The sequence below is a fragment of the Pseudomonas sp. CFBP 13710 genome (assembly GCF_014842235.1).
Classification (GTDB): domain Bacteria; phylum Pseudomonadota; class Gammaproteobacteria; order Pseudomonadales; family Pseudomonadaceae; genus Aquipseudomonas; species Aquipseudomonas baltica.
Map to the genome: position 1 here is coordinate 342,870 of NZ_JACYVJ010000001.1, position 57,671 is coordinate 400,540.

Genomic DNA, 57,671 nt, shown 5'->3' on the forward strand with positions numbered 1-57,671 from the left:
CGTGCGGCGCTCAACCCGTCACCGGCAGCGCTGCGGCTGTCGCTGCAAGGGCCTGCCGGGCAGGTGCAGGTACTCAAATGTCGCGGCGGGATACCCCCTGCGATGCCCGTTACTTTCGTCAGTCACGTTTGAGATTGCCATGCTGTGGGCCTGCATTCTGCTGCCGCAACTGGCGCTCGACGCCGTGCTGCGCCAGCGCGAAGATCCGCAGCAACCGCTTGCCCTGGTAACCGGCCCGCTGCAGCGACGCGTGCTGCAAGCGGTCAACCCGGCAGCACGTGAACTTGGCCTGAAGCCGGGGCAGTCACTCACCGCCGCCTACATGCTGAGCCGTGATTTCGCCACCGCACCCTACGACCCGGCACAGATCGAACACTGGCAGCGGTTCCTCGCGGCGTGGGCCTATCGGTTCAGCTCCCAGGTCAGCGTGCATTACCCCCGGGTCCTGCTGCTCGAAGTGCAGTCGACCCTCGGACTGTTCGGGCCATGGCCTCAGTTCGAGGCGAGGCTGCGCAGCGAACTTGATGCACTGGGCTTCCGCCATCGCATCACCCTGGCCCCCAATCCGGCCGCAGCACGCATGCTGGCCAACGCCTATGACGGTCTCAGCGTCGAGGATCAATCGACGCTGGCCGATGTTCTCCAGCGCTTGCCGGTGGAGCGGGTCGGCCTTGCCGCCGCCGATGCCATCGCACTCAAACGCATGGGCATGCGCCATCTGGGCCAGGTGTTGGCGCTGCCCAGGGCGCAATTGGCCAGGCGTTTTCCTGCCCAGGTGCTCAGTCACTTGGATACCCTGCTCGGGTACCGGCCTCTGGCCCTCGAATTCTTCATGCCTGCCGATGTATTCGACCAACACATCGAACTCAACTTCGATGTGGAATCCCATCAGGCGCTGTTGTTTCCCTTGCGGCGTCTGATCAATGACCTGGCGGTGTATCTGGCCGGGCGGGATGTGGGGGTGCAGCGTTTCACCCTTCATCTCAAGCATGCCGAGGGCGAAGACACCCTGGTCGAAGTCGGCTTGCTCGCTGCCGAGCGGGACCCCGCCTTGTTGTTAGAACTGGCCCGCGGGCGCTTCGAGCATCTGCAGGTACCCCGGCCTGTGCAGGTGGTACGGTTGAGCGCGCTCGATCTGCCGCGTTTCGTACCCGCCTGCAAAGAGCTGTTCGACCAGCGCCCGCAACAGACCCAACCCTGGGAGCAATTGCGTGAACGCCTGCGGGCACGCCTGGGCGACGATGCCCTGCAGGATCTGCGCGCCCACGCGGACCATCGCCCCGAGCGAGCCTGGCGCAACGATGGCGCTTGGGTCCCGGTCTCTCCGGACCTGAGCGCAGCGCGTCCAGGTTGGTTGCTGGAGCAGGCCGAGCCTTTGCCCGCGCAGGGCCTGCGTGTGCTGGCGGGGCCTGAGCGTATTGAATCGGGTTGGTGGGACGGTGGCGATGTGCGCCGCGACTACTATCTGGTCGAAACTTCGGCAGGGCGACGGGGCTGGGCCTACCGCGCAGTGGGCGATGACCCTCAGTTGCTGTTGCAGGGTTGGTTCGCATGAGCCAGGGCTACGCCGAGCTGCATTGCCTTTCCAACTTCAGCTTTCAGCGCGGGGCGTCCAGTGCTCAGGAGCTGTTCGCCAAGGCTGCGGCGCTGGGCTATCAAGCGTTGGCGATCACCGATGAATGCACCATGGCCGGTATCGTGCGCGCCTGGCAGGCCGCTCAGGCCCATTCGATGACGTTGATCGTCGGCAGTGAAATGCGCATCGAACAGGGGCCAAAGCTGGTGTTGCTGGCCCAGAACCTCGACGGCTACCAGTCCCTGTGCCGTCTGATCACCCTGGCTCGGCGGCGCGCCAGCAAGGGCCAGTACCGTTTGCTGCGTGATGACCTCGACCAGGTCGATCGCCAAGGCTTGCTGGCACTGTGGATAGCCGATGAACCCCACGATCTGGCCCACGGCCATTGGCTCAAGGGGCGTTTTGCCGAGCGCTTGTGGGTGGCCGTGCAGTTGCACCGCGGCGCCGATGACGCGCGGCGCTTGCAAGGTCTGCTTGGCCTGGCCAAGACCCTCGGCCTGCCGGCAGTGGCGTGTGGCGATGTGCACATGCATGCCCGTGGCCGGCGGGCTCTGCAGGACACCATCACTGCCATACGCCATCACGTGCCGGTGGCCGAAGCGGGGCACGTGCTGTTTGCCAACGGCGAGCGCCATCTGCGCGGGCTGTCTCAACTGGCCGACATCTATCCCGTCGCGCTGCTGCAGGAAACCTTGAATATAGCCCGGCGTTGCAGCTTCGATCTGGGCCAGCTGCGCTATCAATATCCGCGCGAGCTTGTGCCCCAAGGTTACGAGGCCGGTTCCTGGCTGCGCCACTTGAGTGCCCAGGGTGCGCGCCGGCGCTGGCCGTCGGGGGTGGACCCCGAGGTGCAGGCGTTGCTCGACAAGGAACTGCAACTGATCATCGAGCTGGGCTATGAAAGCTATTTCCTCACCGTCCACGACATCGTCCGTTTTGCCCGCGAACGGCACATCCTCTGCCAGGGACGTGGCTCGGCCGCCAACTCGGTGGTCTGTTTCGCCCTGGGCATCACCGAGCTCGACCCGCGTGAAACGCACATGCTGTTCGAACGCTTCATCTCCAGGGAACGCAACGAGCCGCCGGACATCGACGTGGATTTCGAGCACGAGCGGCGCGAAGAAGTCCTGCAATACGTGTTCCGTCGCTACGGCCGCGACCGCGCCGCCCTGACTGCTGTCGCCAGCAGCTATCGAGGGACGGGCGCGGTGCGTGATGTGGCACGTGCACTGGGCCTGCCAGCGGACCAGATCACTGCCCTGGCCGATTGTTTCGGGCGCTGGAGCGACCACCTGCCACCGCTCGAGCGGTTGCTGGAAGCCGGCTTCGAAACCCAAAGCCCGGTGCTCAAGCGGGTGCTGGCCCTGACCGAGCAGCTGATCGGTTTTCCCCGTCACCTGTCCCAGCATCCGGGAGGCTTCGTCATTTCCGAGCACCCGTTGCACACGCTGGTCCCGGTCGAGAACGCCGCCATGGCCGAGCGCACGGTGATCCAATGGGACAAGGATGACCTGGATGCCGTGGGCCTGTTGAAAGTCGACATTCTGGCGCTGGGCATGCTCAGCGCGATCCGCCGCTGTTTCGATCTGGTGCGCGGCTACCGTGGCCGCGAACTGACCCTGTCGACGTTGCCCAAGGAGTGCCCGCAGACTTACGCCATGATCAGCCGCGCCGATACCATCGGCGTGTTCCAGATCGAATCGCGGGCGCAGATGGCAATGCTCCCGCGGCTCAAACCCAAGACGTTCTACGATCTGGTGATCGAAGTCGCCATCGTACGGCCAGGGCCCATCGTCGGTGACATGGTTCACCCGTATCTGCGCCGGCGCAACGGCGAGGAAGCCGTGAGCTATCCTTCCGAGGCCCTGAAGAAAGTCTTCGAACGCACGCTGGGCGTGCCGCTGTTTCAGGAGCAGGTGATGGAATTGGCGATCGTCGCCGCTGGCTACACGCCAGGGGAGGCGGACCAGTTACGTCGTTCGATGGCCGCCTGGAAGCGCCACGGCGGTCTGGAACCGCATCAGCTCCGCCTCACCGAAGGCATGCTCAAGAACGGTTACACCCGTGAGTTCGCCGAACGCATCTTCGAGCAGATCAAGGGCTTCGGCAGCTACGGTTTTCCCGAGTCCCATGCGGCCAGCTTCGCCTTGTTGACCTATGCCAGTTGCTGGCTCAAGTGCCATGAGCCGGCAGCCTTCGCCTGCGCGCTGATCAACAGCTGGCCCATGGGCTTCTACAGTCCCGACCAGATCCTCCAGGATGCACGTCGCCATCATCTGCAGATCCTCGCCGTCGATGTGTGCCACAGCGACTGGGACTGCAGCCTTGAGCCCAGCGACGGCAGGCAACCGGCCCTGCGTCTGGGGCTGCGAATGGTCAAGGGCCTGCGTGAGGAAGCCGGGCGCGCCGTACAGCAGGGCCGCCTGGACGGGCCGTTCCGCGACGTCACCGACCTGGCCCGGCGCTGTGGGCTGGACAACCGCAGCCTGGAACAGCTGGCCGATGCCAATGCCTTGGTCGGCCTGGTAGGGCATCGCCATCAGGCGCGCTGGGATGTGGCCAGCGTCGAGCAGCAGTTGCCGTTGTTCGCCGAAGCGCCCGGCCTGCGCGAGGAGCCCGTAGCCTTGCCGGTCCCCAGTGTCGGCGAAGACCTCTACGCCGACTATGCCAGCCTCGGTACCACGTTGGGTCCGCACCCGCTGGCCATGCTGCGCGAGCGGCTTCAGGCGCTGCGCTGCCGCAGCTCCCATGACCTGCAGAGCCTGGCCCACGGTCGTCCGGTCACCGTGGCCGGGTTGGTGACGGGTCGGCAACGGCCGTCGACCGCCAGCGGGGTGACCTTCGTTACCCTGGAAGACGAGTTCGGCATGATCAACGTGGTGGTCTGGCGGGATCTGGCCGAGCGCCAGCGGCGGGTGCTGGTGGGTTCGCAGATGATGCAGGTCAAGGGCCGGTTCGAGCACAAGGACGGCGTGCGCCACGTCATCGCCGGGCATATGGCCGATGTCAGCGCCATGCTCCATGGGCTGGATGTGCGAAGCCGCGATTTCCACTAGCCAGGCTGCGCGGTCCAGGCAAATGCAGTATTGTTGTGTCCATTCGTAAAAGCCTGTGCTGTTCAGGCGATCGCCAAAGGGTAGAGGGTGTCATGGGTCACGAAAGCATCAACTGGGACAAATTGGGTTTCGACTACATCAAGACCGACCTGCGCTACCTGTCGCACTGGCGCGACGGTGAATGGGACCAGGGCAACCTGACCGAAGACAACGTGCTGCACATCAGTGAAGGCTCCACCGCGCTTCACTATGGACAGCAGTGCTTCGAGGGCCTCAAGGCTTACCGTTGCAAGGATGGTTCGATCAATCTGTTTCGCCCCGACCAGAACGCCCTGCGCATGCAGCGCAGCTGTGGTCGCCTGTTGATGCCGCAAGTCCCCACCGAGGTGTTCATCGACGCCTGCCGCCAGGTGGTCGCCGCCAACGAGCGCTTCATTCCGCCCTATGGTTCAGGCGGCGCACTGTACCTGCGTCCGTTCGTGATCGGCGTAGGTGACAACATCGGCGTGCGCACTGCGCCCGAGTTCATCTTCTCGATTTTCTGCATTCCGGTCGGCCCTTACTTCAAAGGTGGCATGAAACCGCACAACTTCGTCATTTCCGGCTACGACCGCGCCGCGCCCAACGGCACCGGTGCTGCCAAGGTGGGTGGCAACTACGCCGCCAGCCTGATGCCGGGCTCCAACGCCAAGAAGGCAAACTTTGCCGATTGTATCTACCTGGACCCCCAGACCCACACCAAGATCGAAGAAGTGGGTTCGGCGAACTTTTTCGCGATCACCCGCAACGATGAATTCGTGACCCCGAAATCACCGTCCGTGCTGCCTGGCATCACCCGTCTGTCGTTGATCGAACTGGCGCAATCACGCTTGGGCTTGAAAGTGATCGAAGGTGATGTGCTGATCGATCAGCTCGACCAGTTCAAGGAAGCGGGGGCATGCGGCACCGCGGCAGTGATTACCCCGATCGGGGGAATCGAATATCAGGACAAACTGCACGTGTTCTTCAGCCAGGAAGAAGTGGGCCCATTCACGCAACGTCTCTACAAGGAGTTGACCGGTATCCAGTCCGGTGACGTGGAAGCTCCACAGGGGTGGATCGTCAAGGTCTGATCTTCAGGGCAGGCTGGCACCTGGCGGCCTGCTTGCCCTGCATTCCGTAGCCGCTCGTTCGAGCGGCATCGTCATCAGTGTCGAGCATCGCGCGTCGACTCTGCATGCCTCAGGTAGAGCCTTGCGATTTCAGCTCGCCAAATGCGTCTGAAAAGAAATGCGCTGGAACTGCGTGCGCGCATTTTCCATGGCCTGTACTTCTCGTCGCTTGTCTGCCCGTATCAGCCCCACGAAAACGAAGGTCCCGAGTACGGACAGTGCGCACCAGCCCAGCAGAAAGGTAATCATGGGTCTCTCCTGTTGATCGCCCGCGCAGGGATGATCCCCTGCCAATTGCTGTATCGGCCTGATGGCACAATGCTTTATACCGTTCATCGGATCAGGTCAGCGTGGCGCCTTCAGGGAAATCCTCGACGGATGCAACGATAACCCTCCGTCGTACTCTTACTGTAGGACACTTTTCGAGGGCAAGTAACGATGACGACGCCGGACAAGGACTACATCCAGTGGCTGGTCGACCAGTCCATGCTGCATACGGCCAAACAGCGCGCCAAGCTGTATGCCGGACAAGCGCGGCTGTGGCAACGACCCTACGCCCAGGCCAGACCTCGGGATGCATCAGCCATTGCTTCGGTCTGGTTCACGGCCTACCCGGCTTCCATCGTTACACGCGAGGAGGGCTCGGTATTGCAGGCCCTCGGCGATGAAACCTTGTGGCATGCGTTGTCCGAGATCGGCATCCAGGGTATTCACAACGGCCCGTTGAAACTCTCCGGCGGCCTGCGTGGACGTGATCGCACGCCCAGCGTCGATGGCAACTTCGACCGCATGAGCTTCGACATCGACCCCGAGCTGGGCACTGAAGCGGACATGATCCAGCTCAGCCGCATGGCTGCAGCGCACAACGCCGTGGTCATCGACGACGCGATCCCTTCGCACACCGGCAAAGGCGCGGATTTCCGCCTGGCCGAAATGGCCCATGCCGACTATCCAGGTCTCTACCACATGGTCGAGATCAAGGAAGAAGACTGGGGCCTGTTGCCTGAAGTGCCGGCCGGGCGCGACGCGATCAACCTGACCCCGGAAGTCTGCGACATCCTCAAGGAAAAGCACTACATCGTTGGCCAACTGCAACGTGTGATCTTCTTCGAACCCGGCGTCAAGGAAACCGACTGGAGTGCGACCCCGGTGGTGGTTGGCGTGGACGGCAAGGCGCGACGCTGGGTCTACCTGCACTACTTCAAGGAAGGCCAGCCATCGCTGAACTGGCTGGACCCGACCTTTGCTGCGCAGCAGATGATCATCGGTGATGCCCTGCATTCCATCGACGTCATGGGCGCGCGCATCCTGCGTCTGGACGCCAACGGTTTCCTCGGCGTCGAGCGTCGTGCCGAAGGTCCGGCCTGGTCGGAAAGCCATCCGCTGTCGGTGAACGGCAACCAGCTGCTAGGTGGCGCCATTCGCAAGGCCGGTGGTTTCAGCTTCCAAGAACTGAACCTCACCATTGACGACATCGCCTCGATGTCCCATGGCGGCGCGGACCTGTCCTACGATTTCATCACGCGGCCTGCCTACCAACACGCGCTGCTGTTGGGCAATACCGAGTTCCTGCGCCTCATGCTGCGTCAGGTGCATGCCTTCGGTATCGATCCGGCCTCGTTGATTCACGCCTTGCAGAACCACGACGAGCTGACCCTCGAGCTGGTGCACTTCTGGACGCTGCATGCCCACGATACCTATCTGTACCAAGGGCAGACTTTCCCCGGCAACATTCTGCGCGAGCACATCCGCGAAGAAATGTACGAGCGCCTGGCCGGCGAACACGCACCCTACAACCTGAAATTCGTCACCAACGGGGTGTCCTGCACCACTGCCAGTATCATCACGGCGGCGCTGGGCATCCGCGATCTTGAGGCGATCACCGATCAGGACATCAAGCAGATCCAGCACATTCATTTGCTGCTGGTGATGTACAACGCCATGCAACCCGGCGTGTTCGCGCTGTCGGGCTGGGATTTGGTCGGTGCGCTTACTCTGCCAGCCGAGCAGGTCGCTCATTTGATGGAAGACGGTGATACGCGCTGGATCCATCGCGGCGCCTATGACCTTGTAGGGCTCGACCCCGAGGCTGAGTTTTCCGCGGGCAACATGCCGCGTCCGAAGACGCTTTACGGCAACCTGGTAGACCAGCTGCAGCGCCCGGACAGCTTCGCTTCGCAATTGAAAAAGATTCTGGCTGTGCGCCGTGCCTATGACATCGCCGCGAGCAAGCAAATCCTGATTCCGGATGTGCAACATCCTGGCCTGTTGCTGATGGTGCACGAGTTGCCTGCCGGCAAGGGTACCCAGATCACGGCCTTGAACTTCAGCAATGAACCGATTGTGGAGACGTTGCATCTGCCGGGTATCGCTGCGGGACCTGTGGTGGACATCATCAACGAGCGGGTCGAGGGTGATTTGACTGAAGCCGGTGAATTCACCATTACCCTGGATCCGTACGAGGGTCTGGCTCTGCGTGTGGTGAGTGCCTCGCCGATCTGACCGCTTGCAAGCCCTGGCGTTTGATACACGCCAGGGCTTGCAAAGCCAGATGGCGGAAAGCACTGAGGGGAGCCTGGGCTCCCCTCAAGGGTGTGTTGCATGCTCTTTTTTATTATTGAGGGGCGACCTGTTGTTGTATTTGTCAGTCGTGGCCCTTGTCGCTTGTTGTGCGACCCCCAAGCGGGGTCAAGAGCAAACGTATTTTTTTGAGCGCTGATCTGCCTTTATCATCGATCCAACCAGTGGGTAGCTACTGAGCGTAGTTTTGTTGTTCTCTACCTGGCTGCGGGGCAAGCCCCTGAAAAGCATTTCCTCTCCAAAAAAATCTGTTAGCTACGTCTCTGTCGCGTTTGTTCTTGTTATGTCAGAGTCGTTTCGTCTTGTTGTTATTGGTTTATCGCGTTGTTGTTATTGTTGTACGTATGACATAGCAGGGTACGTGCCAACTTTTAAAAATCGTTATAAATCAGATCGTTGAATTTCTTGAGCACTCTGGATGTGACAAAGTGACGCAGATCTGTTCCCTTGTTACCCGTATCTGCTCCCGCGCTCGCATCACCGGTAACACTTTGTGTCCGCCATCGGCCACGGCACCGTGTCTTTCGTCATGGGCTTACCCAGACCTCCACCCGACGGTTCTTGATCCGCCCTTCGTCGACCTCGTTGGTCGCCACCGGCAGTTGCGCGCCAAAGCCCTGGATATCGCGGAACACCACGTCCGCCTTGGCCAGCTCCCGGCGTACCGCCATGGCGCGTAGCCGCGACAACAGCACCGCACGGGCGGAATCATCCTTGGCATCACCGAACCCCACCAGTGTGGTCTTGTTCTGCAGCAGGTGATGGCGGCGCAGGTAATCCTGCACCCTTACCACGTCGGCCAAAGCCTTGTTATCCAACGTCGCGCTGCCTTCGGCAAAACGGAAACTCACCGACAGGCGCCGGCCCTCACGGGCCAATTGCCGGTACAGCGCAGGCATGTCGGGCGAGACAGGGACAGTCATGGCTTGCACCGTTTGCGCCACGAAGCCTTGCTGGGCAACGATTGCCTGCCCCGGTTCGCTCTGCGCGAAAGCAATCAATGCGTCGGCCCATGGCGAGGGGCGCATTGGCGGGCTGTACAGGTACAGCCGCCGGCTCAGGGGGTAATCCTGGGTTGCAATCAGGCTGACCGTCGGCGCCATGAACTGGCTGTCGCCATCGGCGATGGCCAGCGCGCGGGCACCGCGTATCGAGGCCAGGCCGATGAAGCCTATGGCGTAACGATCGGCGCTGACCTGATCCGACAGTTGCTCGCTCGATTCAAGCCTGACCGCATGGGTCGTCAGGCGCCTGGCATGCGGGGTCAATACCTGGTCGCGAAACGTCTCCCAGGTGCCCGAGCGGGCATCGCGGGCCAGGACATGGATCGGGCCACGGCCACCCAATGCGTTCCAGTCGTTGATTTCGCCGCTGAATACCTGGGCAAGCTGGCGGGTGGTCAGCTGCCGCAGGGGGTTGTCGGGATGGACGATCACGGCCACGCCGTCGATGGCGATCACGTGTTCGGCGCCGAAGCTGGTCAGCTCGCCCAGGGATGCCAGTCGGCTGCGCTCTTGGTCAGTGATGGGCCTGGAGGAGGCGGCCAGATCGGCTTGCCCGGCCAACAGGCTGTCGAACCCGGTGCTGGAGCCGTGGGCGCCGACTTCGAAACGTAACGAAGTGCCGTCCTGGGGCTGGGCGATAACGAGTTGTTCGCCGGGCGATGGGCTGAGCGTCTGGATATCATGCAAGCCGCGGGCTTCGAGCAGCCCGCGTATGAGTGCCGGAACCAGCACCGCCCCCATGGTGTTGGAGCCCTGGATGCGCAAGGTGGCCGAATCGGCGCGGGCGCCTGTGCTCAGGTTCACGCCCAGGCTCAGGATGCACAGAATGAGAAGCAGACGGCGCATGGCGGCTCACCGGGTCGGGAAGCCTCGCAGATTAAGACAGTGATGTTGCAGGGGGATGACGGTGCATTTCAGGTGGATCACCTAGAACCTATCGCGGCCAATGACCGCTCCTACAGCGATTCGCGATGCCCCTGTGGGAGCGGTCATCGGCCGCGAAGGGCACGACGCCGTCTTCGCTTGAAACTCAAACCTTGCGCTTGATCGAGATCGACGACGCCGCGCTGATCACCAGGTCGGCATAGCGTTTGCTGTCGCGTTCCGGTACCCAGCGCGAGCGGGATACCGCAAGGTTCACCGCGCCGATGCCCCGGCCATTGCCATCGACGATGGCCGCGGCCGTGGACACATCGCCGTAAAAGAACTGGTCTTCGGTATGCGCATAGCGGCGCTGGCGAATCTGCTCGATGCTGGCCCAGATCTGCTCTCGGTCGGTGATGGTCGCCGGCGTGTGCTGGACGAACTGGCTGCGGTCGAAGATATCGTTGACCTCGTCGTCGCTGTAGGTCGCCAGCAGCGCCTGGCCCGGCGCGGTGCACCAGGCCGGCAGGCGAGTGCCGATGATGACGCTGGCATTGAACACGTGTCGGCTGACGATCCGCTGCACGTAAACGATGTCGGTGCCGTCGAGCACCGTCAGGTTGGTTGCCTCTTCGGTGTCCGCGCTCAACTGCTGCAGGTAGGGCGCGGCACGGGTCACCAGTTCGCTGGATGTCAGGTAGTGGTAGGTAAAGTCCAGCAGCCGCGGCGACAGCTCGTACTTCTTGCTGCTGTCCTTGTTCAGGTAGCCCAGGGTTGCCAGCGTATGAGTGAAGCGCTGCGCGGCGCTGAGGTCCATGCCGGTCAGCCCGGCGATGTCGGACAGCGACAACTGACGCTGGCTGCCGTCGAAGGCCATGAGCACTTTCATGGCCTTGTCGACGGACTGCACGTAGAGCGAGGAGGCCGTTGGGTCGGCAGGAGGTTTCTTCGGGGTACTGGCCATGAACGCAACACATTGGTGAAAAAACCGATTATCCGGCAGTTACCCGGCACTTTCTATCGCTATTCACTAAACCGTTACCGCACAGGCCGCTCGCGGCCCATCGTTCAACTGCGACTGTCCCAGGCTTGGGTGACATCCTTTGGCAACAGGTGCTTCTTGATACGCTCACTGGGCGTCAGCTCGAACTGCTCCACTTGTTGGTAGTAGCGTGGTAACTGGTAGGAGGCGCAGCGCAGCGCGGCCCACTCGAGCATGGCCTGCCACTGCGCAGCAGTGCCGGCCTCCAGTTGTACGAACAGCAGAATCTCCTGCTCGCCCACCGCCGATTCGACGCCCAGCGCCGCGCAGGCTTTCACCGCAGGGTGGGCGCTGAACACCCGCTCCACTTCCCAGGCCGAAACGTTCTCGCCACGCACACGCATGCTGTCGGTGCGACGTCCGACGAAGAACAAGTCGCCCTCGGCATCCATGCGTGCCATGTCACCGGTGAACAGCCGGCCATCGCGCAGGGCGCTGGCGGTGGCTTCTGGGTTGTCCAGATAGCCGGGCAGGAAAACGCCTTCGACTTCACTGGATAGCACGATTTCCCCCAGTTGCCCCACTTCGACCGGCGTACCGTCGCTATCCAGCAGTTCTACGCTCAGCCAGGGCAAGGCGCGGCCGATCGAGCCTGGCTTGCCGGTACGGTTCAAGGTGGCGAAGCTGGAGCACTCGGTCATGCCGTAGCACTCGCGCAGCGGACAACCGAAACGTTGCTCGATTGCCGCCCAATTGGTCAGGCTCACACCCGCACCCCAAAGGGTACGCAGGCTATGCCGGGCAGGCCACTGCTCGGCCGGCTGCTGCATGAGGATATCGATGATCCCGCCCAGGTAATGCAACTGGGTCGCCTGCACTTCCACGCACTGCGCCCAGAATTTGCTGGCGGAAAAGCGCTGCACCACGTTCAGGCTGACTTCGGCCAGAAACGGCATCAACAGCATCTGCGCGCCGCCAATATGGCACAGCGGCTCCCACAGCAACAGGCGGTCGCCGGCCTTCACATCCGCCACTTGCAGCACTGCCTCGCTGGCAATGCGCAGCATGCGGTGGGTGAACACCACGCCCTTGGGCGCCCCGGTGGTGCCGGAGGTGTAGATCACGCAGAGCGTGGCATCGGCTGCGCTGTGTTCTAGCCGCAAGTCCGCCGCCGGGTAGGCCAGGGCCTGCTCGTGCAGCACGTCGATGCCGACACAGTCGAGCTGGGCGGCAGCGCTGTCCGCCAGGCGTTCGGCAAACTCGGCATCGCCGACCACCAGGTCGGGACGCGCGTGCTCGAACGGGTAGTCCAGGCCGGGACCACGCAACTTGGTGTTGATCGGAATCCACACCAGGCCGCTGAGGATCAGCGCGTAGATCAACACGATCTGGTCGTCGCTGTTGCCCAGCATGACGGCTACCCGTTGTCCGGCGCGCAGGCCGCGTTCGGCCAGGACCTGCTGCAAGGCGGCGACCCGTTGGCGCAACTCCAGGGTAGCGAGCGATCGGCCCTCGAAGGTGACGCGCACGGCATGGTCGTCGATCAGCAGGCCGGCATGGATCAGCGGCGCGGTGGTGAGCTGATCGTGGCTGATGCGATGCGGGAAGAAGCGAGTGTATGGATGCATCGTTCAGAGCCCTTGACGTTTGGAAGTGGAACGCCGCGATACCCATTGGGCAATCACGGCAAACAACACGATGAACACCAGCAAGGTGGTGGAAACCGCAGCCAGGGTGGGGGTGAGCGCCAGCTGGATGCTGTCCCACATCTGCTTGGGCAGCGTGGTATTGATGCCACCGCTGACAAAAATGGCGATGGTCAGGTCGTCGAACGAGGTGATGAAGGCCAGCAGAAACGCGGAGACCAGGCTCGCCGACATGAGCGGCAGGGTCACGGTGCGCAGCCGGGTGAACGCGCCGGCGCCGAGAATCCGCGCGGCATCGTCGAGGCGCCAGTCATACTGCTTGAACGCCGCCGACAGGGTGACCACCACGTAGGGCAGGGCCAGTACCGTGTGGCCCAGCACCAGGCCGATGTCCTTGCCCGCCAGGCCAAGCCTGGAAAACAGGTACAACAGGCCCAGGGCAATCACGATGCGCGGCACGATCAGCGGGGCGATGAACAACGCGAACAGGCCTTTGCGCCACCCCGCGCTTACCCGGGTCAAGGCCAGGGTCGCACCGAAGCCCAACACCAGCGCCAGCAGCGCGGTGGCCACACCGACGCCCAGCGAGCGGAACAGGGCGGCCTGCCACACCGCGGAAGTGAAGAATTCCTCGAACCACTTCAAGCTGAACAGCTTGGGCGGGAAGGCAATGAACGGGCTGCTGGTGAATGCCAGCGGAACGACCACCAGCACGGGCAGGATCAGCAGCATGACCAGCAGCACGCTGTAACCGGTCAGCAAGGCGCCATCGCCACTGCGCCGCGGCGCCTTGCCCCGGCCCGAAAAGCAGTGCCCCAGCCAGATCAGAATCTGCAGGCCCATTCCGGACTGACGTTCCTTGGGCGCCTCGCCGCCGAGCGAAGACAGCCCGGCGATGCGGTCGTAGATCACGAACACCACCAGCGAGCAGGCCAACAGCACCACCGAAAGAGCGCCGGCGAAGTTCATGTCGAACAGGTCGAGCACCGAGGAAATCACCAGCTGCGCCACCATCATTTCCCGTGGCGAACCCAGCAGCGCAGGGACGATGAAGAAACCCAGGCTGGTAATGAACACCAGCAGACCCGCCGCGGCGATGCCGGGGGCCGAGAGCGGCAGGAAGATGCTGAAGAAACTCATCGAACCGCTGGCGCCCAGCGTCTGTGCGGCCGGCGCGAGGCGCTGGTCGATGCTGCGCATGATCGGCAGCAGGGTAATCACCGCCAGCGGCAGCATCGAGTGGACCATGCCGATCAGCACCCCCGAAAGTGCGGGCACCAGGCCGGATGGGTTGTCCAGCACGTCGGCGGCGAGCGTGGTCAGCAAGCCCTTGCGTGACAGCAGCAGCATCCACGCATAGGTCTTGACCAGGTAGCTGGTCCAGAACGGCAGCATGATCCACAGCAGCCAACGTTCGCGACCCATGGGCGAGAGCCGGGTGAGCAGGTAGGCCACGGGGTACGCGAGCAGCACCGACAGCACGGCCGTCAGCGCCGAGATCCAGAAGGTAATGCCCAGAACGCGGGCGTACACCGGGGTCGAGGCGATCCGTTCGAAATTGCCCAGGCTCAGCTCGCCGCTGGCGTTCTGGAAACTGCCCATGAGCATTTCCGCCACCGGCAGCAGAAAGAACAGTGCCAGGAAAAGCAGGGCGGGGATGGCCGGAATCAGGCCTTTGCGCCAGTTCATGAGGTGGCCTGCGCGGGCAGCAGGGTGGCCCGTGTGGGATTCCAGGCGATGCCAACCGGGTCACCGACGCGCGGGCTGAGCTCGCGTGAACAGCGCACACTGAAGCGGTTGCCCGAAGGCAGGCGGACCAGGGCGCGGGTGTCGCTGCCCAGGAATACGCATTCATCGACGATGCCCTGCAGCAAGCCGGCAGTGGGTTCGGTCAAGCGCGCGGCTTCGGGCCGGATGAGCAGGAACGCTTCCGTGCCGGCACTCGGCGCCTGGTGCCCGGCGCAGCCTGCCAGGTCCAGCCGTTGGCCTTCGACCTGCAGGTGGCCGGTGCCGTCGCGCTGGCCCTGGAGCAGATTGGAGTGGCCGATGAACTCGGCGGCGAAGCGTGTTGCCGGGCGATCGTAGAGCTCTTCTGGCGTGGCCAGCTGTTCGATGCGCGCGCGGTTCATCAGGCAGATGCGATCCGAGAGGGTCAGCGCCTCTTCCTGGTCGTGGGTGACATAGATGAACGTAGCCCCCAGTTCCTTGTGCATGCGGCGGATTTCCAGCTGCATGTGCTCGCGCAGGTTCTTGTCCAGGGCGCCCAGCGGCTCGTCGAGCAGGATGATCGAGGGACGGTAGGCGAAGCAGCGGGCCAGGGCGATCCGTTGTTGCTGGCCACCGGACAGTTCGTTCGGGTAGCGATGGGCGAAATCCTCCATGCGCACCATGCCCAAGGCGTCGTCGACCGCCTGGTTGACTTCGTCCTTGGGGTATTTGCGCATGCGCAGCCCGTACGCCACGTTGTCACGCACGCTCATGTGCGGGAACAACGCATAGCTCTGGAACACCAGGCCGATGCCGCGCTTTCCGGGGGCGATGTGGGTCGCGTCCTGGCCATCGATCAGCAACTGCCCGCTGTCCGGTGGGACCAGCCCGGAAATCATCTGCAGCAAGGTGGTCTTGCCCGAGCCCGAAGGCCCGAGCAGGGTCAGGAACTCGCCTTCGCGCACCTGGATATCGGTGGGTTGCAGGGCGACGAACTGACCATAGGTCTTGCCCAGGCCACGGGTTTCAAGTTTCACGCTCATGCATCGACTCCCTTACGACAAGATCCAGGCGTTGAACCGCTCGGTCACGGCAGTGCGGTTCTCTGCCCACCAGGCAGGGCTGGGCAGACGCATGTTTTTCAGGTTCTGCGGGGCGGTCGGCAGCAGCGCCGCACGCTCTGCCGGAATGAACTCGAAGGATTTGCGATTGGTCGGGCCGTAGGCCAGGGTGTCGGTGAAGTCGGCCTGGCGCTTGGCGTCGGCGCAGAAACGCACGAACTGTTTGGCCATGTCGGCGTGCGGGGTGCCCTTGGGGATGGCCCAGCCTTCGATCGAATAGAGCCCCTGGTTCCAGACGATCTGCACCGGTGCGCCGTTGTCGATGGCAGCCTGGGCGCGGCCGTTCCAGGCCGAGATCATGTCGACCTCGCCGCTCTGGATGGCTTGCATGGCTTGCGCGCCCGAGGTCCACCACAGGTCGATGTGCGGTTTGATCTTGTCCAGGCTCTTGAAGGCGCGGTCGACGTCCATCGGGTACAGCTCGTCGAGGCTGACGCCATCCGCCAGCAGGGCCTGTTCCAGTGTGTCCAGCGGGCTGCGGCGCAGGCAGCGGCGGCCGGGAAATTTCTCGACGTTCCAGAAATCTGCCCAGCTCTGCGGGCCGTTGCCGTCCTTGAAGGTGTCGGTGCGGTAGGCCAGCACCGTGGAGTACACGTCGACACCGAGGAAGTTGGCAGTGATGGCCTCGGGAAGCAGGTCCGGGTATTCGCTCGCCGACAACCCGATCGGTTCGAGAAAGCCTTGGGCTTCGAGGTAGGGGATGTCCGCGGAAATGGTCAGGGTGGTGACGTCCCATACGTAGTTGCGGGTTTTTACCATGGCCGAGAACTGCGCCACCGGCTGGGACTCACGCGCCACGCTGATGACTTTGATGCCGGTGGCTTTTTCGAAGGGGTCGTAGAAAGCCTTGCGGTAGGCCACGGTGTAGGGACCGCCGGGGTCGGAGACGATGATCTGTTTATCGGCGGCGCGGACCACGCTGGGCAGGCCGCAGACCAGTGCGACCGTGGCGCCGGCCTTGAGCAACCGACGGCGTCCGGGGTTGGAAGGTGTGTGCATGACAGTCTCCTACAGAAAACGAATGGATCGTTGGGTAGTCAGGACGTCGGCAGTCAAAGCATTGCAAGAGCCGGGGTAGGTACATGGCCGCCGCCGTGCGTGGTGCGATGAAATCATTTCCCGCGAGAGCGGGCTCAGTGGGAGCGGGTCTCTGCCCGCGAAAAGGGCTCCGCGGTATATCAGTGACTCCGCGTTGCTGCCTTCGCGGGCAGGGCCGCGCTCCCACAATCAACTCACTTTCACAAGGCAGGGCTTTATTTGGCGCGGGCCTTGAAGAAGGCTTCCATCATTCGCTGTGGCTCGCCGGAGTCGTATGCCTCCTTCTGCAGGCGACGGCCGGCAGCAATGCAGTCCTTGAAGCCAGGCTCGCTCATTTCGCGGAAGCGCTGCTTGTCCAGGCGCATGGCGATCGGGGGCTTGGCGGCCAGTTCTTCGGCGATTTCCAGGGCCTTGCTCATCACTTGATCGGCTGGCACCAAATGGTGGATCAAGCCGATCTGCTTGCATTCATCGGCGTCCATCAAACGGCCGGTCAGCGTCAGCTCGATGGTGCGCGACATGCCCAGCATGCTGTTCATGATCCACGGACCGGTAGTGCTGGGGATGCCCGAGTTGATCTCTGGCTGGCCCATGCGCACGCCCGGGTGGCCGACGCGGATGTCACCCAGCAGCGCGACCTGAAACGCGGAACCAGCAGCTGTGCCATTGAGGGCGATGATCAGTGGTTTGGACAGGCCGCGCAGGGTGGCGTAGTAGCGCTCCCACTCGCCGACCCATTCAACGGCGCGGTCACCGTCGAAATCGTGGGCTTCGGAAAGATCCTGGCCTGCCGAAAAAGCGCGGTCGCCAGCGCCGGTCATGATCACGGCCTTGATTTCCGGGTCGGCGTTGTAGCCGTTCAAGGCTTCGATGATTTCGTTACGCATCGGCGTGGTCCAGGCATTCAGCACTGCCGGACGATTGAGGGTGATGACAGCGACAGGCCCTTTGATTTCTAGCACGATGTCTGACATGTTTATCTCAATGCGATAGTTGATGTGGAATAACGATAGAATTATCTCGCAGGATGCGCAACAGGTTTGTTTGGAAATCTTGGGGCTGGACCAATGGCAAAAAAAATCGCGGCCACGTACCGCTCCCACAGGGCTTACTGACCTGTAGGAGCGGTCCGTGGCCGCGAAGGGCGCGGCGGGGGTATCAGCTAATACGCGGTGGGAGTTTCACGGCCGATGACCGCTCCCACCGTACGGGGGCGGGTCAGGTCACGACGCGGTAGCACGGCACATAGGCTGCGCCACCTGGCAGTTTCATGCGGTTCTGCTCGACGAACGCCTGCAGCAGTTTGTCCAGCGGTTCCATGATCGCGGCATCACCGCGAATCTGGTACGGGCCATGCTCTTCGATCAGACGAATGCCCTTGTCCTTCACGTTGCCCGCCACGATCCCGGAAAACGCCCGGCGCAGGTTCGCCGCCAGTTGATGCGGGGGCAGGGCGTGGCTGAGTTCAAGATCGGCCATGTTGGCGTGGGTCGGGTCGAACGGCCGCTGGAAGCTTTCCTCGATCTTCAACAGCCAGTTGAAGTGAAAGGCGTCGTTGCGCTCGCGGCGGAACAGCTTCACCTGCTTCAACGACTCGGTCATCTCCCGCGCCACGTCGGCCGGGTTGTCGATGATGATCTGGTAATGCTGTCGAGCCGCTTCGCCCAGGGTCGCCACGACAAACTGGTCCAGCTGCTGCAGGTACGCCTGCGCACTCTTGGGGCCGGTCAGGATCACCGGAAACGGCAAGCCCTGGTTGTCCGGATGCATCAGAATCCCCAGCAGGTACAGAAACTCTTCGGCCGTTCCTGCGCCGCCGGGGAAGATGATGATCCCGTGACCGACCCGTACGAACGCTTCCAGACGTTTCTCGATATCCGGAAGAATGACCAGCTCGTTGACGATCGGGTTCGGCGCTTCCGCGGCGATGATACCCGGCTCGGTCAGGCCCAAGTAACGCCCGCCGCTCATGCGCTGCTTGGCATGGGCAATGGTGGCGCCTTTCATCGGCCCCTTCATCACGCCAGGGCCGCAACCGGTACAGATGTCCAGCCGGCGCAGGCCCAGTTCGTGGCCAACTTTCTTGGTGTACTTGTATTCGTCCGAGTTGATCGAATGGCCACCCCAGCACACCACCATCTTCGGCTCGAGGCCGGCACGCAGGGTGCGGGCGTTGCGCAATAGATGAAAGACGTAGTCGGTAATGCCCTGGGAATCGCTCAGGTCGATGCGCTGGCTGTCCAGCTCGCTTTCGGTATAGACGATGTCGCGCAGTGCGCTGAACAGCATCTCGCGGGTACTGGCGATCATCTCGCCATCGACGAAGGCGTCCGCCGGGGCGTTCAGCAGCTCAAGGCGCACGCCACGGTCCTGCTGATGGATACGCACTTCGAAATCCCGATAGGCGTCGAGGATGGTCTTGGCGTTGTCGACATGGGCGCCGGTATTGAGAATGGCCAGGGCGCACTGGCGAAACAGGGTATAGGTGCTGCCTGAACCGGCGGCACTGAGTTGCTGCACTTCACGCTGGGAGAGGGTTTCCAGGCTGCCCTTGGGGCTCACCGACGCATTGATCACATTTCTTGGGGCCATTCTATATTCCCTTAACGCAACGTAGCGCGGCCACATGGGCCGCGCCATCCGGATAATGAGCGACTTCACCGGCGCCAGGCGGTCTGGCCCGGGCGCTGAGTCTGCTGGTCCTGCGGGTGAAAAACCGGTTCCGCCCCAATCTTGGGGCAGTTGGACACCGGCTTCATCTTACTCCGCGGTGCCGCGCGGCGGTCAACGTCCGTCGCCACAAAAACTTCAATGCAGTGAATCGCTTGGCAGCGCACCGGGTTACCTGTGACACTTACGTTGACCGAGTCGTGAACCTTACACACACACGCCCGGTCGATAGCTGCGGCCCATTCATTTACTTGTGCCGCTTTCGGGTCAATGCTGTGGATACCTGCCAGCGGTTGTCATGGCCCGTCTACTTCCTGGAGAACACCCCGTGATACTGATCAGACCCTCGGCCACGCTCAAAGCATGGGGCGCCCACGGCTTCACCGCCACAGGCGTGGTGCTGGCCTTTCTTGCCACACTGGCGCTGTTCGACGGCCAGCCGAAAATCTGCCTGCTGTGGCTGGGCCTGGCGCTGGTGGTCGACGGCGTCGACGGTGCACTGGCACGCAAGCTCAACACCCAGTCGTTGCTGCCACACTTCGACGGCTCGACACTCGACCTGGTCATCGATTACCTGACGTACGTGTTCATTCCGGCACTGTTCATCTATCGCTACATTCCACTGCCCGAATTCACCTTGCTGATCACCGTCAGCATCATTCTGGTGTCGTCGTTGTTCTGTTTCTGCAACGTCAACATGAAGAGCAAGGACAACTACTTCGTCGGCTTTCCCGCGGCCTGGAACGTAGTGGCGCTGTGCATGTACATCATCTCGCCGTCGCCGTGGATCGCGCTGCTCACCGTTGTCGGGCTGGCGCTGCTGACCGTCACCAAGATGAAGTTCCTGCACCCGTTCCGGGTTCGCCGTTTCATGGCGGTCAACATCGCAGTGACGTCGATCTGGTTGCTGTGCACCTTCGTGCTGATCCTCAACCACCCCGCCAGCAACCCGGTGGCCATGGGTCTGTGGAGCTTGATGTCGGCGTACTTCCTGGGTGTGTGCTTCTGGCGCACGGCGGTCGAATGGATCGGCCGCACGCGCACCTAGCAGCCGATCAAGCAGCAGCCGGTCAAGCGCCCGGCAGGTTCAACATCTCGATCCACAATGCGCCTTTGCCAGAAGGCGCTTCTGCCGTACGGGTCAGCGCACCCGCTGCGCCCACGGCATAGCTGCCCACCTTGTCGGCCTTTTCCCCGGTCACCAGCAACCAGCGTCCGCTGGGCGAGAAGGCGATGTTGCGCGGCTGCTTCTCCTGCAGCGGGTAGTTGCCCTGGAAGCTCAGCGTGCCGCTGGCGGGATCGGCCTTGAACGCCGAGACCGAACTGGTGGTGCGTTCAGTGATGTAGATCAGCTGACCGTCAGGCGATACGCGAATGTCCGCAGCCCAGATACGTGGCGTCGGATCATCCTTGAGGTCGTTGTTGCCGGCATTGCGAATCTCGCCGTGCACCAGGTTCAGCGACTTGGGCACGCCTTCGACATGGGCGACCTTGGTCAGGGCACCGGTCTGCGCGTCGATGGAAAAGCTGTCGACCGTACCGCTCAGCTCGCCCACTACGTAGAGAAACTTGCCGCCTGGCGCGAACGCGATATGCCGGGGGCCGCTGCCGGCGGTGACTGAGGCATGGCCGTTACCGATGGGTTCCAGGGTGCCGCTGCTGTCGTCCAGCGTGAATTGCAACACCTGGTCCACGCCCAGATTGCCTGCGTAGACGAAACGGTTGCTGGGGTCGCTGCGCACGGAGTGGGCGTAGGGGCCGGTCGGGTAGACCTTGATGTCCTCGCCGGGACGGTGCTCGGCATCTATGGGTTGTACGGTCAGCACATTGCCGCCATAGGAAGCACCCATCAGGTAGCGGCCGGTACGGTCGGTGCTCAGGTAGGCCAGGCTGGCTGCCAGCGGGGCTTCGGCGGCGGCGTCCAGTTGGCCGCTGGCCGGGTCGATGCGATAGGCCATGACGCGGAACGGCTTGACCCGAAGGGCGGCGTACAAGGTCGAACCGTCGGGGCTCAGGGCCATGGGATTGACCTGGTCGCCCGCGTGAGTCTGGTGCACCAGCGTCAGCGATCCGGTGTTTTCGTCCAGGCGGTACTGGGAAATCATGCCGTCCTCGGGGCTCGAGATATAGGCGAAGGTACTGGCCTGGGCCAGGCCGCCGGCGCAGCCGATGGCGGCGGCAAGAAGCAGATGTTTACGCATGGAAGAACCTCGGCTTTGTTGTTGTAGTCAGTCATCCTATGAGTGCGTGGTGACGAAGTAAAGCGCCCCGGCTGGGTACGCTGGGCCGGTGGCCAGCGTGCCCAGCCAGGCGCCGCCTACAGGGTGTAGTGGACCAGGTGCGGTGCCAATGGGATGCGCGCGACACCTTCATCCAGCACCAGTGGCTTGCCGTCCAGCAGGCAGCCACGACCACCGTCGTCGCTGCGCTCCACACTGATGTGCACGTGCCCGCCGGGCACGCGAACCTGCACGCTGAACCCTGCCCACCGGGCCGCGATACGAGGGTCGAGCAGCAGCCATTGTCCCTCGCGGCGCACACCGAGAATGCCCTCGATGCCGGCGCGGTACATCCAGCTGGCCGAGCCGGTGTACCAGGTCCAACCGCCACGCCCGACATGGGGCGCAACCGAATAGACATCCGCGGCGATCACGTACGGCTCGACCTTGTAGCGTTGCACGCTGGCGGCGTCCAACGCATGGTTGATGGGGTTGAGCAGGTCGATCAACGCCAGTGCCTCATCACCGCGGTGCTGCCTGGCGAAGGCCAGGATTGCCCACATGGCCGCATGGCTGTATTGCCCGCCGTTTTCGCGCAGGCCGGGTGGGTACGCCATCAAGTAGCCGGGATCGTGCGGCGAATGCTCGAACGGCGGAGTGAACAGCAGCGCGATGCCGTCTGCCGGTCGCACCAGATGCTCATTGACTGCGCTCATGGCCTGCTGGGCTCGTTCGGGCTGCGCGGCGCCGGACAGCACGGCCCAGCTCTGTGCGATCGAGTCGATGCGACATTCCGGATTGCCGTCGGCGCCCAGCCACGTGCCATCGTCGAACGTTGCGCGGCGATACCACTGGCCATCCCAGGCGTGGGTTTCCAGCGCGGTCTGCAACTGCAGGTAGGCTTGCTGCCAGCGCTGTGCCCGCGGGCAGTCGCGCCGGGCTGCCAAGGCGATGAAGCGCTCCAGGCTGGCCAGCAGCATCCAGCCCAGCCAGACACTCTGTCCGCGACCCTGTTCACCCACCCGGTTCATGCCATCGTTCCAGTCGCCGCTGCCGATCAGCGGCAGACCCATGTCGCCCATCTGCTCCAGGCTGCAGTCCAGCGCCAGGGCGCAGTGCTCGTACAGGGAAGCGGATGACGCAGCGGTTTGCGGCAGGAAGAAGCGATCGGTTTCGCCGCTGGCCAGGGGCTCACCTTCAAGGAAAGCGACAGGGGCGTCGAGCACCCCTTCGTCGCCACTGCTGCGAACGTACTCGGCGGTGCAATAAGCCAACCAGGCCCGGTCGTCGCTGATGCGGGTGCGCACCCCCTGACCGGAATGAGGCAGCCACCAGTGCTGCAGGTCTCCTTCGACGAACTGCCGACCTGCAGCGCGCAGCAGATGTTCGCGGGTCAGGTGCGGTGCTGCCAGGCTCAAGGCCAAGCCATCCTGCAACTGATCGCGCAAGCCGTAGGCGCCACTGGCCTGGTAGAACGCCGAGCGTGCCCACAGGCGGCAGACGATGGTCTGGTACAGCAACCAGCCGTTGAGCATGATGTCCAGTGCCCGGTCCGGGGTGCGCACCTGCACGGCTTCGAGCCTGTCGGCCCAGCTGTCGCGCACGCGTTGCAGCACACCGTCCAGATGTTCGTGGCGGTACTTGAGCACCAGACGCTGGGCTTGTTCCAGCGACGGCGCCTGGCCGACCAGCCATACCAGTTCGATCTGCTGCCCGGCTGCCAACAGCACTTCATGCTGCTGGGCGGCACAGGGATCGAGCCCGGCGGCGCTGGCGCCGGCCAACGGCGCCGAGGAGGCGAGCGCAGCCGGGGCGGCGTAGCTGCCGTGACGGCCAAGAAACTCGGTGCGGTCGGCCGTCCAGTGGCCGATACCACCGGCCAGGTCGGAAAATGCCACGCGTCCGGCAAAGGCGATGGCGCACGGGTTGCGTGCCAGCAGGGCCCCGGTACGAGCATCCACTTCGCTGATGAGCCCCGCAGCGGTGGCCGCGCGCGAGGTACCCAGCACCCATTCCAGGTAGCTGAACACGCTGAGTCGGCGCGGTTTGTCGCTGAGGTTGCGCACGCTCAGACGGCTGATCTTGACGGCGTCCTCCAGTGGCACGTATTGCAGCAGACCCATGTGCAACTGGTTGGCGCTGTGCTCGAAGCGGCTGTAGCCGAACCCGTGCCGCGCGCTGTAGCGCCCTTCGTCACGCACGGGCCATGCACAGGGCCCGGTGATGACACCATTGGCGTTGTCGCGTACGTACAGGGCCTCGCCGCTGGCGTCGCCCACCGGGTCGTTGCCCCAAGGAGTGAGCTGGTTCTCCCGGCTGTTCAGCGCCCACGTGTACCCGGCGCCCTGGGTCGAGACCTGGAAGCCGAAATTCTGATTGGCGATGACGTTCAGCCAGGGTACCGGGGTACATGCGCCCTGGTCGAGGAGGGTGACGTACTCGCGGCCTTCATCGGCGAAACCGCCCAGGCCGTTGAAACACTCCAGCACTTCCTCGACCGCCTCGGGGGCGCCGGCAGTAGCGGCAGCGCTCGTCGCCCGTTGCGGCCACTGCGCTTTGCGATCAGGTACGCCCTGGCTCGGACGCAGGCCGATCTGCGCATTGATGCATCCGCTGTGGGCGCGCAGCACCAGGCGCGCGGTGGCCAGCAACAGGCTGCGCGCATCGCCCGGCAACAGATCGGCCCGCAGCGTGTACACCGTACCGCGGCTCAATACCGCGCTGGGTCCGGGTCGCGATTGACTGCTGCGCACTGCGGTTTCCACAGCAATCTGCAGGTCCTGCTGATAGCTGGCGTCACGCTCGTTGAGGATCACCAGGTCCACGCTCAGGCGCTTCATTCGCCAGTATTCGTGGGCCAGCAGCAGTTCGCGCACTTGCGGCAGATCTTCGATGTCGTCGATCTGCAGCAGTACGATGGGCAGGTCACCCGAGATGCCCATTGGCCACAGGCCGGCCTGGCTGCCTGCACCGCGCAGGATACTCAGCGCCGGTGCGCGCCATCGTGCGTCGGCGTACAACAGGGACGCGCTCAAGCGCTGGAAGTCGGCTGCCGCCTCGGCGTCGATATCCAGATGGCGCAGTTGCACCTGTGCCTGGGTCCAGGCCAGGGTCTTGGCGCGCTCGTAGGCACTGTGCTCATGGTGCTTGTCGATCAGGCCCAGCAGCGCTTCGCGGCTGTCGGCCACCACGGTCCAGAAGGCGATGTCCACGCTCTGGCCCGGAGCGATGCTGAGGCAGTGACGCAGGGCGAACAGCGGGTCGAGCACCGTGCCGACGCTGTTGGACAGTGTTGCGCCGGCCTTCAGGGCGGTGGCCTGGAGCAAGGTGTGCTCGCGGCCGAGAAAGGCGGCGCGGTCACTTTCGTACTGCACCGGGCCGTCCAGCGGCGTGTCGAGCACTGCGAAGTGAGCGGCCCAGACCTGCGGCTCCTCGCTGCCGCGCGGCCGCCGGGTAGCCACCAACGCGGCATATTCGGGCAGGTACTCGGTGACCACGAACAGCTTGGCAAAGGCCGGGTGAGCGCTGTCGGCCGAAGCGGCGCCCAGTACCAGTTCGCTGTAGGTGGTCAGTTCCACGGAGCGGGTCTGCTCGCTGCGATTGGTCAAGGTGAATGAGCGCACTTCGCTGTCGTCCTCGCCCGACACCAGCACGGTCAATGTACTGGTCAAACCGTCGCGGTGGCTGATGAACTGGGCATGGTCCTCGGCGAACGTGACCTGGCCCAGGCAACCGTGCGCACGGGTGTCGGCAGCGGACCACAGGGTGCCCCGATCCAGATCACGCACGAACACGAACGAGCCCCACGGGTCCAGTACCGGATCTTCGCGCCAGCGCGTCACGGCCAGATCGCGCCAGCGACTGTAGCCAGTCCCGAGACCGGTCAACATCACGCAATAGCGCCCGTTGGAGAGCAGATGAGTGATCGGCGCTGCCACCGGCAGGCCATCGAGGGCGCGCTGGGTACGACCTTCCAGCGTCTCTGCGGCGACGTTATGGCCGTGTTCGGCAGCGGCTTGCAGGGCTGCGACATTGGCGGGCATGCGCTCTTGCAACAACAGCTCGCTGGCCTGGATCATCGGTTCGCGGTGAAAGCGCTCGCGCATGGCACCGTCGAGCAGCACGTTGGCGATGGCCACCACTGTCATGCCCTGGTGATGAGCCATGTAGTTGCACACGATTGCCTGCGAAGTGTCCTCGGGCAAGCGTGTCGGGGTGTAGTCGACCGCTTCGTAGAAACCGTACTGGCCGAGCGCGCCCAATGCCCGCAGGGTGGCGAAATTGGCCCAGGCGCCGGGAGCGTCGACCATCGCGGCCAATGCCGTGGCATAGGGTGCGATGACCTGGTCGTCGGCCAGCCCGCGCTTGAGCCCGAGGCCGGGCACGCCGAAGTTGGAGTATTGATAGGTGAATTCCAGATCGCGCGCATTGTAGGCCGATTCGGAAATCCCCCACGGGATGCCCAGCGACTTGCCGTAGGCCTGTTGACGCTCCACCACCAGCCGTTGTGTCTGGGTCAGCAGGCTGCCGGCGGGGGCACGCATCACCAGGGACGGCATCAGGTACTCGAACATCGACCCGGACCAGGAGATCAGGGCCGAGCCATTGCCCAACGGTGTGGCACTGCGGCCCAGGCGGAACCAGTGCCGCGTGGCGACATCGCCCTTGGCGATGGCGAACAGGCTGGCCAGGCGTGCCTCGGAAGCCAGCATGTCATAGCAGTTGCTGTCCAGCTGCTGCTCGGCGACGCGGTAGCCGATCGACAGCAACTGCCGCTTGCGGTTGAGCAGAAAGCCGAACTCCATGTCCATGGCCATGCGCCGCGCGTTATCGGCCAACGCTCGCAGGCGCGCCGAGGTGTCGCCGTGCAGTTGGCGGTCATCCAGGTGAGCCGCGAATGCCTGTTTCAAGGCTGGCAGCCAGACGCCATTACCAGGGTCGGCCGGGATTTCCCCCAACAGCCTGGCGACTGCCTGTCGACCGAGGTCGAACGGGGTCTGCAGGTGCGCCTGTATCTGGGTCAGCGGCTGGCTGCGCCCTTGTTCTTCAATGACCAGCAGGAGGGTGTCGTGCAGCCCGGAGGAGGGGTCCAGCGGACCTTGCTCGGCCCACTGTTCACAGGCATTGGCCAACGCGATCAAATGCCCGGCCAGATTGCCGCTGTCGACCGCCGACACGTACACCGGCGGCAGCGGGCGCAGATCCTGGGTGTCGTACCAGTTGTAGAAATGCCCGCGAAAGCGTTCCAGCGTCTGCATCACCGCCAGGCTCGCCTCCAGGCGCAGCAAGGTCTGGCGGGTGCCGGCCCAGCCGAAGTCCCGCGCACTAGCGGCCGCCAGCAGGTACAGGCCCATGTTGGTCGGTGAGGTGCGGTGGGCAACCACCGGGTGGGGCTGCTCCTGGAAATTGTCGGGCGGCAGGTGGTTGTCACCGGCCGTCACGAAGGTTTCGAAGTAGCGCCAGGTGCGTCGGGCAATCAGCCGCAGGTCCTGTGCCTGCGTGGCGTTCACGGGCGCGCAGGGAGTGATCGAACTGCTGCGGCTGACCCATTGTGCGATGAATGGGGCCGTCAGCCACAGCAGGGCAAACGGCACGATCAGCGCGGCATTGCCAGGCGCCTGGGCCAGTGCGACGGCGCAACCGGCCAAGGCCAGCAGCAGCCCCGGGGCCATACGACGAGCGTGTGCGCCAAGGCCCGGGCGGGGCGCGGCACCGGCCTGGGCGGCAGTGGTCCACTCCAGCAACAGGCGCTTGCTGTGAAAGACCCGGTACACACTGCGGAAGATGGCATCGAGCATCGACCAAGCCTGGTCGGGCAACCACGCCAGGTCGAGCACGAACTGCCAACTGGCCAGGCGCAAGTCATGGGTCAGGCGCTGGCCATGGCTGCGCCAGAGTACCGCCGGGCGCTTGCGCGGCGCGGCCAGGAGCAGTGCCCACACGGCAGGCAGGGCGCTGCAGGCAAGCACGGCGAAAGTTGCGATCCAGGCCTCCGGCCCAGGCAGGCACCAGGCGACCAGCAGGGCGCCCAAAGTGGCCGGCGCCACCAGCGAACGACGCAGGTTGTCGACGATTTTCCAGCGGCCAAGTGCCGGCAGTTGCGCCTTCAACAGCCATGGCAGCAACTGCCAGTCGCCTCTTGTCCAGCGGTGCTGCCGACGCATCGCGACGTCGACCCGCGCCGGAAAGGCTTCGACCACTTCGATCTCGCTGACCAGCCCGGCCCGCGCGTGAATCCCTTCGAACAAGTCATGGCTGAGCATGCTGTCGTCAGGTACACGGCCGTCCAGGGCGGCCTCGAAGGCATCCACATCGTAGATGCCCTTGCCCGTGTAGGACCCCTCGCCGAACAGGTCCTGATAGACGTCCGATACCGCTGCGGCATAGGGGTCCACCCCGCCTGGGCTGGAGAACACCCGCTGGTACAGGGAACCTTCGGCGTCGAGCGGCAGGCTCGTCGTGACCCGTGGCTGGAGGATGCCGTAGCCGGTGACTACGTTGCGTCCGTCGCGACTCAGCCGCGGTCGGTTGAGCGGGTGCGCCAACTTGCCCACCAGCCTCTGCGCGGCGTCGCGGGGCAGACGTGTATCGGCGTCCAGGGTAATCACCAGACGCACGTCTGCCGGCACGGTCTGCTCACCGAAACTGGTGTGCGCATCGCCGCGCAGCAGTCGGTTGAGCTCGTGCAGTTTGCCGCGCTTGCGCTCCCAGCCCATCCAGCATCCCTGTGCCGGGTTGTAGCGGCGCTCGCGGTGCAGCAGCATGAATCGCGCGCCGGCCTCGCCCGGACCGTGCCGCCGGTTGAGTGTGGCCACGGCCGCATGGCCGGCCGCGAGCAGGGTCTGATCGTCGTCCCTGTGCTGTTCAGCGGCGTCACCGCCATCGACCAGCAAGGCAAAATACAGCTCGCCACAGTTGCCCGACAGGTAGTGCACTTCCAGTTGCTCGATGTCTTCCAGCAGATCTGCCTCGCTGCCCAGCAGCGTGGGCACAGCGACCAGGCTGCGCCATGGGCTGGGCACGCCTTCGAGCATGTCCAGCCCCGGCAGGGCGATGGCGCCGAAGGATCGTGTCACCGCGCGGTTGAGCAGGGCACTCGCCAGCTGTGAGGCGGGCAGCGCGCCCAGCACCACCAATGCCGTCAGCCACAGGGCCGGCGCGGCGGGCAGCAGTGCCACCAGGATGGCCAGCAGCCCGGCGGTCAGTGCCAGCAGCAGGCCGACATAGCCGCCAACGCCCAACTGCCGTTGCCAGCGCAGCCAGCGCAAGCCGACTGATGGATGGAAATCTATCGCCGCTTCCAACAGCGGTCGGCCTTCGGCGATCAGTACGTGGCCAGGATCGGCTTCGCGTTCCTGCTCGGGCCTGGCGCTGGTCAACTGCAGGGCCTGCTCGGCAATCTGCAGTTCGGAAAAGGTGGAGCCGCGTGCCAACTGTTCGATGGCACTGCGGTAGAGATTGCGTGTGGTGAAATCCATGGCGGCGAAACGGCTGCCCGCACGCAGCCTGGCGTCCACCAGGCTGACGTCTTCGAACCATTGCGCCCAGTCCAGTGACGAAATCTGCCGCAGGCTGGTGATCACGTTGCGCACACTGAGGTTGGAGGCACCTTGGCGCTGCTGGGCGTGACTGACGGCCTGGCCGACGCTGCTGTTCTGTTCGTGCAGGCGTTGTGCAAGCCAGGCCAGGGCCGGGGTGGTGATCGGGTCCTTGTCGCGCAGGCGCTTGGCCAATTGCGCGGCGAACAGTTCCGACAACGGCTCGGCGCTGCGGCTGCGGATGTCGTCGTCCAGCGCACTTTGCGCACAGCCGGCAGCGAACAGGCGGTCGGCCAGGGCTTCGGCATCCAGGCGGGCGAGGTCAGCGGCGGTGATCTGATCGGTCAGCCGTCGCAGATTTTCGATCAGCACGATCCGCAGGGTGATCGCCACCGCCCACAACTCGCCGATGGTCAGCGGCTGGACCTTTTGATAGGCGTCGATGAAGCGCTGCAGCGTCGCTGGATCGAAGAAGCTGTCGGTATGCGCGACGAACGCCCACGCCAGGCCGAACACCCTTGGGTAGCCGGCGAAGGGCCCGCTCGCCAGCTTGGGCAATTGCCGGTAGTAACCTGCGGGCAGGTCCTCGCGGACACCGCGGACGTGCTCTTCGACCAGAGGGTAGTTGTCCAGCAGCCATTGGGCGGCGGGCACCACGGCGATTCCATCGGCCACCGCCGCTGCGCTGGCCCGGTAGGCCACCAGCAGCACCTGAGCGTTGTCCTTGAGGCGACGTTGCAACGACAACACCCGTGGCGGCCGGGCGCTCACGGTCTGCGCAGCAGCCAGGCTCTGGGCATGCTGTTCGAGGCGTTCGATACCGAACAGTTCTTCACGTACGGGGGCGGTGGCAAGCCAGGGATCGCTGCGCAGGGCAGCCCGGAAGGGGGTATTCAGAAACGCGTTCATGGCGGTTGTCCGTTACCCGAAGGGGCCATGCAGCATGGCACATCCAAGGATGTGCCATTGGACAGTTCGCCGTCGTTGCGGAGAAAAGCGGGTTACAGGCTGGAACGCAGGGGGATTTCTTCGCGCATGACCTGGTGGCCTTCTTCGGGGTTGCCGATCATTTCATCGTGGGCATTGCCCTGCACCAGAAACAGCTTGATATCAGCGACACCGGACAGCACCTTGCGCGCTTCCTCGACCGAGGCCACGTGCAGAGTCGCACCCTTGGCATCGGCCACCGGCTGCGACACACCTTCCAGGATGGCGTGCAGCACGTACGATCCACCTTCCATGGACACCAGGTTCACTTCGCTGACCTCGCCATTGTTGACGTGACTACTCAATTTATCGATGTTCATGCACGACCTCGAAACGGCGTGATGGACCGGAATGGCCATCGCTCTTGCCTCATGCAAGGTTTGAGGCGGCCCACACCGGCGGAGTTCAATCCAGTGGCTGTGTGCCGCCCATGGCGGCAACCCAGGTCAGATCTTCCAGCGCCCGGCGGTCTTGGCCAGCAGCTGCTGCAGTCCATCGAGGTTGTTGACCAACTGCAGGGTCAACAGGCGATAGCCGATCAGCTCACCGGGCACCACATTGGGCGCGTCGGCATCGACGCTGGCATAGTTGCGCTCGAGCCGCTCGGTGGCACCGTCGCGCAGCGCGCGGGCCATGCCCACCAGTTGTCGACGAATATGCCGGTGTTCACCGCTCAGGCACTGCTGCAATTGCGCCATGGCATTGCGGTCGGTGCCGCTGGGGCGCAGGTTGGCGAGGATTTCCAGGGTGCTCAGGCACATGCGGAAGTGGCCCTGGATCGCGTCCAGCTCGGTCATGGAAATCTTCACTTCCTTGGACACCGACGGCAGCAGCGAGCGCAACTGGACCATGTTCGCGTTGAGCTTGGACATCAGCTTCAAGTGCTCGTCGGCCGACACCGGCTGGCCGCTGACGATGCGGCTGTGGATGGTCGCGCAGCCGCGCAGTCCGGTGGCCAGGTTGTAGCGCCACGAATACACCGCATACAGCGGCAGGGCGAATGAGAACGCCAGCGCCAGGGCGATACCGATGAGAATGTCCACGGTGCGCCACAGGCCATCGGTGATTGGGTTATCGCCATGGCCGGCGACGATGAACAAGGTGATGGCCGAGAGCAGCGCGGTATAGCCGCCCTTGCCGATGGCGTGGTAGGCGAAGAAGCCGCACGCCACCGACATCAGCAGGTAGGTCATGATGGGCATTTCGAAGTAGTTCTGCTGGGCCACCACCGCCAGCCCGAGCGCGGCACCGATGAGCGTGCCGTAGGCACGTTCGACCGATTTCTTGCCGATGTTACCGTGATGCTGCAGGCCGCCAATGACGATCAGCAGGGTGACCGAGGCCCATTCGCCGTGGGGCAGGCTGAAACCACTGGTCAGCAGGATGGACACCAGCAGGGCGGCGACGATGCGCGCCGCGTGGATCAGGCGGGCATGCCGGTAACGGCGGTAGGGATCGAGCAATGGCCGCAGGACGCGACGCAACCAGACGGGTAGGGCGATAGATTTGAATGCATTCATCCGTTAAATGACCATGGGTGCCTGGAATAAGTCCGCCACGCAGTTGTCGACTTTGGGCTGGAACCTAAATTGTGTCATGGCCGCGGCCATTTATCTCGTTCAAGGAATGCTTTCGTCGATGCCTGCCTTTTCCCGCCTCAAGACTTTTCTGGGCCAGGCCCGGCGCGCCCTGCAGTTGGTGTGGGCGACCTCGCCCGGCCTGTTGCTGGGGCTGGTGCTGGCCACGCTGGCTGCAGGCATTCTGCCGGCACTGGCCGCCTGGCTGGGCCAGCGCATCGTCGATGCGGTGGTGGCTGCCATGCAGATGCACCAGCAAACCGGTGCGGCGCCCCTGTGGCCAGTGCTGCGCTACGTGCTGATGGAAGCCGGCGTGCTGGCATTGCTGGCCGCGGCGCAGCGCGGCCTGTCTGTGCAGCAGGCGCTGCTGCGGGTGCAGCTGGGGCAGAAGGTCAATACGCTGATTCTGGAGAAAGCCCAGACCCTGTCGCTGATGCAATTCGAGGATTCGGAGTTCTACGACAAACTGGTACGGGTGCGCCGCGAAGCGTCCACGCGACCGCTGGCGCTGGTGAGCAAGTCGCTGGGGCTGGTGCAGAATCTGATCTCGCTGGTCAGCTTCGGCGTCTTGCTGGTGCATTTTTCGCCCTGGGCATTGGCGATTCTGGTGGTCGGCGCGTTGCCGGTGTTCTTTGCCGAAGCGCATTTTTCCGGGGATGCCTTCCGCCTGTTCAGTCGTCGCGCACCGGAGACGCGTCGGCAGAACTACATCGAAACGTTGCTTTCCCACGAAGGCTATATCAAGGAGGTGAAGCTGTTCGGTTTTGCGCCGTTGTTGCTGCAGCGCTACCGCGACACCTTCACCAAACTGTATAGCGAGGACCGCCGGCTGACCTTGCGCCGTGACGGCTGGGGCTTCGTGCTGGGGCTGCTGGGTACGGCGGCGTTCTACCTGGCCTACGCTTGGATCGTCATCGATACGGTGAACGGCCATATCACCCTGGGCCAGATGACGATGTACCTGGTGTTGTTCAAGCAGGGCCAGAGTGCGGTGAGCAGCAGCCTCACGGCGATCGGCGGCTTGTATGAGGACGGCCTCTACCTGGCTGACCTGTATGACTACCTGGCCTACCCGGTGCAGCCTGCGCAAGGCGATATCACCCAGGGCGTAAAGCCCGGCGATGGCCTGCGCTGCGAAGGGCTGGGGTTCAGCTATCCCGGCGCGAGCCGCGCGACGTTGCAGGGCATCGACCTGCACCTGGTACCTGGCAAGAGCCTGGCGCTGGTGGGCGAAAACGGGTCGGGCAAGACCACCTTGATCAAGCTGCTGACGCGTCTGTACCGTCCGGACCAGGGGCGCATCCTGCTGGACGGAAGCGACCTGCAGGAATGGCAGGAAGACGCGCTGCGTCAGCGTATCGGCGTGATTTTCCAGGATTTCATCCGCTATCAGTTCAGTGTCGGGGAAAACCTGGGGGTCGGTGATACGCGCGCGTTCGACGACACGCAGCGCTGGCGCGAGGCAGCGGTGCAGGGCACGGCCGAGCCGTTCATCGAAGGTCTGGAGCACGGCTATGCCACGCAGTTGGGACGCTGGTTCGCGGGCGGCCAGGAGCTGTCCGGCGGGCAATGGCAGAAGTTGGCCCTGTCGCGCGCCTACATGCGCCGCGATGCCGACATCCTGATACTCGATGAGCCCACCGCAGCGCTGGATGCCAGCGCGGAAGCGGCAGTGTTCGAGCATTTTCGCGAGTACGCCCAGGGCCGCATGACGCTGCTGATTTCCCATCGCTTTTCAAGCGTGCGCAACGCCGATCATATCGTGGTGCTGGAACAGGGCAGGGTGCTGGAGCGCGGCGATCATGAACAATTGATGGCCCAGCGCGGACGCTACGCGCAACTGTTCGACCTGCAGGCGAGGGGTTATCGCTGACCGGCCTACCGCATAACGCCCTTCGCGGCCGATGACCGCTCCTACAGGGGAAGCGCAATCCCTTGTAGGAGCGGTCATCGGCCGCGAAGGGTGCGCTGCGGTTTTACCGGTTCACCGCGTGCCATTCTTCGCGGGCAGAGCCCGCTCCCACAGGAGGGCTGTGATTCGTAGGCGAGAGCGGCCGTCTATGGCTTGATCCCTTGATGCGAGTAGCCCGATGCAAGCGCTTTTGGTTGAGATACTGGATGCCGTCCGCCCCCTGATAGGGCAAGGCAAGGTTGCCGATTACATCCCGGCACTGGCCGATGTGCCTGCCGCGCAGCTGGGCATCGCCGTGTATGGCAACGACGGCGAGGTGTTCAGCGCAGGCGATGCGCACACGCCGTTTTCCATTCAGAGCATCTCCAAGGTGTTCAGTCTGGTCCAGGCGATTGGCCATTCGGGCGAAGACATCTGGCAGCGCCTGGGTCACGAACCCTCCGGACAACCCTTCAATTCCCTGGTGCAGCTGGAGTTCGAGCGCGGTCGGCCGCGTAACCCGTTCATCAATGCCGGTGCGCTGGTGATCTGCGATATCAACCAGTCGCGCTTTGCCGCACCGGCGCTGTCCATGCGTGACCTGGCCCGACGACTGTCGGGCAACCCCCAGGTGATCGTCGACGGTCGGGTGGCGGAGTCGGAGTACCAGCACCGCGCGCGCAACGCTGCCATGGCCTACCTGATGAAGTCGTTCGACAATTTTCACAACGATGTCGAGGCCGTGCTGCGCAGCTATTTCAGCCACTGCGCACTGCGCATGGACTGCGTCGACCTGGCTCGCGCGTTCTGCTTCCTGGCCAATGATGGCTACTGCAAGCACAGTGGCGAGCAGGTGTTGAGTCGGCGCCAAACCCAGCAGGTCAACTCGATCATGGCCACCAGCGGTTTGTATGACGAGGCCGGCAACTTCGCCTACCGCGTCGGCTTGCCTGGCAAGAGCGGCGTGGGTGGCGGCATCGTCGCAGTGGTACCGGGGCAGTTCACCGTCTGCGTCTGGTCGCCGGAGCTCAATCCTGCCGGAAATTCCCTGGCCGGCATGGCGGCCCTCGAACTGCTCAGCGAACGGATCGGCTGGTCGGTCTTTTAGAAGTGCGGCGAGTCACGTTACCTCCGTAGGAACGGTCATCGGCCGCGAAGGGCGTGACGCGGTATGCCTGAATGACCGCGCTGCCCTTTTCGCGGCCACGGACCGCTCCTACGTGGAATCCCGGCACCTCCGTAGGAGCGGTCACCGGCCGCGAAGGGCGCGACGCGGTATGCCTGAATGACCGCGCTGCCCTTTTCGCGGCCACGGACCGCTCCTACGTGGAATCTCGGTACATCCATAGGAGTGATCATCGGCCGCGATTAAACAAAATGTGACAGGTTGCGGTGCCCAAGCGTAGCGTTGGCCTTTAAACTGCGGCCCTCTCCAGAGGGCACAATGGCATGAACGATTTTCCGACCCGCCGTCGAGTACTCGCCGGCATGGGCATCCTCGGTCTCGGCGCGCTGGCCGGATGTGGCGACAGCAACAAGCTGTCGTTCAAGCACGGCAAAGACCTGAGCAACGAGATCCTCGGCCGCACCTTCCGGCTCAAGGATCCGCAAGGCAACGAGAAGACCCTGTCCAGCTTCCGCGGCATGATGCCCATGGTCTTCTTCGGCTTCACCCAGTGCCCGGCCGTCTGCCCGACCACCCTGGCGCGGGCGGTCCAGGCCAAGAAGCTGATGGGCCGTGACGGCGACCGCCTGCAGGTGATCTTCATCACCCTGGACCCCGAGCGCGACACCCCCGAAGTGCTCGACGCCTACGTCAAGCTTTTCGACCCCACCTTCGTGGCCCTGCGCGGCACCCTGGAACAAACCGCCGATGTCGCCAAGGAGTTCAAGGTGTTCTACGAAAAGGTCCCGATCGGCGACACCTACACCATCTCCCACACCTCGACCAGTTACGTCTTCGACTCCCGCGGCGTGCTGCGCCTGGGGTTGTCCCATTCCCTCACCGCACAAGAGTGCGCCGAGGATCTGCTCACCGTAATGGAAGTCTGCTGATGAAACCCGTTGCCAAGAAGAACACCGTCCGTCAACTCGCCACGCTCCTGGCAGCCCTGAGCCTGACCGGCTACGCCATGGCCCAGACCACGGTCGAAGATGCCTGGGCGCGCGCCACTGTGCCGGGGCAACCCGCTACAGGTGCGTTCATGACCCTCACAGCGGACTCCGACAGCACCCTGATCAGCGTCCAGTCACCCGTCGCCAAAGACACGCAAATCCACCAGTCGACCATGAACGGCGATGTCATGAGCATGCTCCCGGTCGACGAAGTCAGCCTGCCTGCGGGCGAGCCCGTGGTATTCGATGCCAATGGCTATCACGTGATGCTGATGGGTTTGATAACGCAAGTGAAGGAGGGCGACGCGGTGCCATTGACCTTGAAGATCAAGAACGCACAAGGGGAGGAGGAAACTCTGGAAGTTGAAGCCGTGGCCAGGGCACTGAATGCCCCCGACCACGCTCATGCTCACTGATGCAATGACGCGGGGCTGATGCCAGCGTCAAACACCCACCACAGGCATTATTTGCCGACGGTCTGACCCAGGAACCAGGCGCGTTCTTCGGCCTGGTCGATCCACTCTTCCAGCAGGCTGGTAGTGGACAGGTCGTTGGCTTCGTCGGTGACGCCGTGGGTGGTACGCATGTAGGCAGCCAGCGACTGGTTGTCGTCATGCAGTTCGGTCAGCATGTCTTCTGGCGACAGGTCAGCCACTTCGCTGCTGGCCAGGCGCTTGAGTTGCACCATCTGCTCCAGCGAACGTACGGTCGGCTCGCCGATCTTGCGGGCGCGCTCGGCAATCACATCGGTGATGGCGTAGATCTGGGTCGCTTGCTCTTCCAGCAGCAAATGATAGTCGCGGAAGTGCGAACCTTTCATGTGCCAGTGGTAGTTCTTGGTCTTGATGTACAGCGCGAACACGTCAGACAGCAATACTGCCAGTTCCTGACCGACCTGGGCCTGGTTCTGCAAGCTGGCGCCTTCGCCTTTCTCGGCCTTGGCCTTCACGGACGACACGGTCTTGAGTTCCTGTTTCACATTGGCAACGGCCATTTGAAATCTCCTGGTACGGGTTTGCGGGATTGGGTCTGTAACCACTATGGAAATCGACCGCAGGCAAACCGGTATTGCTCAGAGATATTTTCTATCCAGCCGATGAAGTGTCGCTATGACCCTGCGTTTCACGACTCCAAAGCGCCTTTATCGGGAAAACTCAAAGTGAAGCTGGTCACGCCTTCAGCGCTGTGGACACTGACGCTGCCGCCCACCAGAACCATGATCGACTGCACGATTGCCAGGCCCAGGCCACCCGAGTCTCCCGGTTCCGTGCGCGACGGGTCGACGCGGAAAAAACGATCGAACAATCGCGCCAGATGCTCGGGTGCAATGGTGTCGCCTTCGTTACGCACCGTCAGACCAACGAACCCAGCCTCGTCGTGGCGGCTGAGCAGCACCGTGGTGCCGGGGCGGGCATGGCGGACCGCGTTGGCGAGCAGGTTGCCCAGAGCCCGCTGCAGCAATTGCAGGTCGGTCTGCAGGGTGCCGTGCAGCGCGTGCTGCAGGGCGGCGCCGCGCTCGTCGGCGAGCAGCTGGAAATAATCACAGAGTTCTTCGCCCAGGTGGGTGAGGTCAATGGCCTGCAAGTGCACCGGCCGCTGCCCGTGGTCGGCACGTGCCAGAAACAGCAGGTTTTCCACCATGCGGTTCAGCCGCTCGTACTCTTCGATGTTAGAGCCGAGCAGTTCCCGGTATTCGTCCACGCTACGAGGCTGGTTGAGTGCCTGGCCGGTGCTGCCCAACAGGTTATGCAGCGGCGTGCGGATTTCATGGGCGAGGTCTGCGGAGAACTGCGACAGCCGTTCGAAGCCCTGTTCAAGCCGCACCAACATGCCGTTGAGCGCCTGGATCGGCGCCTGCAGCTCCACCGGCGCGGCGGTATCGGCCAGTCGCCGGTGCAGATTGCGCAGATCGATCAACGCCAGCGCGTCGGCCATTTCGCGCAACGGCGTCAGGGCGCGACGCACCAGCAACAGGCCGATGACCCAGGCCAGCAGCGCCCCGGCAGCCACTGCCAGGTACAGGCGCAGTCGGTAGCTGGCCAGGATCGCCTCGCGCTCGTGCAGGCGTTTGCCGACCATCACCGTCAAGGCTTCGCCGGCCGGGCCGACAGCGTCGCCGGCCAGCAACGAGGCGCCGTGGTCCAGGCGAATGTCGGCCCGGCTCGGCCGCCGAGCCAGGCCGATGCGTGGTGGATCGCCCAAGGTTTCGCCGTGGGGGTTGATCTCGAACACCACACTGCCATCGGCGCGACGCACGCGCAGCACGCTTTCCTGATTGCCGAGCATGTTCTGATACAGCTGCGGACGCTGCTGCAGTGCGCCCAGACTGTCGCTGTCGTGCAGCAGGGTACGCACCTGCTCGAGCCGTCCGAGCAGCGCGATGTCGTCGCGGTAGGCGATCTCGGCCGCCAGCGAACGGTAGAGAAACACCGCGACCACGCTCATCACCAGTGAGCAGACCACCGCCACGGCCAGCGCCAGGCGCCAGGCCAGGGAGTGGCGGCGTTCACTCATCCAGGTGCTCCAGCCGGTAGCCCACGCCGCGCACGGTGTGAATCAGCTTGGGCATGAACGGGTCGTCGACCTTGGCCCGCAAGCGTCGGACCGCCACTTCCACCATGTTGGTGTCGCTGTCGAAATTCAGGTTCCACACCTGAGAGGCGATCAGCGTGCGCGACAGCGCCTCGCCGGGCCGGCCGATCAGCATGTGCAGCAGGGCGAATTCCTTGTTGGTCAGGTTGATGCGCTGTCCACCGCGGCTGACCCGGCGGCGCAGTACGTCCACCTCCAGGTCTGCCACCTGATAATGCTCGACCTCGCGCACCGCGCCCCGGCGCAGCAGCGTTCGCACGCGTGCCAGCAGTTCGGCGAAGGCGAACGGCTTCACCAGGTAGTCGTCGGCGCCCAGCTCCAGCCCACGCACTCGGTCTTCGATGGCGTCCTTGGCGGTCAGGAACAACACCGGTGTCGCGCCTTGCTGACGAATCAGCTTGAGCAACTGCCAGCCGTTCAGGCCGGGCAGCATGACGTCCAGGATCACCAGGTCATAGGGCTGCTGCTCGATCAGGTAGCGCCCATCCAGCCCATTGAGCGCCACGTCCACGGCAAAGCCGGACTCACCCAGGCCCTTGGCGAGAAAATTCGCCGTTTTCGCTTCGTCTTCAACCAGCAACACACGCATCGTTCAGCTCCTGTACCCGCGCATAGGCTAGGCCCCCGGCGGCCGATTGCCTATTACAAAGTTGTAATCGCTGCGACGGGGTTCTGTCGTGACCGGATTGCTAAGGTGCCAGCCACTGATCACGGAGATGCTCGATGAAAGCCCTTTGCATGACATTCACCCTGGCTTGTCTGCTCACCACCCAGGCCCACGCCGCCCTGGCCCAGCACCCTGACCTGGACCTGGCGACCGCGCAGCGGCTGGCCAGTGGCAGCGGTTGCGTGGCCGCCGTGGCGGTGCTGGACCGTGGCGGCAACGTCATCGTCCAGCAACGCGGCGACGGCGTTGGCCCGCACAACACCGAGGCCGCGCGGTTGAAAGCCTATACCGCGCTGTCGACCAAGACGCCGACGCGGCTGTTCGCCGAGCGTGCCCGCAACAACCCTGAAGCCGCCAATCTGACCTCGTTGGGGCAATTGCTGCTGCTGGGCGGCGGCGTGCCGGTCTACGAAGGCAAGCAGTTGGTCGGTGCGATCGGCATCGCCGGTGCCGGCGGCGCCGAGCAGGACGAAGCCTGCGCAGTCAAGGCCACCGAATCCGTCGGTCTGGCCATTCATTCTTGAAGGAGTAATACACCATGTTGAAGAAAATTATCCTGGCCGCCAGCCTGGCCTCCCTGTCCAGCCTCGCGATGGCCGCCAACCCCCTGAGCGTGCACGTACTGAACCTGGAAACGGGTGTGCCTTCGGCCGGTATCGAAGTGACCCTGGAGCAGCATTCGGGTAACCAGTGGCAACCGTTGGGGCAGGGTGTGACCAACGAGCAAGGCCGGATCGCCGGCCTCTACCCGGAACAGCGCACTTTTGCGCCGGGTGAATACCGGGTGGTGTTCAAGACCGGCGACTACTACCGCAAGGTCGGGCATGAAACCTTCTTCCCGGAAATCCCGGTGATTTTCGAGGTGAAGAACACCGAGCAGCACTATCACATTCCCTTGCTGCTCAGCCCCTACGGCTTCAGCACCTATCGCGGGTCCTAGTCGCAAGCCCCTGCCGTCATCCTTTCACGGTCTGCGGAAAACTATTGCCCTGTACGTGCGGTCTGTTGCACCAGAGCGGGCGTCGCAGGGCAGGGCGCCGGCACATTGCGCAGGATGATGGCGGGTATCAATAGATGAAGCAGCTTGATCTGCAGGTCATACAGCAGGCCCGGACCTGGCTCGGCCAGGGCCGGGGCGTATGGCTGTGCACGGTATTGTCGACCTACGGTTCGGCCCCACGCGGGCCGGGGGCGCTGCTGGTCGCGCTGGACAATGGCGAACATTGCGGATCGCTGTCCGGTGGTTGTGTGGAAGACGACTTTCTGGAGCGTGTCGCTGCCGGTTATTTCACACCGGTCAATCAGGTCGTGCGCTACGGCGACGGCGGCCTGGCGCCGACCATGGCGCTGCCTTGCGGCGGCGTTCTCGACGTGTTGGTCGAATACCTCGCGCCGGATGCAGCCACGCTGGAGCATCTGGCGCATATCGAACAGGCTTTCGCCGGCGGCCAACTGTTGGCGCGGCAGGTGGTGCCTGGCAGCGATCGGCGCAGCATCCGCGCAGGGCACATGGGCGATGCACGGGTGCGGGTCAGCGACGAAGAAATCTGCATTCGCATCGGCGCGGTACAGCGCCTGATCCTCGCCGGCCTGTCGCCGGTCGCCGAATTCTGCGCGGGGTTCGCCCTGACCCTTGGCTATGAAGTGATCCTCTGCGAGCCGCGTCCCGAAGTGCTGGCTCGTTTCGACCTGTCCGGCGTGCACGTGCACGAAGTCTTGCCTGCGGTGTTCATCGCCGAGGGCGGCTGTCATTCGGCGACCGCCGTGGTGGCGTTGACCCACGACCCTCGACTCGATGACCTGACCCTGCTCGAGGCGGTGCGCACACCGGCTTTCTATATCGGTGCAATGGGCTCGATGCGGACCAGCGAAAAGCGCTTCGAGCGTCTCGAGCGCATCGGTGGGCTGGACGCGACCACCCAGCAGCGTATCCACGCACCGATCGGCCTGAACCTGGGCAGCAAGACGCCCGCCGAGATTGCCTTGGCCGTCATGGCGGATATCCTGCGCGTGGCCAACGGAATCGACCGGCAGCGTCTATGATCGCCTGGCAGGTGCCTGAAAGCCCTTGAGCCGCAGGGCGTTGGCCAGCACGAACAGCGATGAAAGTGCCATGGCTCCCGCCGCGACCTGCGGCGACAGGGTCAGCCCGTTGACCGGGTACAGCAGCCCCGCCGCCAGTGGAATCAGGGCCGCGTTGTAGGCGAAGGCCCAGAACAGGTTCTGGCGGACGTTGTTCAGGGTTGCCGTAGACAAGGCAATGGCCGTGGCCACCGCGCCGAGGTTGTCCGACATCAGCACCACATCCGCGGCTTCGATGGCGATGTCCGTGCCACTGCCCACTGCAATGCCGACGTCGGCCTGGGCCAGCGCCGGTGCATCGTTGATGCCGTCACCCACGTAGACCGTGAGGCCATACTCGCGCTGCAACGCCTGGACGGCGGCCACCTTGCCTTCTGGCAGAACCTGCGCCACCACCTGATCGATACCCAACTGGGTGGCGATGGCCTGGGCGGTTCGGCGGTCGTCCCCGGATATCATCGCCACTTTCAGGCCGAGCCGGTGCAAGGTCTGGATAGCCGCCGGGGTAGTCGACTTGAGCGGATCTGCCACGGCGATCATCGCGGCCAGTTGGCCGTCCACCGCCGCATACAGCGGGCTCTTGCCCTGTTCGGCCAGCGTCTGTGCGGCGCTGGCGAACGGGCTCGTGTCCACGCCGAGTTGCGTCATGTAGCGTTCTGCACCGATGGCCACGTCCTGCGCGCCGACCCGTGCGCGCACGCCATGGCCGGTGTGCGCCTGAAAATCCCGGGCCTGGGGCCAGTCGAGCCGAGCGTCCTGCGCCGCTGTCACAATGGCCCGTGCCAACGGGTGTTCGGACAACGCTTCCACGGCTGCGAGCAAAGGCAATAGCTGCTCGCGGGTGAAGTTGGGCAGCAGTTGCAGGTCGGTCAGACGCGGTTGGCCTTCGGTGAGCGTGCCGGTCTTGTCCAGTGCCACGACTCGCGCGCGGCTCAGTTGCTGCAATGCTTCGCCCTTGCGCAACAGAATACCCAACTCGGCGCCACGGCCGGTGCCGACCATGATCGAGGTGGGCGTCGCCAAGCCCATCGCACACGGACAGGCGATGATCAGCACGGCCACCGCGTGCACCAGGGCCATGCCCAGGGCTGGCATCGGGCCAAGCCAGTACCAGCCGATGAAAGTGGCCAGTGCCAGTGCCATGACCACCGGCACGAACCACAATGTCACCCGGTCCACCAGCGCCTGGATCGGCAACTTGCTGCCTTGGGCCCGTTCGACCATGGCGACGATCCGCGCCAGCATGCTGGCGCTGCCCAAGGCGGTGGCTCGAAGCTGCAACGTGCCGTTCTGGTTGAGGGTACCGCCGACCACTTGATCGCCGGGCTGCTTGCGCACCGGCATGGGCTCGCCGGTGAGCATCGACTCGTCGACGAAGCTGTCGCCGGCGAGCACCGTGCCGTCCACGGCAATCCGCTCGCCGGGGCGAACCTGCACCACATCGCCCTGTATCAGCTGCTCCAGCGGGATTTCGATCAAGCCCGCCTGGCGTTGCACATAGGCAGTCTGTGGCTGGAGCCTGAGCAGGCGCTTGATGGCTTGGGACGTGCGGCCCCTGGCGCGTGCTTCGAGCGTGCGGCCCAGCAGGATCAGGCAGATGATCACGCACACCGCTTCGTAATACACGGTGGCCGTAGCGCTGGGTAGCAGCTGCGGGGCGAACGTGGACACCAGGGAAAAACCGTAGGCGGCGAGGGTGCCCACCGCCACCAGCGAATTCATGTCTGGCGCGCCGCGCAGCAGCGCCACGGTGCCTTTGAGGTAGAAGCGCCTGGCACAGGTGATCAGCACCAACGTGGTCAGGGCGAACTGCAGCAGCCAGTTATCCTGCTGGCTCAGGTGCAGTTGGATCCAGGCGTGGAAACCCGGTATCAGGTGCGCACCCATTTCCACTATCACCACGGGCAGCGAGAGCGTCACCGACCAACCCAGGTCGCGCCGCAGGCGCGCGGCGTCCTGTTGGCTTTCCTGATTGGCCTGGGCCATGGCGTCTGGAGTGTGCTCAAGCGGCCTGGCGCTGTAGCCGGCCTTGTCGACGGCGGCGATCAGGGCCTGGGCGTCCACGCCGCGGCCTTCCACGCGAGCGCGCTCGGTGGCCAGGTTGACCGCCGCTGCCGTCACACCTGGCACCTTGAGCAGGGTGCGCTCGACCCGACCCACGCACGACGCGCAGGTCATGCCGTGGATACCCAGCTCGACGACACCTTCGTTTGCTGCCATGACGCTTTCCTCCTTCCGTCCTATGCCTGGACTGTGACCCTTGCCACCATGGGAAGGTCAAGCCCGCACTCCCATGTGGGAGCGGGCTCTGCCCGCGAAGGCCACACCGCGTTCCACCAGGCACACCGCGCCAGGCCCTTCGCGGCCGATGACCGCTCCTACGACCCATGTAGGAGCAGTCTGTGGCAGCGAAGAGGGCATTTGCCGATCCTGTAGGAGCGGTCCGTGGCCGCGAAAAGGGCACCGCGGTGCATCAGGCACTCCGCACAGAGCCCTTCGCGGCCGATGACCGCTCCTACGACCCATGTAGGAGCGGTCCGTGGCCGCGAAAAGGGCACCGCGGTGCATCAGGCACTCCGCGCAGAGCATCTCCCGGCCGATGACCGCTCCTGCCAATGACGGCAGTCGCGCGGAGGCGGTGAAAATGGCAGCATGGGCGCACAAGAACTGGAGAACTGCCATGAAGATCGTCATCGCCCCTGACTCATTCAAAGACAGCCTGAGCGCCGCCGACGTTGCTTCAGCCATCGCCCGGGGCCTGCGCCAGGCCGTGCCCGACGCGCAGCTCGTCGAGCGGCCAATGGCCGATGGCGGCGAAGGCACCATGCAAGCCATCATGGCGGCTTGCCAGGGCGAGCTGCGCAGCCTCACTGTCGAAGGCCCCCTGGGCGAGCCCACCCAGGCCCATTGGGGCTGGCTGCCCGACGAGCGCACCGCCGTCATCGAAATGGCCGAAGCCAGCGGGCTGCAACTGCTCCAGCGCCAGCAACGCGATGCCTGCAACAGCAGCACCTATGGCACTGGCCAATTGATCGCTGCAGCCGTGGAGGCCGGTGCACGACGCATCATCCTCGCCATCGGCGGCAGTGCCACCAACGATGCCGGCACTGGCATGCTCCGCGCGCTCGGTCTGCGCCTGATCGATTCTCAGGGCAGTGAATTGCCCCGTGGCGGCCTGGCGCTGGCACAAGTAGCCAAGGTCGACGCCAGCGGCCTCGACCCACGTCTGGCCGATGTGCAGTTCGAAGTCGCCGCAGACGTCGACAACCCGCTGTGCGGTCCCCACGGCGCCTCGCACATTTTCGGCCCGCAGAAGGGCGCTACACACGAACAGGTGCTGGCCCTGGACAAGGCTTTGGACCACTTCGCCGATCACTGCGTAGCGGTGCTGGGCCAGGACTGCCGTGACGCGCCTGGTTGCGGCGCAGCAGGCGGCATGGGCTTCGCGGCCAAGGCCTTTCTCGGTGCCTCGTTCCGCCCAGGGGTCGAAGTGGTAGCGCAACTGGTGGGCCTGGCCGATGCCGTCATCGGCGCCGACCTGGTGATCACCGGCGAAGGGCGCTTCGATGCCCAGACCCTGCGCGGCAAGACGCCCTTCGGCGTGGCCCGCGTTGCGCGCGCTGCGGGTGTCCCGGTGGTGGTGCTGGCCGGCACGCTGGGCGAAGGCTACCAGGACCTGTACGCCCATGGCATCGATGCCGCTTTTTCCCTTGCGTCCGGCCCGATGACCCTGGAGCAGGCGTGCGCCGAGGCCAGTGCGCTGCTCAGCGATCGCGCCCGCGATATCGCCCTGCTTTGGCAGCTGCGCGGTTAGGACGCAAGCGCGCCTTGGGTCAATCGCGCTCGCGCATGAAGAAGCCCGCCACGTACTTGCGGAAGGTCTCCAGGCTCTTGAAGTCGGCCAGGCGCTTGAAGGTTTCGGAACTGGGCTCCGGACCCAGCGGCTCTTTCATCAGCGAAACCGAGAGGACCCGGTCCAGGTCCGAGCTGAGCACCAGTTCGTCCATCACCATGGCGCCGATCACCGGTCGGCGCATCACGACCTTGACGCCTTTGCTGGCCATCCAGTCGATCAGCGACACCAGCATCTTCAACGCTTCGCGTTCCTCGTCGCGGAACACCGGGAACAGATGCCCGCGGGTCAGCACCGGCACCGTCGCCACATGCACCATTTCATAGAATTGGCTGCCGGCGGTCGCCGGTGAATACAGGGCCAGGGCCAGCAGCGGCCCACTGCTGCGCGCGCCACCCCACAACAGATGATGTCCCTGAAAGTCGAAGCCGGCGGTGCTGCGCTCGTTCAACACCTTGCGCCCAACCACGTCGGACACGCAGTCGAGCAGCAGCCCATAGCGGCGCTGCCCAATGAAGGCGGTGGAATCCTTCAGGCGTGCCTTGAGCATCATCATGTGCTTCATGTCGATGCGGGTTTCCAGATAATTGCTCGCCGGCACCCTGTCGATCAGCGGATAGCGTGTGGCCACTTCGCGCAGTTCGGCGAACTGGCGGGTCAGATCCTTCTTCAGGTGCGTGGCGTACACATTGAGCCCAGAGGCTTCGATGAACGTCAGCAGCAGCGAGAGCAACCGGTGCTGCTCCCGTCGCTGACTTGCCACCACGGCGGTGCCAGGCGTGCCGGGCATGGCCGGGGCGCGGAAATCGCCAATCAGCTTCAGCGGCACATCGGGGGGCAACCAGGCGGCCGGCAGTGGCCCTTCATCCTCGCGCCCAGGCGTACTGTCACGCTCGTCATGGATGAAGGGGCAACCCTCGGCATGCTCGGCCTTGCCGGGGTTGTTCTTCAAAAACAGCGTGCCGGTACTGCTGTTGAGCGTCACGTTCATCACCGGCAGCGTACCGGGCCGGCAATCGCACGCCAGCCACTGGCCCTGGGCGCGGACCTTCATCAGCCACTGGTTGGCCTGCAGGAGCTTCGGGCCTTCACTGCGGCCTTCGACGAATTCGGTGACCAACTGCTGTTCGGCAGGGGTCAGGGCGCGTACTGGCGCGCCGGTCTTTTCGATGATTCTCATGACGCTGCAAACGCCCCTTCAATGAACGGATCCAGGCCGGCCTGGCCTCCATGGGACAACGTTTGCGCAGCATGTATCCATTGCTGGTGCCGCGCCTGCGCCCACTGCCAGGGCATGATCGCCCCAGCTGAATCGACCGCATGAACGAATGCACTAACGGCTTGCCGCGCACTCGAACGATCGCTACCGTTGTAGCCTCAGCCCACCGACAGGAGCCATGACATGGCAAGCACGCAAGCGAGCATCGACATTCCGGCATCGGCCGATCAGGTCTGGAATCTGGTGGCCGGGTTCAACTCCCTGGCCGACTGGCTGCCCATGATCCAGCACAGCGAAGCCCAGGAAAACGGCCGGCTGCGCCACCTGACCACGGTGGACGGTACCGTCATCATCGAGCGTCTGGAGACTTACGACAACGCCGCGCGCACCTACAGCTATTCCATCATCGAAGGTCCCTTTCCGGTGAGCGATTACCTGGCGACGCTCAAGGTCATCGAGGTGGACGCCGGCAATAGCCGTGTGGAGTGGGGCGGTCGCTTTAACCCCGTCGGCATGAGTGATGCCGAGGCGGTGGAAATTTTCGACGGTGTCTATCAAGGTGGCCTGCAGGCGCTGCGCGGCAACTTCTGATCGAACCGGCCGGGTAAGGGCGGACGGGTCAGGCACCGACGCGGGTGCTAGAATGGCGGGCGTCTACCCTGGCACTCAAGGATCCCCCGGTTTGTCTGATCTGCAGAACCCTCTGTTGCAATATCTCGCGCGGCTGATGCCGTCCAGCCGCACGACCATGCAATACGTATTGCAGGATGCCGCGGACCGGCTGGGCTTCGAGGACGTCGACATTCGCGAGGTGCCCTGGCACCGTCTCGAGCCCGGGCACGTTACCTCGCTGGTGGCCGCCCTGCGCGAAGATGGCTACGCCCCCAATACCACCTCGCTTTACGTCAACGCCGTGCGCGGGGTCATGAACGAGGCGTGGCGGCTGAGCCTGATCGACCAGGATCACTTGCTGAAGATTCGTTCGGTCAAGCCCATGCAGGGCACTCGCCTGGGCAACGGCCGCAACCTCAAGCGCAGCCTGATCCGCGACCTGATGGAGGTCTGCGCCAGCGATCCGCGGCCGCAGGGCCTGCGCGACGCCGCCGTCATCGCCATCCTGTATGGTTCTGGCATGCGCAAGTCGGAGTCGGTCAACCTCGACCTGGCCCAGGTCGACTTCAGCGAGCGCAGCCTGCGCGTGACCGGCAAGGGCAACAAGGAGTTGATCAAGTACGCGCCAGGCTGGGCTTTTGCCCATCTGCAAACCTGGCTGGCGTTTCGCCGCAGCCAGCTTCCCGCAGGCCAGGCCGATGACGACTTTCTTTTCAATCGCATCCGCCGCGGCGCGCACATCACCCGCGAGCGTATCACCAAGCACGCCATCTACTACATCGCCCGACAACGCGGCACCCAGGTCGGCGTGAAGATCATGCCCCATGATTTCCGCCGTTCGTTCATCACCCGAGTGATCGAAGAGCACGACCTGTCGATTGCCCAGAAGCTGGCGCACCACACCAATATCCAGACCACTGCGGCCTACGACATGCGCGACGACAACGAGCGTCGCCGCGCCGTGGACCGCTTCGATCTTTGAGCCTGCAGGCCCTTGTCGCAGGCTCGGGCCAGCTCAGTGACGAGCCACTGGCCCGGCTGGCAAAAACCAGTTCAGCAGCAGCGCGCAGATACCGCCAGTGGCTACACCCGACTCCAGCACATTGCGCAATGCGCCCGGCATGTGCGCGAGGAACTCCGGCACCTGAGCCACACCCAGGCCGAGGGCGAGCGATACCGCGATGATCAGCAGCGCCCGACGATCGAGGTCGACGCTGGCAAGGATATTGATGCCCGAGGCGGCCACCGCGCCGAACATCACCATGGCAGCTCCACCCAGTACCGGTTCGGGCACCGCCTGGATCACCCCGGCAACCGTCGGGAACAGCCCGAGCAGAACCAGCATCCCGGCGATCCACACGCCGATGTGGCGGCTGGCAATGCCGGTGAGCTGAATGACCCCGTTGTTCTGCGCGAAGATGGAGCTGGGGAAGGTATTGAAGACACCGGCCAGCAGCGAGTTGGTCCCGTTGACCAGCACGCCGCCCTTGATGCGCTGCATCCACAGCGGGCCCTCTACGGGCTGGCGTGACACCTTGCTGGTCGCCGTCACGTCACCGATCGCTTCCAGGGACGTCACCAGGTAGATCACCAGCATTGGAATGAACAACGCCCAGGAGAAACCGAGGCCGAAGTGCAGCGGTACGGGCACCTGAAATACCGCGGCCTGGTGCATGCCGGTGAAATCCAGTCGGCCCAGGTAACCGGCCAGCGCGTAGCCCATGGCCAGAGCGATGACGATGGCGGCGCTGCGCATCCAGGTCACCGGAATGCGATTGAGCACCACGATGATCGCCAGTACCAGGCCGGAGAGCATGAGGTTTTCGCCGTTGGCGAACGTGCCATTGGCCATGGCGCCGAAGCCGCCGCCCATGCTGATCAGACCGACCTTGATCAGGGTCAGGCCGATCATCAGTACGACGATACCGGTGACCAGCGGCGTGATCAGCCGTTTGACGAAGGGCAGGATCCGCGAAATGCCGATTTCCACGAACGACCCTGCGATGACCACGCCGAAGATCGCCGCCATCACAGCTTCTACCGGTGTGCCCTGTTGCACCATCAGCGCTCCCCCGGCAATCAGCGGTCCGACAAAGTTGAAACTGGTGCCCTGCACGATCAGCAGACCCGCGCCGAACGGGCCGATGCGCCGGCACTGAACGAAGGTAGCAATGCCGGAAATGACCAGCGACATGGAAACGATCATGTTGGTGTCACGGGCGCTGACGCCCAGTGCCTGGCAGATCAGCAGGCCAGGCGTGACGATCGGTACGATGATCGCAAGCAGGTGCTGCAGCGCGGCAAGCATGCCCAGCAGTGGGCGAGGGCGGTCTTCCAGGCCCAGGATCAATTCGTCGCTGGGTGGCTGTGGGGTGCTCATGGCAAGGGCTCCTGAGAAAGAGCGCGAAGGCTCCGGCAAAAAGAGCGCGATGGCTCAATCGAAAGGAGCGCGATTCTACGGCGCGGCGCCCATGGGGCAAACCGGTTTTTGCTGAGGATGTTCGAACCAGGGGCAAGAAAAAGCCCGCACGAGGCGGGCTTCGACAGGGCAACGGTGAATCAGTCGTCGCGACCCATGATGCCGAACAGCTGCAGCAGGCTCACGAACAGGTTGTAGATCGACACGTACAGGCTGATGGTCGCCATGATGTAGTTGCGTTCGCCACCATGGATGATCGCGCTGGTCTGGAACAGGATGCACACCGACGAGAACAGCACGAAACCGGCGCTGATCGCCAACTGCAGACCGGCGATCTGGAAGAAGAAGCTCGCCAGCACCGCGCCCAGCAGCACGAAGAAGCCTGCGGTGATGAAGCCGCCCAGGAAGCTCATGTCCTTGCGGGTGATGAGCACATAGGCCGACAGGCCGCCGAACACCAGCGCCGTCATGGCGAAGGCCGAGCTGACCACTTCGGCGCCGCCCTGCATGCCCAGGTAACGGTTGAGGATCGGGCCGAGCAGGAAGCCCATGAAGCCGGTCAGGGCGAAGGTGGACACCAGGCCCCAGGCCGAATCACGCAGCTTGTTGGTCAGGAAGAACAGCCCGTAGAAACCGATCAGCACGACGAAGATGTTCGGGTAGCCGACGCGCATCTGCTGCGCGACGTAGGCCATCACGCCACTGAAAGCCAGGGTGAGTGCCAGCAAGCCGTAGGTGTTGCGCAGGACGCGGCTAACTTCTAGCTGCTGCACCTGCGAGCCTTGATTAACTGCATAATCCTGTTCGCGCATGGCGAGACTCCTTTGATTGAACACGTCTGAAACGTTCAGATGCAAAGATCATATCAGACCCTTGCCTAGCCGCTCTATCCAGAGTTTGACAGCGTGTTTCATTCCGGTATTATGGCGCCCGCAAAGCAACCAGCAAGACATTCGGGAAATTGGCAGAGTGGTTGAATGCACCGGTCTTGAAAACCGGCGAACGTTAATAGCGTTCCCAGGGTTCGAATCCCTGGTTTCCCGCCAAACATCGAAAAGCCCCGCATTGGCGGGGCTTTTTCGTTTTCGCCGTTGCAGAAGTGCCATGTCGCGAAACCCACTCGTGCAGGTGTCCTGATTGTTGCGTTACAGCAAGAAAAAGATATCGAGGTTGATCAGGAAAGGCGTCGTCTACGTGACGGTCATGGGGGTGATGGGAAATTCCGGGAGGATCTTCGATCACCTTTCGGTTTGGCAGCCGTGGCGCCTGGCGAAACAGATGCTTGGCTATGTATTGATGCATTGAGGTATCGATGCATTGAGCCGCTGGGCGTTTCAGTGCGGTGTCAATCGCCCGCGCAGCGCCGAAACCCCGGCGCGCAGCGCATGGCCGCGGCAGGTCAGCACCACCAGCGAGGCAGCCGCCGCTACGGCCATGTCTTTCTGGGCATCCCAGAAATCGCCCTGGGCACCGACGAAGGCCGAGTCGCCACCGCCCACGTACGCGGCGCCTGCCCACTCCATCAGTTCATAGAGCATCGAGGTCGACAGCACCAGCGACCAGGCGATCAATGATGCCCACGCACCCTTGAGCTGGCATTTCTCACTGACGATTTCCCGCAAGGGCAGGCTGAGCAGCAGGCCGTAGGCCAGGTGCACGAAACGATCATATTGATTGCGCTCCCAGCCCAGTGCTGCATTCACGTCCACCCCGCTGATCAGGTACAACGCTTTGTTGTAGGGAACCTGGGGGTAGGTGAAGTGCGTGCCCACCTGATGCAGGCATAGAAAGATGATCACCATCACCCACGCGCGTCGGCTCCACTGGAAATGGTCACGGGTGAACCACACGGCCACGGCGCCCACCAGCACCAGAATGTTTTCGATCAGCCAGGTCTGGCGGTCCAGCGGCTGCCAGCCCGAGGCGATCACCGCCAGCAGCAACACCCAGTGCCAGTAGCCTATGCTTGTCCTTCGAGTTGCCATTGTCACGCTCCTCGCCAAGTCCTCTGCTGCAGTTGATCACCATGCCCTACATTAATTCGTTCAGGCTTGCAGCGCTGGCTGATCGACACCCCGGTACGGGTCATCGGCCTCTGGAGGGGAGAAAGTGAATTGCAAATTGGAATGAACATTTGCCGAACTACCACCCGTCGTATCTATCTGCAACCAACGCGCGATAGATAGGTCAAGAGACTTACAGCCGCCGGATGCCGGCATCTCCTCGACAGGTATCGTCCATGATCGGAATCATTGTCCCAGCTCATAATGAAGAAGCAGTGGTCGCTCAATGCATCGAGTCGTTGCTGATTGCCGGTGAGCATCCAGGACTGTCGGGCGAAGAGGTCAAGGTGGTTATCGTGCTGGACGAATGTTCCGACGGTACCCAGCAAGTGGTCAACCGCTACCCCGTACAGAGCGTGGCCGTGGCGCACTGCAACGTCGGTCGTACGCGCGCCGCGGGTGCTCAACTGTTGTTGGATCAAGGCGCCCGCTGGTTGGCGTTCACCGATGCCGATACCCTCGTGCCGCCCACCTGGCTGGTCGATCAGCTGCGCTTTCGCACCGACGCGGTCTGCGGCACGGTGCGCGTGGATGACTGGTCGCTGCATGCCGAGGAAGTTCGCAGCCGTTACGACGCCCTGTATACCCCGGTGGAAGGTCACAAGCATGTCCACGGCGCCAACATGGGCGTCAGTGCCCAGGCCTACCGCCGGGTTGGCGGGTTCAAGCCACTCAAGGCCCACGAGGACGTGCACCTGGTGGCCGACCTGAAAGAGGTCGGGGCGTCGATCACTTGGACTTCGATCAACTGCGTGACGACCAGCGCCCGGCTGGATTGTCGCTGCCGTGAAGGCTTCGGCGACTACCTGCGCTCGCTGTCGATCGGTGCTCCGCTGGAAGCCATGGGTTGAGCGTGCCCGAGCGTCCGAATTCGCCAACATGAACACTGAAAATAAGATCGGAACTATTTCCAACCGGCAACGCCCTAAGTTCAGGCAGCAAGTACGAAGCTTCCGGCTTACATACTTCAAGTACTGTCACTAAAACGATGATCAAAGTGAGGCTCAACATGAAAAGCGAACAAATCGAAGGCGTAGCAGAAAAGATCGCCGGCAAGGCTCAAGGTGTAGTGGGCAAACTGGTCGGTGACCATTCCCTGCAGGCAGAAGGCGCAGGTCGTGAAGCGGCTGGCCAACTGACCAAGACCTACGGCGACGCGCTGAACAATGTGTCTGCCTTCGTCAAGGAAAAGCCAGGTGCCTCGCTGGCCATTGGCGCTGCCATTTTCGTACTGGTGAGCCGTTTCCTGCGTCGCTGATTCTGCTGCGCGCAAAGTGTCTTCCCAACCGTTCTATTCCTGGCCTTAAGCCAATTGAACGGTAGGGAAGTGCAGCAATCCCCCCCGCACTCCCTCTAACGCTTCAACCTCCCCAACCCAGCGAACGACGAATGACGTCTCTGTAAGGCGTTTCTAGTTGCTGCGGCAGTTGTTCAATGTATTCCCGCGCATGTATTCGCACTTCACCCGTCAAGTTTTGCAGATAGTCGAGAACATCGTCGATGGTGGGTATCCGTGCCTCTATACCCGCGAATCGCGGCGGCAAAGCGGTCCAGATGACTGCATCCAGTTCTCGCTCACGAGCCCATTGGGCAAGGACCCCGGTGGACCGGTCGCTGCAGATGAAACTGCCGATGCCATCATCGCGCGAATGGGGTATCTGTTCACGTTCGCGCAGTGCCTGGCAGGCGTCGTCGAGCGAGGTGGTGTCCAGCAACGCCCAGAGAGATGGCACAGCAGGTGCATTCAGGCAGATCGCCGTGGCCAGCTCGCCGCCGTCGCCGACTCTGCAAAGCTCGACGGGTAATGCAGGGCCGTCGGTGTGCCAGGGGCTGCAGACCGGTAAAGCCCCCGGCTTCCATACCAGCGATCCCCAGGCCAGGCAGGCTATGTTCATCATCGTTTTCCGTTTGAGCAGTCATTGCCTGCACGTGCAGGTGTCAACTCAGGCCCGTCGACAGCTGCACAAGTTCAGCGCCATCGCCGCAGTGGACGCTTCGGGCGCCGGTGCTCGGCGTTCAGCCCAGCAGAGGTTTGGCCAATTCATGCAGCCGCTGCTTGTCTTCATCCAGGGTAAGCGCGCTGTCGGCGCGTTTCAGCAGTCGAGTCGCGTGCAGCCGGCACTGGGCGGCGAAGATTTGCGGGCTGATCTCGTTCAGGCTGATCAGCGCCTTGATCATGCGAATGTCGACTTCCAGCAGCCCGGCGCCGTCGCGCGCCACGAAGGTGAAGAAGTCGTCGAACAGATCGGCCACCTGCAAGCCGCGAACGTGCACTCGGCGGCAGTGTGGATCGATCTCGCGGGATGTCGAATCGGTAGTGCTGTGTACATGCCAGGCGGTGAAGCACCTGACTCCGCGGCCAATCACGTCGATCACCGTGCCCGAGTCGTTGGTGGCCGGCGACAGGGCGCGCGAAGCGATCTCCGCGAGAACCGAAATGCCGAAACGTGGGTCCTGTTCGAAGGTACGGCGCAGGCCGATCGTGACAGCCGCGCGGATTTCCGCGGCGAGGTCTGCCTGGGCCTGCGCCTGGCCGTCGCTGTCCGCGGTAAACCAGGCCAGATCTGCGCCGAGGTGAAGGAAAGCGCCTGGCAGTACGCTCAGGTAGATCTGCAGCCCGTGTTTCTCGGCCAGGGCGCCAAGGGCCGCGATGTCGACGTGCTGTACGTAGCCGGTGTCGTCGCTGGCCACGTTCGACGCGGTTGCCGGTGCAGTCAGGTCGACTGGGTAGGGCGCCGCGCCCATGTACGGCCACTGCGCGCGGTTTTGCAGGGATTGCAGCGCTGCAGCTTCGACCCGGTCGATGGTTTCGCCGACCCGGCCCAGCTTGGACAGGTGGTCGATCCAACGCAGCAGCGTATAGACGATCAGGATGATCATGACGATGGTCACCGCGAACAGCACCACCCGCCCTTGAGCGCCGTAGGCCCCGGTGCTCAGGGCAATGATCCCGACCAGGCTGAACAGGAACGAGCCGATGAACGTTGCCAGCGCGTTCTGGGTCGTGGCGTCTTCCATCACCAGTGAGGTGGCACGCGGTGTTACGCCGCTGCTGGCGGCGCCATAGGCACTGACCATGGTGCTGAGCGAGAAGGTCGTGACCGCGAGCATGCTCGACGCGATGATCGCGAGGATCTTGTCGACCGAATCGGCACCGATCCGCGTCGGCAGGTCGGCGGGCACGAAGTCCTTGAAGACGATGGCAATCAGCGCCGTGGCGATGCCCGTGAGGGAGAACAGGCTTGCGCGGAACCACAAGCGTTTGGTCATCTGACCCAGGGCCCAGCGCCAGCGAGCGATCATCGTGTATTCCTCGGGATTGTCAGTCGGACCGCCAGCAGCCATGCGAGCGCGGCTGCACATTGAGTGCCTGGAGCTGACGAAAGTTTCATGCCACCGTAGCAGCGGTCATCGGCCGCGAAATGAACGACGCGATGTATCGGCCATGACGACAGCGGCCTGGTCGATTGCACGGAACCCCGGATCGGTCTGCAGGCTCACAGTGTAGAGCCCCTCATTGAAAGGAACCGATCATGGCCGATGACAAGCAACCGCCCGCCGAGGACACCGAGGACCAGACGCCCGCCCATTCCACCCCGGAAGAAAAGGAACGGCTGAAGGATTTCAACAAGGATGGCATCCCGCCAGGCGTGGCCTGAGGCTGGAGCAGCGCTATTGCGCCCATATTTATGACCGGAGGATTTATGAGCAACGAGACCAAGCCCGACAACGACCTGGGGTTCGACCCGGACTCTCCCGACCTTGCCGACCCGCAGGTCGATCCGATCGGGCCCGCCAAGAAGCCCGAAGGCGACACGTCGGAAAAAACCGGTGACGCAGATAAATATCCGCCCTATGGCACCAAGGACTGAGTCTGGTAGCCTTGTGCAGGCAGCCCTCGGTGCCTGCCTGCCGCACCACGCTGAAAGCGTGAGCGCGCCGCCCTGCCGAGTGGCCGTACTCACGCTGCGACACGTCTCCAGCCATGACATCGCCAGGAGAAGCTCTAGATGATTCCCACCACTGAAATGCGCCGCATCGTCGAAGCCAGCTTCGCGCCCCTCAAATGCCATTGCACGTTGAATCCGGGGGGCACCATGACGGTCGAAGTGTCCGACCCGGCCAGTGGTCAGGTCGACCTGCTGATGGTAGGTGTCGATACCCAGCCGTTGTCCAGCAGTCGGGCGATTGCCGAACTGGTGGCGCAGCTGCGTGCCGAGCTCAAGGGCAACCAAGAGTGGTTCTGCCGCCATGCCCCGCGCGGCGCTAGCCGGTCGTGATCAGGCTGGTGTCTTCTGGCGCTCGGGCAATGCCTGCTCGTTGTTCTCGATGGTCCAGAGCGGTCTGAACAGCCGTGTCCACAAGGCGACGATCACCAGCGTACTGACAGCGCCGAACAACGCTGCTGGCACCGTGCCCAGCGCCGTCGCGCTGACCCCCGCACGGAATTCGCCCAGTTCGTTCGAAGAGCCGATGAATAACATGTTCACCGCGCTGACCCGTCCACGCATATCGTCGGGCGTGGCGAACTGGATCAGCGAAGAGCGGATGTACACGCTGATCATGTCTGCTGCCCCAGCGACGAACAGCGCCGCGCACGACACCCAGAACCACGTGGACAAAGCGAACACCAGGTTGGCCACGCCGAACACGGCCACCGCGAGGAACATGCGCTGGCCCATCCGCGCGTTGAGCGGACGGATGCTCAGGTAGAAACCCATGCCCAGTTCACCCAGTGCGATGGCGCTGCGCAGCAGGCCCAGCCCGGCGGGGCCGACATGGAGAATTTCCGCAGCATAGATCGGCAACAGGGCGACCACGCCACCGAGCAGCACCGCGAACAGGTCCAGCGATATCGCACCGAGGATGATCGGCCGCGAGGTGATGAAGCGGATGCCAGCGGTGAAGCGACTCACTGCTGTGGTCTGATCATCCACCGGCCGCACGATGCGCACGCTGGGTACCCACTGCAGCAGCAGCACACCCAGGGCGAAGCCCAGCAGGCAGATGCCGAACGTCCAGCCACCGATGGCGGCATACAGCAGCCCGCCCAGCAGGGGACCGGCAATTACCGCCACTTTCATGATCATGCTGTTGGTGGCGATGGCCTGGGCCAGGTGCTCGCGCGCAACGATCTGCGGCAGCAGGCTTTGCACGGCGGGCCCGGTGAACGCTCGGGTACAGCCGAACACGAACAATGCGACGTAGTAGGGCCAGGTGTCGACGGTTTCACTCAGGGCCAGCCACAGCAGCGCGGCGGAGGAGAGCACCGACACACTCCAGCTGATCTGCAGGATGCGCCGCCGGTCGAAGCGATCCAGCAGATCCCCGGCCGGCAGCAGCAACAGCACCATGGGGATGAACTGCGCCAGGCCGACGTAGGCCAGTGTCAGTGGATGGCGGGTCATGTCGTACATGTGCCAGGCGACAACGATGGCCTGGATCTGCATGGCGAACATGGCCGCGAGACGTACCATGAGGAAGGCACGGAAGCCGGGCTGGGAGAAGATGGCGGTGGAGTTGCGTTTCAAGGTCGACGTTCTTGTGCCAGTCAATGGGTCACGCGATCAGCGCATACGTATCAAGATGTTAACGAAGACCGAGTGTACGTGATCAAGTGTCAGGTGCGCATCCGCTTGCGCACCGTTGAGTGCCTGCGGCACGTTTCATGTGTCGATAATGACTATTGACGAACGCAATAGTGGCGCCTCGGTTCGGCTGGTATCTTTGATTTCGAAGATTGAATACGAGGCCAGGCGCTGATTCTTCCCCGCATAGCGACTGGCCCAGTGCTCTGCTTCAACTCTCTTTGGTTAGATTTTCAGCCACCTCACGTCAGTGCGGTGGCTTTTTTTTGCCCACGATCCATGCCCGATATCCGTAGGAGCGGTCCGTGGCCGCGAAACGGGCGCTGCGGTCGATCAGGCACATCGCAGTCAGCCTTTCGCAGCCGATGACCGCTCCTACAGGCGCTGTCCACCTCACGTAGGAGCGGTCCGTGGCCGCGAAACAGGCGCTGCGGTCGGTCAGGCACATCGCAGTCAGCCTTTCGCGGCCGATGACCGCTCCTACAGGCGCTGTCCACCTCACGTAGGAGCGGTCCGTGGCCGCGAAACGGGCGCTGCGGTCGGTCAGGCCGAATCACTGCGCCGAGAAGGCAAACACCGTGGTGTGGGTGTAGGTCTGGCCGGGATCGAGGCGGGTGCTGGCGAACGTGGGCTGGTTGGGGGCATCGGGGAAGTGCTGGGTTTCCAGGGTGAAGGCGCCCCAGTGCGGATACACCTTGCCACCCTTGCCGCGAACGGTGCCGTCGAGGAAGTTGCTGGTGTAGAACTGCACGCCTGGCTCGGTGGTGTACAGCGTCAAGGTGCGCCCCGACACCGGGTCGGTCACCTTGGCGGCCTCGCGTTTCAAGTCGCCTGCGCTGTCGAGCACCCAGTTG

46 protein-coding genes and 1 tRNA gene (2 of these 47 cut by a window edge) are annotated in these 57,671 nt (G+C 63.6%); 22 read left to right on the forward strand and 25 right to left on the reverse strand.

Going from position 1 to position 57,671, the window contains the following annotated elements; translation table 11 throughout:
• The 4 genes from imuA to IFT44_RS01455 all read left to right on the forward strand — a co-directional run.
• On the forward strand, positions 1-132 hold the final stretch of the coding sequence (gene imuA, locus IFT44_RS01440) for a translesion DNA synthesis-associated protein ImuA (protein ID WP_192175281.1). 486 nt of this gene lie to the left of the window's left edge; only the last 132 of its 618 coding nucleotides appear in the window; its start codon lies beyond the left edge, outside the window; it ends in the stop codon at positions 130-132.
• A 7-nt stretch (positions 133-139) separates the two neighbouring features.
• Positions 140-1,555, forward strand: a complete 1,416-nt coding sequence (locus tag IFT44_RS01445; protein ID WP_192175282.1) for a Y-family DNA polymerase — start codon at positions 140-142, stop codon at positions 1,553-1,555.
• The gene (locus IFT44_RS01450) at positions 1,552-4,632 is read left to right on the forward strand and encodes an error-prone DNA polymerase (RefSeq protein WP_192175283.1); all 3,081 of its coding nucleotides are present in this window, start codon (positions 1,552-1,554) and stop codon (positions 4,630-4,632) included. The genes IFT44_RS01445 and IFT44_RS01450 overlap by 4 nt, the downstream gene beginning before the upstream one ends.
• Positions 4,633-4,724: 92 nt before the next feature.
• Entirely contained in the window at positions 4,725-5,744 is a 1,020-nt protein-coding gene (locus tag IFT44_RS01455) for a branched-chain amino acid aminotransferase (protein ID WP_122715253.1), read from the forward strand.
• Positions 5,745-5,873: 129 nt separating this feature from the next.
• On the opposite strand, the gene IFT44_RS01460 is transcribed toward IFT44_RS01455, so the two are convergent.
• On the reverse strand, positions 5,874-6,032 hold the full coding sequence (locus tag IFT44_RS01460) for a hypothetical protein (RefSeq protein WP_192047161.1): 159 nt from the start codon (positions 6,030-6,032) through the stop codon (positions 5,874-5,876).
• A 189-nt stretch (positions 6,033-6,221) separates the two neighbouring features.
• Between IFT44_RS01460 and treS the strand changes: the two genes are divergently transcribed.
• Complete coding sequence (treS, locus tag IFT44_RS01465) at positions 6,222-8,285, forward strand: maltose alpha-D-glucosyltransferase (RefSeq protein WP_122797729.1); 2,064 nt, start codon at positions 6,222-6,224, stop codon at positions 8,283-8,285.
• 605 nt (positions 8,286-8,890) lie between these two features.
• Here the strand turns inward: treS and IFT44_RS01470 are convergent.
• The 8 genes from IFT44_RS01470 to ppnN form a co-directional block, all read right to left on the reverse strand.
• Positions 8,891-10,213: a substrate-binding domain-containing protein gene (locus tag IFT44_RS01470; RefSeq protein ID WP_192175284.1), complete on the reverse strand. Its 1,323-nt coding sequence runs from the start codon at positions 10,211-10,213 to the stop codon at positions 8,891-8,893.
• Positions 10,214-10,397: 184 nt separating this feature from the next.
• Positions 10,398-11,195, reverse strand: coding sequence for an IclR family transcriptional regulator (locus IFT44_RS01475; RefSeq protein WP_197979549.1), 798 nt, complete (start codon positions 11,193-11,195; stop codon positions 10,398-10,400).
• Between the two features lie 104 nt (positions 11,196-11,299).
• Positions 11,300-12,841, reverse strand: a complete 1,542-nt coding sequence (locus IFT44_RS01480; RefSeq protein WP_192175285.1) for an AMP-binding protein — start codon at positions 12,839-12,841, stop codon at positions 11,300-11,302.
• A gap of 3 nt (positions 12,842-12,844) precedes the next feature.
• On the reverse strand, positions 12,845-14,548 hold the full coding sequence (locus tag IFT44_RS01485) for an ABC transporter permease subunit (RefSeq protein ID WP_192047159.1): 1,704 nt from the start codon (positions 14,546-14,548) through the stop codon (positions 12,845-12,847).
• The gene (locus IFT44_RS01490; RefSeq protein WP_192175286.1) at positions 14,545-15,609 is read right to left on the reverse strand and encodes an ABC transporter ATP-binding protein; all 1,065 of its coding nucleotides are present in this window, start codon (positions 15,607-15,609) and stop codon (positions 14,545-14,547) included. Before IFT44_RS01490 ends, IFT44_RS01485 begins: the two co-directional genes overlap by 4 nt.
• 12 nt (positions 15,610-15,621) lie before the next feature.
• Positions 15,622-16,686, reverse strand: coding sequence for an ABC transporter substrate-binding protein (locus tag IFT44_RS01495; protein WP_122476971.1), 1,065 nt, complete (start codon positions 16,684-16,686; stop codon positions 15,622-15,624).
• A 254-nt stretch (positions 16,687-16,940) separates the two neighbouring features.
• Positions 16,941-17,699: an enoyl-CoA hydratase/isomerase family protein gene (locus IFT44_RS01500; protein ID WP_192057155.1), complete on the reverse strand. Its 759-nt coding sequence runs from the start codon at positions 17,697-17,699 to the stop codon at positions 16,941-16,943.
• A 244-nt stretch (positions 17,700-17,943) separates the two neighbouring features.
• Positions 17,944-19,317 carry a nucleotide 5'-monophosphate nucleosidase PpnN gene (gene ppnN, locus IFT44_RS01505; protein ID WP_192057154.1) on the reverse strand — a complete coding sequence of 458 codons (1,374 nt, stop codon included), beginning with the start codon at positions 19,315-19,317 and terminating at the stop codon, positions 17,944-17,946.
• A gap of 406 nt (positions 19,318-19,723) precedes the next feature.
• Here ppnN and pcsA point away from each other — a divergent pair, with 406 nt between their 5' ends.
• Complete coding sequence (pcsA, locus tag IFT44_RS01510) at positions 19,724-20,443, forward strand: phosphatidylcholine synthase (protein ID WP_240998720.1); 720 nt, start codon at positions 19,724-19,726, stop codon at positions 20,441-20,443.
• 22 nt (positions 20,444-20,465) lie between these two features.
• Here the strand turns inward: pcsA and IFT44_RS01515 are convergent, their stop codons facing one another.
• The 4 genes from IFT44_RS01515 to IFT44_RS01530 all read right to left on the reverse strand — a co-directional run bounded on the left by IFT44_RS01515 (position 20,466) and on the right by IFT44_RS01530 (position 31,659).
• Positions 20,466-21,596 carry a lactonase family protein gene (locus IFT44_RS01515; protein WP_122476978.1) on the reverse strand — a complete coding sequence of 377 codons (1,131 nt, stop codon included), beginning with the start codon at positions 21,594-21,596 and terminating at the stop codon, positions 20,466-20,468.
• 116 nt (positions 21,597-21,712) lie between these two features.
• Positions 21,713-30,061 carry a GH36-type glycosyl hydrolase domain-containing protein gene (locus IFT44_RS01520; RefSeq protein WP_192175287.1) on the reverse strand — a complete coding sequence of 2,783 codons (8,349 nt, stop codon included), beginning with the start codon at positions 30,059-30,061 and terminating at the stop codon, positions 21,713-21,715.
• A 92-nt stretch (positions 30,062-30,153) separates the two neighbouring features.
• Positions 30,154-30,459, reverse strand: a complete 306-nt coding sequence (locus IFT44_RS01525) for a DUF6482 family protein (protein WP_122477040.1) — start codon at positions 30,457-30,459, stop codon at positions 30,154-30,156.
• Positions 30,460-30,585: 126 nt separating this feature from the next.
• Complete coding sequence (locus tag IFT44_RS01530) at positions 30,586-31,659, reverse strand: FUSC family protein (RefSeq protein ID WP_192175288.1); 1,074 nt, start codon at positions 31,657-31,659, stop codon at positions 30,586-30,588.
• A 118-nt stretch (positions 31,660-31,777) separates the two neighbouring features.
• Here IFT44_RS01530 and IFT44_RS01535 point away from each other — a divergent pair, with 118 nt between their 5' ends.
• The 4 genes from IFT44_RS01535 (at position 31,778) to IFT44_RS01550 (ending at position 36,138) form a co-directional block, all read left to right on the forward strand.
• Positions 31,778-33,589, forward strand: coding sequence for an ABC transporter ATP-binding protein (locus IFT44_RS01535; protein ID WP_122476983.1), 1,812 nt, complete (start codon positions 31,778-31,780; stop codon positions 33,587-33,589).
• Positions 33,590-33,806: 217 nt separating this feature from the next.
• Positions 33,807-34,715, forward strand: coding sequence for a glutaminase B (gene glsB / locus IFT44_RS01540; RefSeq protein WP_122476984.1), 909 nt, complete (start codon positions 33,807-33,809; stop codon positions 34,713-34,715).
• A gap of 341 nt (positions 34,716-35,056) precedes the next feature.
• On the forward strand, positions 35,057-35,662 hold the full coding sequence (locus IFT44_RS01545) for an SCO family protein (protein WP_122476986.1): 606 nt from the start codon (positions 35,057-35,059) through the stop codon (positions 35,660-35,662).
• Positions 35,662-36,138, forward strand: coding sequence for a copper chaperone PCu(A)C (locus IFT44_RS01550; RefSeq protein ID WP_122476988.1), 477 nt, complete (start codon positions 35,662-35,664; stop codon positions 36,136-36,138). Before IFT44_RS01545 ends, IFT44_RS01550 begins: the two co-directional genes overlap by 1 nt.
• A 47-nt stretch (positions 36,139-36,185) precedes the next feature.
• Here IFT44_RS01550 and IFT44_RS01555 read toward each other — a convergent pair whose 3' ends face one another.
• The 3 genes from IFT44_RS01555 to IFT44_RS01565 form a co-directional block, all read right to left on the reverse strand.
• On the reverse strand, positions 36,186-36,716 hold the full coding sequence (locus tag IFT44_RS01555; RefSeq protein WP_122476990.1) for a Dps family protein: 531 nt from the start codon (positions 36,714-36,716) through the stop codon (positions 36,186-36,188).
• A 128-nt stretch (positions 36,717-36,844) separates the two neighbouring features.
• Complete coding sequence (locus IFT44_RS01560) at positions 36,845-38,236, reverse strand: heavy metal sensor histidine kinase (RefSeq protein ID WP_122476991.1); 1,392 nt, start codon at positions 38,234-38,236, stop codon at positions 36,845-36,847.
• On the reverse strand, positions 38,229-38,903 hold the full coding sequence (locus IFT44_RS01565) for a heavy metal response regulator transcription factor (protein WP_122476993.1): 675 nt from the start codon (positions 38,901-38,903) through the stop codon (positions 38,229-38,231). Before IFT44_RS01565 ends, IFT44_RS01560 begins: the two co-directional genes overlap by 8 nt.
• A 134-nt stretch (positions 38,904-39,037) precedes the next feature.
• On the opposite strand from IFT44_RS01565, the gene IFT44_RS01570 reads away from it, so the two are divergent.
• The 3 genes from IFT44_RS01570 (at position 39,038) to IFT44_RS01580 (ending at position 41,024) form a co-directional block, all read left to right on the forward strand.
• Complete coding sequence (locus IFT44_RS01570; RefSeq protein WP_192175289.1) at positions 39,038-39,505, forward strand: heme-binding protein; 468 nt, start codon at positions 39,038-39,040, stop codon at positions 39,503-39,505.
• Positions 39,506-39,519: 14 nt separating this feature from the next.
• Positions 39,520-39,921: a hydroxyisourate hydrolase gene (uraH, locus tag IFT44_RS01575; protein WP_185793421.1), complete on the forward strand. Its 402-nt coding sequence runs from the start codon at positions 39,520-39,522 to the stop codon at positions 39,919-39,921.
• Between the two features lie 134 nt (positions 39,922-40,055).
• Entirely contained in the window at positions 40,056-41,024 is a 969-nt protein-coding gene (locus IFT44_RS01580) for an XdhC family protein (protein WP_192175290.1), read from the forward strand.
• Here the strand turns inward: IFT44_RS01580 and IFT44_RS01585 are convergent.
• Entirely contained in the window at positions 41,019-43,283 is a 2,265-nt protein-coding gene (locus tag IFT44_RS01585; RefSeq protein ID WP_192175291.1) for a heavy metal translocating P-type ATPase, read from the reverse strand. The two genes, IFT44_RS01580 and IFT44_RS01585, sit on opposite strands and share 6 nt — an antisense overlap.
• A 460-nt stretch (positions 43,284-43,743) precedes the next feature.
• Here IFT44_RS01585 and IFT44_RS01590 point away from each other — a divergent pair, with 460 nt between their 5' ends.
• Positions 43,744-44,877: a glycerate kinase gene (locus IFT44_RS01590; protein WP_192175292.1), complete on the forward strand. Its 1,134-nt coding sequence runs from the start codon at positions 43,744-43,746 to the stop codon at positions 44,875-44,877.
• A gap of 19 nt (positions 44,878-44,896) precedes the next feature.
• On the opposite strand, the gene IFT44_RS01595 is transcribed toward IFT44_RS01590, so the two are convergent.
• Positions 44,897-46,096: a hypothetical protein gene (locus tag IFT44_RS01595; RefSeq protein WP_192175293.1), complete on the reverse strand. Its 1,200-nt coding sequence runs from the start codon at positions 46,094-46,096 to the stop codon at positions 44,897-44,899.
• Positions 46,097-46,318: 222 nt separating this feature from the next.
• Between IFT44_RS01595 and IFT44_RS01600 the strand changes: the two genes are divergently transcribed.
• On the forward strand, positions 46,319-46,726 hold the full coding sequence (locus tag IFT44_RS01600; protein ID WP_122797708.1) for an SRPBCC family protein: 408 nt from the start codon (positions 46,319-46,321) through the stop codon (positions 46,724-46,726).
• 52 nt (positions 46,727-46,778) lie between these two features.
• Positions 46,779-47,729, forward strand: coding sequence for a site-specific integrase (locus IFT44_RS01605; protein WP_192175294.1), 951 nt, complete (start codon positions 46,779-46,781; stop codon positions 47,727-47,729).
• Positions 47,730-47,762: 33 nt separating this feature from the next.
• On the opposite strand, the gene IFT44_RS01610 is transcribed toward IFT44_RS01605, so the two are convergent.
• Both IFT44_RS01610 and IFT44_RS01615 read right to left on the reverse strand, forming a co-directional pair.
• Complete coding sequence (locus IFT44_RS01610) at positions 47,763-49,127, reverse strand: nucleobase:cation symporter-2 family protein (protein ID WP_122477008.1); 1,365 nt, start codon at positions 49,125-49,127, stop codon at positions 47,763-47,765.
• A 179-nt stretch (positions 49,128-49,306) separates the two neighbouring features.
• On the reverse strand, positions 49,307-49,978 hold the full coding sequence (locus IFT44_RS01615; RefSeq protein WP_043189407.1) for a Bax inhibitor-1/YccA family protein: 672 nt from the start codon (positions 49,976-49,978) through the stop codon (positions 49,307-49,309).
• Between the two features lie 143 nt (positions 49,979-50,121).
• On the opposite strand from IFT44_RS01615, the gene IFT44_RS01620 reads away from it, so the two are divergent.
• Positions 50,122-50,212, forward strand: a tRNA-Ser gene (locus tag IFT44_RS01620).
• 288 nt (positions 50,213-50,500) lie between these two features.
• Here IFT44_RS01620 and IFT44_RS01625 read toward each other — a convergent pair.
• Positions 50,501-51,151, reverse strand: a complete 651-nt coding sequence (locus IFT44_RS01625; RefSeq protein WP_192175295.1) for a DUF2238 domain-containing protein — start codon at positions 51,149-51,151, stop codon at positions 50,501-50,503.
• A gap of 254 nt (positions 51,152-51,405) precedes the next feature.
• Here IFT44_RS01625 and IFT44_RS01630 point away from each other — a divergent pair, with 254 nt between their 5' ends.
• Both IFT44_RS01630 and IFT44_RS01635 read left to right on the forward strand, forming a co-directional pair.
• Positions 51,406-52,080, forward strand: coding sequence for a glycosyltransferase (locus IFT44_RS01630; RefSeq protein ID WP_192057139.1), 675 nt, complete (start codon positions 51,406-51,408; stop codon positions 52,078-52,080).
• Positions 52,081-52,238: 158 nt separating this feature from the next.
• Positions 52,239-52,487: a CsbD family protein gene (locus IFT44_RS01635; RefSeq protein ID WP_122477013.1), complete on the forward strand. Its 249-nt coding sequence runs from the start codon at positions 52,239-52,241 to the stop codon at positions 52,485-52,487.
• 103 nt (positions 52,488-52,590) lie between these two features.
• Here IFT44_RS01635 and IFT44_RS01640 read toward each other — a convergent pair whose 3' ends face one another.
• On the reverse strand, positions 52,591-53,124 hold the full coding sequence (locus IFT44_RS01640) for a hypothetical protein (protein WP_192102051.1): 534 nt from the start codon (positions 53,122-53,124) through the stop codon (positions 52,591-52,593).
• A gap of 121 nt (positions 53,125-53,245) precedes the next feature.
• Positions 53,246-54,532, reverse strand: a complete 1,287-nt coding sequence (locus tag IFT44_RS01645) for a DUF2254 domain-containing protein (protein ID WP_192175296.1) — start codon at positions 54,530-54,532, stop codon at positions 53,246-53,248.
• A 230-nt stretch (positions 54,533-54,762) separates the two neighbouring features.
• On the opposite strand from IFT44_RS01645, the gene IFT44_RS21210 reads away from it, so the two are divergent.
• The 3 genes from IFT44_RS21210 (at position 54,763) to IFT44_RS01655 (ending at position 55,509) form a co-directional block, all read left to right on the forward strand.
• The gene (locus IFT44_RS21210; protein ID WP_090358366.1) at positions 54,763-54,888 is read left to right on the forward strand and encodes a hypothetical protein; all 126 of its coding nucleotides are present in this window, start codon (positions 54,763-54,765) and stop codon (positions 54,886-54,888) included.
• Between the two features lie 45 nt (positions 54,889-54,933).
• Positions 54,934-55,101 (forward strand): DUF6021 family protein, encoded by a 168-nt coding sequence (locus tag IFT44_RS01650; protein ID WP_446730930.1) that lies wholly within the window; start codon positions 54,934-54,936, stop codon positions 55,099-55,101.
• 138 nt (positions 55,102-55,239) lie between these two features.
• Complete coding sequence (locus IFT44_RS01655) at positions 55,240-55,509, forward strand: DUF1652 domain-containing protein (protein WP_122477018.1); 270 nt, start codon at positions 55,240-55,242, stop codon at positions 55,507-55,509.
• On the opposite strand, the gene IFT44_RS01660 is transcribed toward IFT44_RS01655, so the two are convergent.
• Both IFT44_RS01660 and IFT44_RS01665 read right to left on the reverse strand, forming a co-directional pair.
• Complete coding sequence (locus tag IFT44_RS01660) at positions 55,510-56,784, reverse strand: MFS transporter (RefSeq protein ID WP_446730931.1); 1,275 nt, start codon at positions 56,782-56,784, stop codon at positions 55,510-55,512.
• Positions 56,785-57,370: 586 nt separating this feature from the next.
• Positions 57,371-57,671, reverse strand: partial view of an aldose epimerase family protein gene (locus IFT44_RS01665; protein ID WP_244652068.1) — the final stretch only. Its footprint extends 851 nt past the window's final position; only the last 301 of its 1,152 coding nucleotides appear in the window; its start codon lies off the right edge, out of view — the gene reads right to left on this strand; it ends in the stop codon at positions 57,371-57,373.

Bases quoted from the DNA above. Each gene is read 5' to 3' on its own strand.
- IFT44_RS01445 (WP_192175282.1), top strand. From the start codon at position 140: ATGCTGTGGGCCTGCATTCTGCTGCCGCAACTGGCGCTCGACGCCGTG.
- IFT44_RS01450 (WP_192175283.1), top strand. From the start codon at position 1,552: ATGAGCCAGGGCTACGCCGAGCTGCATTGCCTTTCCAACTTCAGCTTT.
- IFT44_RS01455 (WP_122715253.1), top strand. From the start codon at position 4,725: ATGGGTCACGAAAGCATCAACTGGGACAAATTGGGTTTCGACTACATC.
- IFT44_RS01460 (WP_192047161.1), bottom strand. From the start codon at position 6,032: ATGATTACCTTTCTGCTGGGCTGGTGCGCACTGTCCGTACTCGGGACC.
- treS (WP_122797729.1), top strand. From the start codon at position 6,222: ATGACGACGCCGGACAAGGACTACATCCAGTGGCTGGTCGACCAGTCC.
- IFT44_RS01470 (WP_192175284.1), bottom strand. From the start codon at position 10,213: ATGCGCCGTCTGCTTCTCATTCTGTGCATCCTGAGCCTGGGCGTGAAC.
- IFT44_RS01475 (WP_197979549.1), bottom strand. From the start codon at position 11,195: ATGGCCAGTACCCCGAAGAAACCTCCTGCCGACCCAACGGCCTCCTCG.
- IFT44_RS01480 (WP_192175285.1), bottom strand. From the start codon at position 12,841: ATGCATCCATACACTCGCTTCTTCCCGCATCGCATCAGCCACGATCAG.
- IFT44_RS01485 (WP_192047159.1), bottom strand. From the start codon at position 14,548: ATGAACTGGCGCAAAGGCCTGATTCCGGCCATCCCCGCCCTGCTTTTC.
- IFT44_RS01490 (WP_192175286.1), bottom strand. From the start codon at position 15,609: ATGAGCGTGAAACTTGAAACCCGTGGCCTGGGCAAGACCTATGGTCAG.
- IFT44_RS01495 (WP_122476971.1), bottom strand. From the start codon at position 16,686: ATGCACACACCTTCCAACCCCGGACGCCGTCGGTTGCTCAAGGCCGGC.
- IFT44_RS01500 (WP_192057155.1), bottom strand. From the start codon at position 17,699: ATGTCAGACATCGTGCTAGAAATCAAAGGGCCTGTCGCTGTCATCACC.
- ppnN (WP_192057154.1), bottom strand. From the start codon at position 19,317: ATGGCCCCAAGAAATGTGATCAATGCGTCGGTGAGCCCCAAGGGCAGC.
- IFT44_RS01515 (WP_122476978.1), bottom strand. From the start codon at position 21,596: ATGCGTAAACATCTGCTTCTTGCCGCCGCCATCGGCTGCGCCGGCGGC.
- IFT44_RS01520 (WP_192175287.1), bottom strand. From the start codon at position 30,061: ATGAACGCGTTTCTGAATACCCCCTTCCGGGCTGCCCTGCGCAGCGAT.
- IFT44_RS01525 (WP_122477040.1), bottom strand. From the start codon at position 30,459: ATGAACATCGATAAATTGAGTAGTCACGTCAACAATGGCGAGGTCAGC.
- IFT44_RS01530 (WP_192175288.1), bottom strand. From the start codon at position 31,659: ATGAATGCATTCAAATCTATCGCCCTACCCGTCTGGTTGCGTCGCGTC.
- IFT44_RS01535 (WP_122476983.1), top strand. From the start codon at position 31,778: ATGCCTGCCTTTTCCCGCCTCAAGACTTTTCTGGGCCAGGCCCGGCGC.
- glsB (WP_122476984.1), top strand. From the start codon at position 33,807: ATGCAAGCGCTTTTGGTTGAGATACTGGATGCCGTCCGCCCCCTGATA.
- IFT44_RS01545 (WP_122476986.1), top strand. From the start codon at position 35,057: ATGAACGATTTTCCGACCCGCCGTCGAGTACTCGCCGGCATGGGCATC.
- IFT44_RS01550 (WP_122476988.1), top strand. From the start codon at position 35,662: ATGAAACCCGTTGCCAAGAAGAACACCGTCCGTCAACTCGCCACGCTC.
- IFT44_RS01555 (WP_122476990.1), bottom strand. From the start codon at position 36,716: ATGGCCGTTGCCAATGTGAAACAGGAACTCAAGACCGTGTCGTCCGTG.
- IFT44_RS01560 (WP_122476991.1), bottom strand. From the start codon at position 38,236: ATGAGTGAACGCCGCCACTCCCTGGCCTGGCGCCTGGCGCTGGCCGTG.
- IFT44_RS01565 (WP_122476993.1), bottom strand. From the start codon at position 38,903: ATGCGTGTGTTGCTGGTTGAAGACGAAGCGAAAACGGCGAATTTTCTC.
- IFT44_RS01570 (WP_192175289.1), top strand. From the start codon at position 39,038: ATGAAAGCCCTTTGCATGACATTCACCCTGGCTTGTCTGCTCACCACC.
- uraH (WP_185793421.1), top strand. From the start codon at position 39,520: ATGTTGAAGAAAATTATCCTGGCCGCCAGCCTGGCCTCCCTGTCCAGC.
- IFT44_RS01580 (WP_192175290.1), top strand. From the start codon at position 40,056: ATGAAGCAGCTTGATCTGCAGGTCATACAGCAGGCCCGGACCTGGCTC.
- IFT44_RS01585 (WP_192175291.1), bottom strand. From the start codon at position 43,283: ATGGCAGCAAACGAAGGTGTCGTCGAGCTGGGTATCCACGGCATGACC.
- IFT44_RS01590 (WP_192175292.1), top strand. From the start codon at position 43,744: ATGAAGATCGTCATCGCCCCTGACTCATTCAAAGACAGCCTGAGCGCC.
- IFT44_RS01595 (WP_192175293.1), bottom strand. From the start codon at position 46,096: ATGAGAATCATCGAAAAGACCGGCGCGCCAGTACGCGCCCTGACCCCT.
- IFT44_RS01600 (WP_122797708.1), top strand. From the start codon at position 46,319: ATGGCAAGCACGCAAGCGAGCATCGACATTCCGGCATCGGCCGATCAG.
- IFT44_RS01605 (WP_192175294.1), top strand. From the start codon at position 46,779: ATGGCGGGCGTCTACCCTGGCACTCAAGGATCCCCCGGTTTGTCTGAT.
- IFT44_RS01610 (WP_122477008.1), bottom strand. From the start codon at position 49,127: ATGAGCACCCCACAGCCACCCAGCGACGAATTGATCCTGGGCCTGGAA.
- IFT44_RS01615 (WP_043189407.1), bottom strand. From the start codon at position 49,978: ATGCGCGAACAGGATTATGCAGTTAATCAAGGCTCGCAGGTGCAGCAG.
- IFT44_RS01625 (WP_192175295.1), bottom strand. From the start codon at position 51,151: ATGGCAACTCGAAGGACAAGCATAGGCTACTGGCACTGGGTGTTGCTG.
- IFT44_RS01630 (WP_192057139.1), top strand. From the start codon at position 51,406: ATGATCGGAATCATTGTCCCAGCTCATAATGAAGAAGCAGTGGTCGCT.
- IFT44_RS01635 (WP_122477013.1), top strand. From the start codon at position 52,239: ATGAAAAGCGAACAAATCGAAGGCGTAGCAGAAAAGATCGCCGGCAAG.
- IFT44_RS01640 (WP_192102051.1), bottom strand. From the start codon at position 53,124: ATGAACATAGCCTGCCTGGCCTGGGGATCGCTGGTATGGAAGCCGGGG.
- IFT44_RS01645 (WP_192175296.1), bottom strand. From the start codon at position 54,532: ATGATCGCTCGCTGGCGCTGGGCCCTGGGTCAGATGACCAAACGCTTG.
- IFT44_RS21210 (WP_090358366.1), top strand. From the start codon at position 54,763: ATGGCCGATGACAAGCAACCGCCCGCCGAGGACACCGAGGACCAGACG.
- IFT44_RS01650 (WP_446730930.1), top strand. From the start codon at position 54,934: ATGAGCAACGAGACCAAGCCCGACAACGACCTGGGGTTCGACCCGGAC.
- IFT44_RS01655 (WP_122477018.1), top strand. From the start codon at position 55,240: ATGATTCCCACCACTGAAATGCGCCGCATCGTCGAAGCCAGCTTCGCG.